Source organism: Sphingopyxis terrae subsp. terrae NBRC 15098 (assembly GCF_001610975.1).
Classification (GTDB): Bacteria; Pseudomonadota; Alphaproteobacteria; order Sphingomonadales; family Sphingomonadaceae; genus Sphingopyxis; species Sphingopyxis terrae_A.
In genome coordinates, this window is the sequence record NZ_CP013342.1 from 2,589,056 (window position 1) to 2,643,826 (window position 54,771).

The window sequence follows — 54,771 nt, forward strand, 5'->3', positions numbered from 1 at the left end:
CGCTCTACACCTGGCTCGAGCAATTCCAGCCGGTGTGGAAGGATTTCCCGGCCGCCCGCGCCATCTATTATGTCGACGGCAAACCCGCGCCCGTCGGCACCGTGATCCGGAACCCCGCCTATGCCGCCATCCTGCGCGACATTGCGGCGCGCGGCCCCGAAGCCTTTTATGCGGGCGCCAATGCCAAGGCGATCAGCGACGCGGTGGCCAAGGCGCCGCGCAATCAGGCGCAGCTCACGCTCAAGGATCTCGCCGCCTATCAGGCGAAGGAACGCCCGGCGGTCTGCACCACCTATCGCATCTACAAAGTGTGCGGCATGGGGCCGCCCTCGTCGGGCGCGACGACCGTCTTCGGCATCCTCGGCATGCTCGAGGGTTATGACATGAAGGCGATGGGCAAAGATAATCCGATGAGCTGGCACCTGCTGGCCGAAGCGATGCAACTCGCCTATGCCGACCGCGCGGCCTATCTCGGCGACGCCGATTTCGTCGATGTGCCGGTGAAAGGCCTGCTCGACAAAGGCTATCTGGCCGAACGCCGCCAGCTCATCTCGCCCTATGGCGCCGCTGGCCATTATGAACCCGGCACGCCGCCGGGCGCGAAGCCGCGCGCTGCCGCGCCGCCGATTCCCGAACATGGCACGACGCATTTCGTCGTCGCCGACAAGGACGGCAATGTCGTCTCGATGACCTCGACCGTCGAAAGCATCTTCGGCAGCCAGCTCATCGCCAACGGCTATTTCCTCAACAATGAACTCACCGATTTCGACTTCGTGCCGGTCAAGGACGGGCAGCCGACCGCCAACCGCGTCGAAGCGGGCAAGCGGCCGCTTTCCTCGATGTCGCCGACGATCGTCTATGGGCCCGACGGCAAGGTGATCCTCGCGGTCGGCTCGGCGGGCGGCAAGCGGATCATCATGCATGTGACCAAGACGCTGATCGGCGTCCTCGACTGGGGCCTCAGCGCGCAGGACGCGATGGAACTGCCCAATATCTTCTTCGGCCAGCAGGGCGTGCTGATCGAGAATGACGATCTCGGCAAGGCGATCGCGGCGAAGATGAAGCCCTTCGGCTACAGCTTCACGCCGACCGATCTGGGCTCGAAGCTCAACGCGATCGAACGCGTCGGCGATGGCTGGCGCGGCGCCGCCGACCCGCGCGGGCCCGGCACCTCGTCGGTCGATGGCGCCCCGGCCCAGAACTGACCCGGAAGGGGGCTTCAACCGGAACGCCGTTCACCCTAAGAACGACCCAACGACAATAACCTCCCGAGGAGAGCGAGAGGCATGAAGCTGGACAACCCGCATCTCGACCATTTTCCCAGTCTGGTCGCGATGTTTTTCGACCGTGCCGAACGGGGCGGCGAAAGCCCCTTTCTCTGGCACAAGGCCGATCGCGCGTGGCAACCGCTGAGCTGGCGGCAGGTTGCGAACCAGGTCGCCGCGCTCGCGCATAATCTGCGCGCGCTGGGGCTGAAGGAGGGCGACCGCGTCGTCCTCGTCAGCGAAAACCGGCCCGAATTCTGCATCGCCGATCTCGCCATCATGGCGGCGGGGTGCATCACCGTGCCGACCTACACCACGAACACCGAACGCGATCACCAGCATATCCTCGACAACAGCGGCGCGCGCGCCGTCATCGTCTCGACCGCAAAGCTCGCGCGCACCCTGATGCCCGCGGTAATGCGGTCCGACGCGCATATCGTCATCAGCATGGAAAGCCTGCGCGTCGGCCAGCAGGGCGAGGTGGCGGTCCACGACTGGGCGCCGCTGGTCGAAGGCGGCGAGGCGCATCTGGCGGACGCGAAGGCGCGCGGGCTCGCGATGACGCGCGATGATACCGCCTGCCTTATCTACACCAGCGGCACCGGCGGCGCGCCGCGCGGAGTGATGCAGCATCATGGCGCGATCCTGCACAATGCGGCGGGCGCGGCCGAGGTGCTGGTCAATGATTTCGGAATCGGCGACGAAGAGGTGTTCCTCTCCTTCCTGCCCCTGAGCCATGCCTATGAGCATTCGGGCGGGCAGTTCCTGCCGATCATGGTCGGCGCGCAAATCTATTACAGCGAGGGCCTCGAAAAGCTCGTCTCGAACATCGAGGAAACGAAGCCGACGATCATGGTCGTCGTCCCGCGGCTGTTCGAAGTGATCCGCGCCCGGATGATCAAGTCGGTCGAAAAGCAGGGCAAGCTTGCGAACTGGATGCTCAGCCAGGCGCTGCGCGTCGGCGAAAAGGATTATGAGCGCCGCCTCGGCGTGCTCGACCGCCCGGTCGACCTCATCCTCAACAAGCTGTTCCGCCCCAAGATCCAGCAGCGCTTCGGCGGCCGGATGAAAGCGCTCGTTTCGGGCGGTGCGCCGCTCAACCCCGAAATCGGCGTTTTCTTCCACTCGATCGGCCTGACGCTGCTTCAGGGCTATGGGCAGACCGAGGCGGGGCCGGTGATCAGCTGCAACCGTCCCTCGGTCGGCCTCAAGATGGACACCGTCGGCCCGCCACTGATGAACACCGAAGTGCGGATCGCCGACGACGGGGAAATCTGCGTCCGCGGCGAACTCGTCATGAAGGGCTATTGGCGCAACAAGGAGGAAACGGCACGCGTCCTCGTTCCCGATCCGGCCGAACCCGACAAGGGGCCATGGCTCCATACCGGCGACATCGGCCATATCGACGATCAGGGCCGCATCGTCATCACCGATCGCAAGAAGGATCTGATCGTCAACGACAAGGGCGACAATGTCTCGCCGCAGCGGGTCGAAGGGATGCTGACGCTCCAGCCCGAAATCCTGCAGGCGATGGTCTATGGCGACAAGCGCCCGCACCTCGTCGGCATATTGGTGCCCGATCCCGAATGGATGGCCGAATGGGCCGAGGTCGAAGGGCTGCCCAAGGATCTGAAACTGCTGCGCGAGCATGAAAAATTCCGCACCGCGATCCGCGAGGCGGTCGACCGCGTCAACGGCCAGCTTTCGGTGATCGAGAAAGTACGCAAGTTCGACTTTGCCGACGAACCCTTCACGATCGAGAATGAACAGATGACCCCGTCGATGAAGATCCGCCGCCACATCCTGCGCAAGGTCTATGAGGACAAGATCGCGGCGCTCTACAAGGGGTAGGTTCGCGTCAGGATACAGGCGGGGGCGCGACCCGAAAAGCTCGGCGCAAACCGGAACCCCGCCTGTGACCGAACCTTTGGTTCAGCCGCCGTCCCCCGCCGGTTTGCGATAGGGGACGAATTCGCCAAAAACGCATGTCGGACCGCGAATGCCGCTGCTGCGATCAACCAGGTAAAAGAAGTCGCCTTCGCAGGTCGACGATCCGAACTGGCGCACGACCATGATATCGCTGTCGCGCGCGAGGCCGGGGCAACTGCCCTTCAGCGTGTTGCGGTAAACCAGATTGCGCCCCGATCGATAGAGCAGGATGTCGTCCGACACGCGAATGGTGTCCGACGTCCGGTAATTGGGCAGGCATCTAACCGGGGTGCCGGGCGTCTTGCCCGCGAGCTGCTTGTCGAGCGTCGCCGCCTGCTTGGGCGTCAGCGCTGCGGCACCGGGGGTGCCGCTTCCCGACGGCGCACAGCCGGCAAGCGAGGCGGCGGCGCCGATCAGTACGGTGCAAAGGGCAAAACGGGGCATGGTCATCATAGGGATCCTGACGGGCGTTGTTTGGCGGACGGACGCTGAACGAGGGCTGAAGCAACCCATGTCAGGCCGCGTCCTTCAGCGCGCGGATGCGGCCGAGTTCCGCTGCGCTGGGCGCGCGCAGAAAGGGGTTGGTCGCGCGCTCGTCGCCGATCGTCGTCGGCACCGTCGCCATGCCTTGCGCGCGCGCCGTTTCGACCGCGCTCAGGCGCTCTGCCAGTGCGCGGTTGTCGGGATCGACCGTCACCGCGAAGCGCGCGTTCGACAGCGTATATTCGTGCGCGCAATAAACGCGCGTCGTATCGTCGAGGGTGGCGAGGCGCTGCATGTTCGCGAACATCTGGTCGGCGGTGCCTTCGAACAGGCGCCCGCATCCCATCGCGAACAATGTGTCGCCGACGAAGATCACGCCGTCCCCGGCAAAATGATAGGCGATATGCCCGGCGGTGTGCGCGGGGACCGCCCAGACGTCGGCGACATGCGCGCCGAGCAGGACCCGGTCGCCGTCGGCGACGAGGCGGTCGGCGGTCGGAATGCGCTCGCGCTCGGCCGCCGGCGCGATGATCTCGCATCCGGTCTTTGCCTTGATGTCGGCGTTGCCGCCCGTATGGTCAGGGTGCCAGTGGGTGTTCCAGATCGCGGTGATCGGCCAGCCGCGCGCGTCCGCCTCGGCCAGCACCGGCTCCGCCACGGCGGGGTCGACGACCATCGTTTCGAAGCTCGCCGGATCGTGGACCAGCCAGACATAATTGTCGTTGAGGACGGGGATGCGGACGATTTCCAGCGCGCTCACGCTCTTCTCCTATGTCTCGCCGGCCTCATGCCTTCCAAGACGGACACGCGCGCGCGCCGCCTTGGTTGCACGATCTACCAGCTTCCCGTGTTGGGCATCGAGGCCCAGGGTTCGGCAGGTTCCAGATGGCCGTCCTGCAACAGCTCGACCGAAATGCCGTCGGGCGATCGCACGAAGGCCATATGGCCGTCGCGCGGCGGACGGTTGATCGTCACGCCGGCGTCCATCAGGCGCTGGCAGGTTTCGTAAATATTGTCGACGCGATAGGCGAGATGCCCGAAGTTGCGCCCACCCGAATAGCTTTCGGGGGCGCTGCCATCCTCGGGCGGCCAATTATAGGTCAGTTCGACCTCGGCAATGCCGGCCTGTCCCGGCGGGGCCAGAAAGATCAGCGTGAAGCGGCCCGCTTCGCTGTCGAAGCGGCGGACTTCCTCAAGCCCGATCAGCTTGAAGAAGTCGATGGTGGCGTCGGGATCCGAAACGCGGATCATCGTGTGGAGATATTTGGTCATGCCCCCATATTAGGCACGAAGCGGGCGACCTTCAAACGCTTCGAACAGATTTACGAATTCATCGGGGACCGGGCTCGGCGCGCCCTGCGCTTCGGCGACATGGACGTTGACCAGAACGCCCGTCGCGCGCAGATCGTCCACGCCCGCGCCGTGCAGTTCGAAATGAAAGACCATCGAACTGCGCCCGACCCGCGCCGCGCGCACGCAGATGTCGATTTCCTCGTCGAGCAGGATGGGCGCACGATAGTCGATCTCGGCGCGCGCAACATGGAATTCGGGGCTGTCGTGGCCGGGCCAGCGATCATATACACCCGCCGCGCGCCAATATTCGGTGATGCCGATGTCGAAATATTCAAGGTAGCGGCTGTTGAATACGACGCGCTGCGCGTCGATCTCGGCATAGCGAACGCGTTTGCGCACATGGAATTTATAGTCGCTGCGGGCCATGATTGTCCTTCAGTCCGGATGGGTCGCGAGGCGCGCGACGGTATCGATCAACAGGGCGATGTCGCCATCGCGCGAAAGGCGGTGGTCGCCGCCCTTGACCAGCGTCACCTGCACATCGTCGCTGGCAAGCGCCGCGGCAAGGCGCAGGCTGATGTCGGGCGGCACGTCGCCGTCCTCCTGGCCGTGGAGCAGTCGCACCGGACAGGCGAGGGGGATTTCACCGTCGAGCAACAAGTTCGCCTCTCCTGACTGGAAGAAGCCGCGCGTCGTCACATAGGGCTGATCGCCATAGGGCGTTTCTTCGATCAGCGCGCCTTCGGCGAGGATGATCGCCTTTTCTTGCGGCGAGAAACCCCAGCGGGTGAAGTCGGGCGCGGCGGCGATGCCGACCAGTCCCGCCACCCGCGCCGGCCCGTCGCGCGCAACCAGTTCGCGCGCCGCAAGCAGCATCAGCCAGCCACCCATCGACGATCCGACAAGGATCACCGGCCCCTCGACCTTTGCGTCGATCAGGTCGAGGACGTCGCCGCGCCAGTCGAGCAACGTCTGGTCGGAAAACAGTCCGTCGGACAGGCCGCAGCCCGCATAATCGAGCAGCAGGCAGGCCTGCCCTTCGGCCGCCGACCATTCGAGCAGCGCGGTCGCCTTGCCGCCGGCCATGTCGGACATATAGCCGGGCAGGAAAATGATCGTCGGCCCCGCGCCGCTGGCATGGCGATAGGCAAGCCGCGGGCGGCCGGGACGGTCCAGATAATCGGGCATTGCGGGTTCACTCATCGAACCGACCTCTCATTCCGTTCGTGTCGAGCGAAGTCGAGACACCCGTTGGGGCGACGCTTGGCCGAGGGGCATCTCGACTTCGCTCGATGCGAAGGGTATTTGGGTGCCAGATCGCCCCCACCGACGTCAGATCACCCAATCGACCGTGTTCATCTGCGCCACGGCCTGGCCCTTGGCGCGGCGCTGTTCGACCATGATCTTGTTGAGCCGCTGGATGGTGTCGCTGCCGGTGGTGATGCACCAGCCGGGCACGACCGCGTGGACCAGCGCGCACAGACCGCCCCAGATCATCGTGAAGCCGAAGCGCGCGGCGACCCCGAAATGCTCGACGTAATTTTCGTCTACGCTTTTCGGATGATCGACAAACAGGCGCTTGAACATTTTGGCGGCTCCTTTTGGGTTGCCGCCGCCCTAGCGAGCGGCCGAGGCGCAGGCAAGGGCGGTATCCGGATACTCCTCGCGGGGGAGCACTTACTTGTTCCAGCCGGAGATATGCCGACCTTGTGCTGAGCGCCTACCAGGCAGCCGAAGCCCGCTGCCGCCTCCCCAGGCCGCCAGCACAGGGAGGATCAACTTAATCTGAAAGGAACTTGTCGACCGCGTCGGCAAAGGCCTCGGGTTGATCGAGCATGATGAAATGGCGGCTGCCGTCGATACGCTTCAGCGTCACGGTCTTGGCCGCTGTAAAGGCGCCCTTGTAGAGTCCATCGACCATCGCTTCGGGCATCACGCTGGCATCCAGCGGATAGAGCATCGTGAACGGCGCAGCGATCGCGCGCAGCTCGGGTCGAAGATCGGTGGTCATGTCGTCATACATCAACTGCGCCGCGACCTTCGCGTTCGCCGCCTGCGTCCACGCCTTGACCTGCGCGCGGCCGGCATCGGTCGCCGACATCATCTGCAGCGTCCGCTCGTCGGCTTCGGCGCTATCCCTTGCGGCGAGCATCGTCTGCATCGCGGCGGCCTGCGGCTCGACGCTCGCGACGGTCGCGGTCGGGCCAAACAACATGCCGAAGAAGGACAGGCTGTCGACGACCATCAGCCGGCCGACTTCCTTGGGGGCACGGGCGGCGATCATCATGGCGGTCAGGCCGCCGAGCGAATGGCCGATGACCGCCGGAGCGGGGCGTCCCTGATCGACGATGCAATCGTCGATATAGTCGGCAATCTCGCGCATCATCGGCTCGAGTATCGGGCCCTCGGCATTCAGGCCCGGCGCATCGCCGCCGAATCCGCGCACCTCGACAAGGTGCAGGCGATGCGTCGTTTTCAGCCGTTCGGCAGTGGGCGCCCAGACCGCGCGCGGCGAGGAAAGGCCTGGGATCAGCACGACGTCGGGACCGTCGCCTTCGACCTCGACCGTGATCCGCTTGCCTTCGAGCAGGCCGGTACCGCATCCGGCGCCGGCCTCGGCGGCATTGGCGCGCGGTGCGATGGTGGCGATCAGGAGGACGAACAGCGCGGCGATGGAAAGTCGTTTCATGGGTTCAGTCTTTCAGGAATATGGCTTCAATCGGCAGGCCGAACAGGTCGGCGATGCGAAAGGCGAGGGGCAGCGACGGATCATATTTTCCCGTCTCGATCGCGTTGACCGACTGGCGCGATACCTCGAGCCGGTCGGCCAGGTCCTGCTGGCTCCAGTCGCGCTCGGCGCGCAGAACCTTCAGGCGGTTCTTCACAGGCCGCGAACCTTGCCGATGAAATGTCCCAGCCCCAGGCCAAGGCACCACACCGGGACGGCGGTCCACATCGGCACCGCCGGCGCAACGCCGAAGGTCGTCATGAAGCCCCAGAAAGTCGCCACCGCGAGCAGCAGGCCGGTGGCGATCAGCGCCGCGTTGACCGTCCGCGCGCGCAGATATTCATCGTTCTCCTCGATGACATAGCGCGCCATCGCCCAGATCATCCCGAACACGGGCAGCGTCGGCAGCAGCGCGAGCAGCGCGGCGAAAGGCTTGGCTGCCTCCTGCTGTCGAAACAGGAGCAGCGCCCCGCCCAGTCCGATCACATATGCGAAGGAGGCGACCAGCATCCGGCGGTTGTAGCGGGTGGCGACGACCGATGCGCAGCCCGTTTCGCGCTGCATGCGCTCGGTTGCGCGCACCATCGGGATCAGCAGCAGCATCGGGAGGATCATGATCGCCAGCCCCCAGGGTGCCGCGATGACCTTGCTCGTTTTCAGCAGCCACGCGGTTCCGAACATGCCGATCAGAAAGGCGATCGCCCAAAATCCTGCGGCACGCCGGGCGGAGGTTTCGGTTGCGCTTGCCACGGTTCAGGTCGCCGTCCGCTTGGCGCAGGCGCGGCCGTCGCGCGGCGTCGTTGCGATCATGATCGCGGGCAGCACGATGATCAGCATCGTCGCGATATTCTCGGGAATGATGTCGAGGATATGCGCAAAGGCGACGCACATGATGGCGAGGGCCCAGCAAAGAGCACGGAAAATCGGCGGCATCGGTCAAGCTCCCTTGTTAAACAGTAAAGGAACATTGACACAGGGATTCGCTCTTGTCAAGCGACATTGACACAATGACAAGCGAGCCAATCGCCCGCCGCGCGTCAGCCTTGCGCGTGCCGCAACCGCCAATTGACGATGTGTGCGCTGGCGAGGGCGAGCGCGCCCATGGTGGTGAACAGGCGGTCGCCGGTTTCGGGATCGAGGCCGCCGACCCAGCCTTCGTGCGCAGCCAGCCCGGCGGCGAGGAGGGCAAGGCCGATGGGTGCCGCGGCGACGGGATAGCAATGGCCGTGGTGTCGCCGGCCCTCGGCCAGCGCGAGCGCCGCCGCGGGCGCGGCGAGCAGCAGGATTACCGCATGAAAGCTCTCGGGCAGCGAGAGCCAGGCGCTCAGCGCGGGCGCCGCGAGCAGGAGCAGCGGCAGCGCGAGGCAATGGACAAGGCAGGCGAGCGACAGCCCGACGCCGATCAGGTCGGCGGCGCGCGAACGCAACGAGGGGCGGGCGGGGAGGCACATGGATCGGACTTTCGGCAGAGGGTGGCGCGGTTCACATAATGATACATTGTATCATTACAAGCCCTCGCGGTGAAAACGGCCCTTGCCGCTGCTTTCGCGCGCTGGCAAAGGGGCGCAGTTTATTCCGCCAGAAAGGCCCGATTTCCGATGTCCGAGATGATCCGCGTCACCCTTCCCGACGGCTCTGCCCGAGAAGTCGCGCGCGGCACTACTCCGGCGCAGATCGCGGCGGACATCGGCCCCGGCCTCGCGAAGGCCGCGCTCGCCGCAAAGGTCGACGGCGAACTGCGCGACATCATGCGTCCGCTGGAGGCCGACACCAACCTCGCGCTGGTCACGAGCCGCGACGAGGCCGATGCACTCGAACTCGTGCGCCACGACTATGCGCATGTGCTGGCGGAGGCGGTGCAGAATCTGTTTCCCGGCACGCAGATCACCTTCGGTCCCTCGACGAACGACGGTTTCTATTATGATTTCGCGCCGACCGCCGAGCATGGCGCCTTCCGCGATGACGAACTGCCGCTGATCGAAGAGGAGATGCGCCGTATCATCGCCGCCGACCTGCCGCTGACGCGCGAAGTGTGGCAACGCGACGATCTGATCGCCAAATGGCGGGCCGAGGGTGAGACGTTCAAGGCCGAATGGGCCGCCGAACTGCCCGAGGGCGAGGAACTGACCGTCTACCGCTCGGGAGACGGCTGGATGGACATGTGCCGCGGGCCGCATTTGGCCTCGACCGGCAAGCTCGACCCGGCGGCGTTCAAGCTGACGCGCGTCTCGGGCGCCTATTGGCGCGGCGACCAGAAAAATGCCCAGCTTTCACGCATCTACGGCACCGGCTGGCTTAACAAAAAGCAGCTCGCGGAGCATCTGGTGCGGCTCGAAGAGGCCGCGAAACGCGACCACCGCAAGATCGGTCGCGAGATGGACCTCTTCCACCTTCAGGAAGAGGCGCATGGGAGCGTCTTCTGGCACCCCAAGGGCTATCGCATCTACCGCGAGCTCGAGGCCTATATGCGCCGCGCGATCGACGGCGCCGGCTATCAGGAGGTCAAGACGCCGCAGGTGATGGACGCGCGCCAGTGGGAGCAGTCGGGCCACTGGGGCAAATATCGCGAGAATATGTTCGTCATCCCCGACGAAGTGCCGAACATCGAGGACGACGGCCCGCTCGTCTCGGACGATGCCGAGTGGATGGCGCTGAAGCCGATGAACTGCCCCGCGCACGTTCTCATCTTCCGGCAGGGGATCAAGAGCTATCGCGACCTGCCGCTGCGCATGGCCGAAATGGGCTGTTGCCACCGCAACGAGCCGCACGGCGCGCTGCACGGCATCATGCGCGTGCGCCAGTTCACGCAGGACGACGGCCATATCTTCTGCCGCGAGGACCAGATCGTCGAGGAAGTGCGGTCTTTCTGCGAACTTCTCAACCGCGTCTACAAGCAGCTCGGCTTCGAAAAATATGCGGTGAAGCTCGCGCTGCGCCCCGATATGCGCTTCGGCACCGACGCCATGTGGGACAAGGCCGAACAGGAACTGCGCGATGCGGTCGCGCGCGCCGGCATGGCGAACGACGATTATGGTTGGGAAGAATTGCCCGGCGAGGGCGCCTTTTATGCGCCCAAGCTCGAATTCCACCTGACCGACGCGATCGGCCGGACGTGGCAGTGCGGCACGATCCAGTCCGACCGCGTGATGCCCGAACGACTCGATGCGTCCTACGTGGGCGAGGATGGCGAGCGCCACCGCCCGGTGATGCTCCACCGCGCGATCCTCGGCACCTATGAACGCTTCATCGGCATATTGATCGAGCATTTCGCCGGCCGCTTCCCGACCTGGCTCGCGCCGGTGCAGGCGGTCGTCGCGACGATCGTGTCCGATGCCGACGACTATGCGAAGGACGCCGCGGCGCAGCTCGAGGCGGCGGGCATCCGCGTCGAAACCGACCTGCGCAACGAAAAGATCAACTACAAGGTGCGCGAGCACAGCCTGCAGAAAGTTCCCTATCTGCTCGTCGTCGGCAAGCGCGAGGCCGACGAGGGCACCGTTGCAATCCGCACCCTCGGACAGGACGGCCAGCGCATCCTGCCGCTCGCCGAAGCGATCGCGATGCTGAAGGGCGAAGCGACCCCGCCGGACCTGCGCCCCGCTTGACCGGCATCAAGGCTCTCGTCGGCCTGGCGCCGCTCACCTTTGCGGGCGCTGCGGCGATGACGTTCGGCGCGGCCTATGTGCGCGGGCTGACCGGCTTCGGCATGGCGATCATCCTCGTGCCGCTGCTCGGGATGATCGTGCCGCCGGGGCAAGCGGTCGTCGTGGCAATCATCCTGCAATTGCTGATCGGTCCGGTCGGGTTGCGCGTCATCCTGGCCGATGCCGACCGTCATACCGCGGTGCCGATCGGGCTGATCGCGATGGCGACGACGCCGCTCGGCATGCTCGCGCTGAAAGCGATCACCCCCGATGTCGCGCGCCTGATGATCACGCTCGTGGCGGTCGGTGCCTTCCTTGCGATCCTGATGCCCAAACAGCCCGAGGGACACCGGCCCGGCCGCGTCGCCATCGGCGGGACGGGGATTGCGTCGGGCCTGCTCACCGGCTTTGCCGCGATGCCGGGGCCGCCGGTCGTGCCCTTTTACCTGCGCCGCCGGCTCGATCCGCGGACCGCGCGCGCGTCGATGATGCTGATCTTCTTCGCCACCGCCATCGCGGGCACGCTCGCGGCGCTGTGGACCGGGCTCGCGACGCACCGCCTGCTCATCCTCGCGCTGCTGCTGTTCGTGCCGATGTGGCTCGGCAATCATCTAGGCGGCCGCCATTTCGGCCGCGTTTCGGCGCATCTGTGGCAGGCGATGGTCGCGGTCGTGCTCGGCCTCTCGGCGATTTCGGCGGTGGTGCGGATCTTGAACTAGAGGCTGCGCAGCGCCTGCGCGGGTTTCGCCGACAGCAAGGGCCAGCTTCCGGCGATGCCGATCAGGAAGGCGAGGCCCGCACCGCCGACCAGCGTCGCGCCGACGACCAGCGGATCGGGTGCGAAGCGGAAGTCGAACAGTTCGACCACCACATAATGCGCCGCGACCAGCCCGAGGCCGAGCGCGAGCAGCGCGAGGATTGCGGCGAGCAGCGCATATTCCAGCCCCTGCGCCCCCAGAATCTGGCCGCGCGTCGCGCCGAGCAGTTTCAGGATCACGCTGTCATAGACGCGCCGCTCGCGGCTTGCGGCAATCGCGCCGATCAGCACGGCGATGCCGGCCAGGATCGCGATGCTCGCCGCCGCAGCGATCGCCTGGCTCATCTGCGTCAGCAGGCTCGTCACCTGGCTCACCACATCGCGCACCTGAATCAGCGAGGCTGAGGGGAAGGCGCGGGGGATGCTGCGCGCCAGCGCGGTTTCGGCCTGCGGCCCGACCGCGACGGTCGCGACCATGTTATGCGGCGCCGCGTCGAAGGTGCCGGGCGAAAAGACGAGTGCATAGTTGAGCCCGAAATTGTCCCATTCGACGGAGCGGAAAGAGGCGACGCGCGCCTGCACCTCCACCCCCAGCACATTGACCGACAGTGTGTCGCCGATTTTCAGCGCCAGCGATTTCGCGACATCAGCCTCTACGCTGACCAGCGGCGGGCCGTTGTAATCGGGCGCCCACCACTGGCCCTGGGTCAGGCTGCTGCCCTTGGGCAGCACGGGGCTGTAGGTCAGGCCGCGGTCGCCGCGCAGCACCCACGCGCCTTCGGGCAGTTCGGCAAGCTCGTCGACGCGCTTGCCGGCAAATTCGGTGACGCTGCCGCGCAGCGCGGGGATCATGTTGATTGCCGCCTTGTCGTCCGCCCCGGTCACCAGCGTGCGGAACGCGGCCGCCCGGTCGCGCGGAATATCGAGGACGAAAAAGCTCGGCGCGCGTTCGGGTACGGTGCGCGCGATTTCGGCGGTGATGCTCGTCTGGATCGCGGCGAGGGTGACGAACAGCGTCAACCCCAGGCCTAGCGCGACGACCAGCGCGCCGGTCGCGGCGCCGGGGCGATGCAGATTGGCGAGCGCAAGGCGCAGCAGCGGCCGCTTCGGGCGCGGCACCCGGCTCGCGATGCGGCGCACCAGCCAGCCAAGCGCGACAAGGATCAGGAGCAGCAGCACCGCCGCCCCGATGAAGCCCAGCGCAAACAGCGGTTCGCGCGCCGTGCCGACCGCAAGGGCGACGATGGCGGCGAAGGCGAGGGCGACGGCGGCCAGCACACGCTTTTCGATCCGGCCCGCGCCGTCGACCGTCGCACGGTAGAGGCCCGCGGCCGGAATATGGCGCGTCGCGGCGAGCGGTGGCAACGCAAAGGCAATCGCGATGAGCAGCCCATAGGCGGCGCTGACCGCGAGCGGCAGCGGATAGACGGCCAGTCCCGGCTTGACCGGCAGGACGTCGCCCGCGATTGCGCCGATCGCCGCGGGGGCCAAGGCGCCCGCGATCAATCCGGCGGCAATCGCGGCGGCGGCAACCGCCAATATCTGCAAGCCATAGATGCGCAGCACCGCCGCGCTGTCGGCCCCGAGCACCTTCAGCGTCGCGAGCCCCGGGCGCTTGCCCGCAAGATAGCTGGCGACCCCATTGCCGACCCCGATCCCGGCGATCACCAGCGCGGCGAGGCCGACGAGCGACAGGAACTGCCCCATGCGCTCGATAAAGCGCCGCGTGCCCGGCGCGCCGTTACTGCGGTCGGTCACCTCCCAGCCTGCGTCGGGGAAAGCCGCGCTCAGCCGCTTGCCCACGGCCACCGGATCGGCACCCGCGGGCAGGCGGACGCGATATTTGCTTTCATAGAGGCTGCCGGGCTGGATCAACTGCGTGGCGGCAAGATCGCCGAGGCCGATGATTGCCACCGGGCCCAGCGTAAAGCCTTCGCCCAGCCGGTCAGGCTCGTCGGCGATGATGCCGTCGATGCGGAAGGATTTGTCGCCGAATTTCACCGCGCCGCCGACCGTCAGGTCGAGCCGTGACGCGAGAGCCTTGCCGATCCAGATCGCCCCCGGCGGCGGCGGGCCGCGGCGCGCGCCGCTTTCGAGCCGCATCGTGCCGTAAAGCGGATAGGCGGCATCGACCGCCTTGAGCTCGGAGAGCAGCGCGCTGCCGTCCGGCGCGTTCGCCATCGCACGCATCCGCACCGTCGCCGATGTCGCGCCGGCACCGCGCAGCCCGGCGAGTTCGGCCTCGCTCGCCTGCCGCTGCGGCAGGCCGAACTGCAGGTCGCCGCCCAGGATCGTCTGCCCCCGCGACGCCAGTTCGGCGGTGATACCGCTCGTCAGGCTGCCGATGGCCGCGAGCGTCGCGACGCCGAGGAACAGGCACACCGCCAGCAGGCGCAGCCCGCGAATCCGCGCCGCCAGATCGCGCCGCGCGATACGCCACAGGGTGGTGAGCGGGATCATCAAATCCTCCCTGCCGCGTAGCGGTGGGGAGGGGGACCATCGGCGCTCATGCAGCTCGTTCCTCGATCCGCCCGTCGTGCATCACGACGACGCGGTCGCAATGGTCTGCCAGTTCGGGATCGTGGGTGATGATCAGCAGCGTCGCGCCGAGCGCCGCGCGCCGCGCGAAGATCAGTTCGATGATCGCATGACCGGTGGCGGTGTCGAGATTGCCGGTGGGTTCGTCGGCGAAGATGATCTGCGGCTCGCTCGCCATCGCGCGCGCGATCGCGACGCGCTGCTGCTCGCCGCCCGAAAGCTGCGCGGGATAATGAGTCATCCGGTGGCCGAGCCCGACCGCCTCCAGCTCGCGCGCGGCGCGCCCGAACGGGTCGTCGATCCCTGCCAGCTCCAGCGGCACGGCGACATTTTCGAGCGCAGTCATCGTCGGCAAAAGGTGAAAGGCTTGCAGGACGATACCGATCCGCCCGCGCCGCGCGCGCGCCAGCGCATCCTCGTCCATCGTCGCAAAATCGAGCCCCGCGACCATGACCGTTCCGCCGCGTGCGCGTTCCAGCCCGGCGAGCACCGCCATCAGCGAACTCTTGCCCGATCCCGACGGACCGAGCAGCGCGACCGAGGTGCCGGCCGCAACCTCCAGATCGACGCCGCGCAAAATTTCGACGGGGGCCTTGTCGCTCCCCAGCGTCAGCGTCACATTATGGGCGGCAATCGCCATCGTCGGCGCGACGGGCGGTCGGGGGCTGTCGGTCAAGAAAGGACCCTTTGGAAATGAGAACGGCCGGATGGCGCTCTTTCGCCCTATATGGTTTTGCAATCGCCCTTTGCCAACCGCTTGCCGGATGCGGCTCGGCGGAGGCCCCCGCGGCGCCCGCAGCGGGCAAGGAAAATCCGGCGAAGGCGGTGCCCGTGCTTCCCGCCGACGCACCGATCGTCATTGCCTTCGGCGATAGCCTCTACGCCGGCTACCAGCTTGGCCCCAGGGAAGGCCTCGCGCCGCAGCTTCAGGCGGCGCTCGCGGCGGACGGTCGCATGGTGCGCGTCCAGAACGCCGGGGTATCGGGCGATACCACCGCGGCGGGGCGGCAGCGGCTGTCCTATGTTCTCGACAATGCGAAGGCGAAACCCGCGCTCGTGCTGCTCGGCCTCGGCGGCAACGACATGCTGCGCGGCATCGGCCCCGATCAGACGCGCGCCAATCTCGACGCGATGCTTGCCGAGCTCAAGCGGCGCGGCATCCCCGTCCTGATGACCGGGATGATGGCGGCGCCCAATCTGGGCAGCGATTATGCGAGCAAGTTCAATCCGATATTTCCCGAACTTGCCGAAAAATATGGCGCGAGCCTCTATCCCTTCATCCTCGACAATGTCGTCACCGACAAATCGCTGATGCTCGGCGACAATATGCATCCCAATGCCAAGGGCGTGAAAATCGTCGCCGCATCGCTGGCGCCGCTCGTCGAACAGGCGCTGCCGACGCCGCGCTAACCCAGCAGCTTGTCGGCGCGGGCGCGCCAGTTGGCGGCGAGCAGGTCCATCGCGGCGAGCGCGCGCAGCGCCGCCGGTTCGCGCTTGCCCGCCCCGCCGATCAGCAGGTGAAAGACGCGCTCGACGCTCCAGTCGGGCAGCGGACGCTCCATCAGCTCCAATGCGTCGCCTGCGCCGACCGCACCATCCTCGATGACACGGTAATACCAGCCGCCGCGGCGAGAGCTGACGACGGTGGCAGGCAGCGTCGCGATGCCGAACCGGTGGCCGAGCTTCCAGCACGGCTGGCGGCCCTGGCTGATCTCGACCAGCGCGCTGCCCAGGCGATAGCGGTCGCCGATGCACGCCGCGCTCTCGGTCAGGCCCGATGTCGAGATATTCTCGCCGAACGCGCCGGCGTCCTGCAACAGCGCATGGTCGCCGATCGTCTCGGCCCACCAGCCATAATGATCGCGCGGATAATGGTGGATCGCCTTGTCGGGGCCGCCATGGACCGAAAGGTCGGCCTGCTCGTCGCCCGCGATGCCCAGCGCGTCGACCACGCGCCGGCCTTCGACCGCGCGCTTGTCGATCGCGCTCGGCTCGCCCTTCGCGCCGAAGCGGCGGGCCTTGCCGGTCAACAGGGCGTCGATCGTGTAGCGCATCGCCCTGCTGTGGCGGCTTCCCGCGCAAAAGAAAAGGGGCGACCCCGCGGGGCCGCCCCTTTCCGTTCTTCTCGCTGACCGAAGGATCAGAAAGCGAAGCCGACGCCGACCGCGAACGCGTCGGTGTCGTCGAAGTTGTTGATGAACTGGTGGCGATATTCGACCTTGCCATAGACGTTCTGGGTCAGCTTGTGCTGATAACCGGCGCCAACATAGGGATCGTCGATCTGGCCGAAGGTGTAGCCGCCGGTCGCGTAGAGCTTGCCGTTCGTGCCGAGGTTGGCGCCCAGGCGCGCACCCGACGAGAACTGGACCTTGGCGCCGTCGATCAGCACCTTGTCGCCCGCGATTTCGACGCCGGCAAAAGCCTTGTCGCCCAGGTTGTAATCATAGCCGCCCGCAACGCCCAGGGTGGCGTCGTCCAGGCCGCTGCCGGTGATGTAACCGCCGCGCACTTCGACATGACCTTCGCCGTTCTGGGCGAGGGCAGGCGTGGCAACGACAGCCGAGAGGAGAGCGGCAGCAACTGCGAACTTCTTCATTGTCTTTTCCTTTTCTTTGACAGGGGGCGCCCTTTGGGTCGCGTCCCATGTGCAAAGATGGCGTTCGCACCTGTCGTTTCAATGAACGCATCGTTCAGAAAATGACAATTTTATTACCTGTGTTGTTTTTGCAACACAGCATAGCTATGCAAGCCGGCCTTAGCCCAGCGCCGCCTGCTTTTCTTCGGCGATACGGTCGAGTTCGGCGCGCGAGGGTTTGGTCGCCGCGCTCTTGAGCTGGCCGCACGCCGCCATGATGTCGCGCCCGCGCGGGGTGCGAATCGGCGCCGAAATTCCGCTTTCGAAGATGATGTTGCTGAACGCGCGCACCCGCTCGGGCGACGAGCATTCATAGATCGCGCCGGGCCAGGGGTTGAACGGGATCAGGTTGACCTTCGCCGGTAGCCTGTACTGCTTGATCAGCCGCACCAGCTCGCGCGCGTCGACGTCGCTGTCATTCTTGTCCTTCAGCATCACATATTCGAAGGTGATGCGCCGCGCATTGTTCGCGCCGGGGTAGGCGGCGCAGGCGGCGAGCAGCTCCTCGATGCCGTATTTGCGGTTGAGCGGCACGATCTCGTCGCGGATTTCCTTGTTCACCGCGTGGAGCGAGACGGCGAGGTTGACCCCGATTTCCTCGCCCGCGCGCGCCATCATCGGCACCACGCCGCTCGTCGACAGGGTGATGCGCCGCTTCGACAGCGCCAGCCCGTCGCCGTCCATCACGATCTTCAGCGCGCCCTTGACCTCGTCGAAATTGTAGAGCGGCTCGCCCATCCCCATCATCACGATATTGGTCAACATGCGGCCGTCCGCGGTATAATGGCCCGCGTCGTCATCCTCGTCGTCGACATCGGCGGTCGATGCCATCGTGCCCTTCGGCCATTCGCCCAGCGCATCGCGCGCGAGCAGGACCTGGCCGACGATCTCGCCGGCGGACAGGTTGCGGACGAGCCGCATCGTACCGGTGTGGCAGAAACGGCAGTTCAGGGTGCAGCCGACCTGGCTGGACACGCACAGCGTTCCCCGATCGGCATCGGGAATGAACACCATTTCATATTCCTGGCCGTCCGCCGCCGCGAGCAGCCATTTGCGCGTGCCGTCGGTCGAAACCTGCGCGGTAACGACCGTCGGGCGGCCAACGATGAAGCGTTCGGTGAGCCAGGGGCGCATCGCCTTGGCGATATCGGTCATCGCGTCGAATTCGGTGACGCCGCGATGATAGATCCAGTGCCAGATCTGCTTGGAGCGCAGCTTCGCCGCCTTAGCGTCGAGCCCCGCGTCCTCGAGCGCGGAACGGATGCCCTCGCGCGTCAATCCGACAAGGTCGACGCGGTTGCCGCCGCGCAGGGGAACGGTGCCCGTCGTAACGGGATCGATGTGGCCGGGGATCTGCATGATGCGCGGCCCTATAGTCGCGATGCGCGCTTTGCGCAATTGCGCGCGTCAGCGCGGCCCTTCACGCGCCGTGATAGGGGTCCATCGCATCTTCGAAATCTTCGAGCGTCCCGACATGCTCCAGCGGCGGTTCGCCGGGGGCGGCGGGAAAGATCGCATCGATCCGACGGCGCAGCGTGTCGTCGAACGCGGCATGGTTCGAAATGCGCGCGTTGCTGCTGACCGTCAGCTCGGTGCGGATCGCGCCCTTGATGCGCTCCAGCCCCTCGGGGCTCAGCACCCCGCTGTTCAGCAATTCCTCGCAAAGCTGGATCAATCCGACCGTCGTCGCATGGGCACGCAGCCCGATGAAATCCAGCGCCCGGTGCCGCTCGCGTGCGGCGGCATCGCATCTGCCAATGGCATTCATTGGCCCATCTCCTCATCCCACTAACCTCGCCGTCGGGCGCGCCTCTGTCGGGCGTCGTCCTTTCGGGCCGGTCGATCATGCGCGCCGGGCGCCGCCTCGGCAAGAGCCGATGTGGCGTCCGGCGCATCATTTCGGGATGAGCGCGCTGGCGGCGATCAGAGGGTGGCCATCAGAGGGTGGCGAGGAACGCCAGCCGTTCGGCTACCGCGCCTTCGGCTTCGGCGTGCCGCAGCGGAAGGACATTGCGCACCAGAATCTCCGCCGGCGTCGGCGTTTCGGCGAACAGCGCCATGACCTCGTCGGCAAAGGCGTCCAGCGGCATATAGGCGTCGCGCGTCGACTGGCCGGGGGTCAGTTCGGTCCGCACCGCGGGCGGCGCCAGTTCGATCACGTCGACGCGGCCGGCAAGCTGGACGCGCAGCGCCTGCGTATAGCTGTGCAGCGCCGCCTTGGTCGCCGAATAGGTCGGCGCCTTGGGCAGCGGGACGAAGGCCAGCCCCGAGGTTACGTTGATGATCGCGCCATCGCCGCGCGCGACGATATGGTCGATCAACGCATCGGTCAGCCGGATTGGGCCGAGCAGGTTGGTGACGACCGTCGCTTCGGCGTCGCTCAGGTTGCGCTCGCCGTCCAGCGCTTCGTACATCATCACGCCGGCATTGTTCACCAGAACGTTGAGATCGGGGAAGCGCTGCACGACGTCGGCGGCAAAGGCGGCGATCGCGTCGGCATCGGTGACGTCGAGCGGCATCGCGTGCATGTTGGCCCGGCCTTCGATCGCGGCGTCCAGCTTGGCGCTATTGCGTCCGGTCACGATCACCACATTGCCTGCATCGTGCCAACGCTGTGCGAGTGCCAGACCGATGCCCGATCCGCCGCCGGTGATCAGGATGGTGTTGCCTGTCGTTTTCATCGTTTGTCCTTCGTTTCGGGGTTGGGGAGACGCTCAATTTATGCCAATACTCTCCAATGGAAAGTAGGCACCTGAAAGTGCTATACTTACTTGATAGAGACTATTGGGATTTCAGCCGTGCCCGCGATGCAAAATTATTCGGCCGCCGCCGATCCCGCGCCAGATCCGCGCGTCGAGCTGCTGGTCAACGACCTGATCGGTCGAGTCGCCGACAAATGGACGCTGCTCGTGCTCGAGGAATTGGAAGAGCATGGCACCTGCCGCTTCACCCGGCTGGCGCAGCTTGTACCGGGGATCAGCCAGAAGATGCTGACCCAGACGCTGCGCGCCATGGAGCGCGACGGGCTCGTTCGCCGCACGGTCTATCCGGTGGTGCCGCCGAAGGTCGAATATGCGCTGACCGATCTCGGCCACAGCCTGGGCGAAGCCTTTTGCGGCGTGTGGCATTGGGCCGAAGCGCATCTCGCCGCGGTCGAGGCGGCGCGCAGCGCGTTCGACGCTCGCGCCTGACCGCGGCGGCGGTGCGCTGCGCGCTTATTTGGCGCCTATTTGGCGCTTATTTGGCGAGCGTCACCCGGATCGGTTCGCCGCGCGTTGCGGCGCTGGCGATGACGCGGTCGGCGTCGGCCGATGCCTGCCGCATCGTGTCGCGGCGGCAATGGCGAACGTCATTCTTGCCTTTCAGGTCATAGTCGGGCGCGCTGCCGCACACAGTGACGACCGCGCGCCAGATACGGCGTTCCAGCTTGTCGGCGCCGCGTGCGGTGCTGAGGTCGAGGTCCGAATGGACGACGGCGACGCTGCGTGGCGCGGGCGCCGGTTCGGCGTGGGCGGGCAGGGCGGGCGCGACCGCGGCGAGCGCGGCAAGGGTCAACATCATCTTCATCATATGTCTCCGTTGACCGGCGGGTTGGGGGAGGGGAGGAAGCCGGTAAGGCCTAGATACGCCTGCGCGCGCCGCCGCAGGAGCAACGATGTTGCGCGATCATTCTGCATAATTGCAGAATGAAGCGTGGGCGATTATTCCCCACAAGACGCCATGTTCGACTGGAACGACCTTAAATATTTCCTCGCGGTCGCCGAAAGCGGCAGCACGCTTGCGGCGGCGCAGGCGCTGCGCGTCAGCCAGACGACGGTGGCGCGCCGCATCGCCGCGCTGGAGACGGCTACCGGCGTCACGCTATTTGAACGGCGCCAGGCTGGCTATGCGTTGACGCCGACGGGCGAGGCGATGCTGGCAAGTGCGCTTGCGGTCCGCGACTCTGCGGACCGGTTCGGCGAAGCCGTGGGCGCCCAGTCGCGCGACGCGGGCGGGACCGTCAGCCTGACGACGATGGAGATTATTGCGATCACCCTTCTGCCGCCCATCCTGCGCGACCTGCGTGCGGCGCATCCCGGCATCCATATCGACCTCGACACCTCGGACGAGCCGCGCGACCTTGCAAGCGGCGCCGCCGATATCGCGATCCGCAGCAGCAAGCAGCCGACGGGGGCGGGTCTCGTCGGACGCCGCGTCGCCGATAATCCGTGGACGGTCTATTGCAGCCGCGACTATGCCGGACGCCACGGCATTCCGCACAGCCGCGAGGAACTGGCGACGCATCCCTTCATCGGCGGCGGCGGCCATATCTGGGAGCCGTATCGGGCGTGGCTGAAGCAATACCGGCTCGAGGATTCGGTGGTCATGCGTTACGATACCGCATCGGGGTTGCTCGCTGGCGTGCGTTCGGGAATGGGGCTGACGATCCTGCCGGCCTTCCTCGCCGACCGCGAACCCGATCTCGTCCGCTGCATCCCGGCACGGGAGGATGACACGACCGGCCTGTGGCTGCTCACCCACGAACGCCTGCGCCACGTCCCCCGCATCCGCGTCGTCCTCGATTTTCTGGCCGAGGCGCTGACGCGGCTTGCGCGCAGTTGACCCGGCGGAGGCGCGGACCGGAAAGGCCTTTCCTACAATCGTTGGCTGTGGTTCAAACTGGCCGATGACGACCGGCGCCCCTCCGCAACATGAAACGCGAGTGAAGTTGCGCGGTTTTCCGCGATTTTTCGATCGCACAAAATCTTCCACCTTCGTCACCCCGGACGTGATCCCGGGTCCATTCGCGCCGCGTCGAAGAAGTCCACCACGGATCAGGTCCCGTGCAGCGTGCTACCGTGAATCGCGAATGAAGTTCGGCAGTTTTCTGCCATTTTCCAAAACGGCATCAGCGGATGCTGGCGCACCCCAGCGCTGCCGCGTCGATCGCCGTCGCGGCGCCGCGCAGGCGATAGGTGTCGGCAATCGCGCCGCCGGTCGTCGACCGGCTCTCGACGCTCATGCTCGGCGCCGCGCGCATCGCGGCGATGATCGCGGCGTCCATGCGGGCATCGCTGGCCCAGCCGTGGACGCCATTGCCGGTCAGCACGAAGCGGCGGCTGCCGACCGTCAGCCGCAATTCGCTCTGCGGTGCGCGCGGCTTCGACAGGCGGATGTAGAATTGACCGCGGATGCGCGCCTTGGGCCAATATCCGATACTGGCATAGGCTTTTTCCTGCGCCCGCCCGATCGTCGCGGCGGGGCTGGCGATCGCGTAGCAGCGGGGGGTCGCCGGATCTCGGAAGGCGCCCCAGCCATCGAAGATGCCGAGCGCGGTCGGCGCCGCCCAGGCGAGCGCGGGCAGGCCGATGCACAGCAATAGAAGGAATAGCGCCCGCCGCATCGCGCTTCCGTTGCGCGAAAGCCGCCGGAATGCAAGCATGGCTTGCGCGGCGCGGTGCGCGCGTTAAGGAAGGAAGACATTTCCAGGGGCAGGGAATCGGGGCGTCGCTGCGTCCGCGGCGCCGGCTCCATCAGGGACTTCTCCCGCAGAACACAGGATGGCGGATAAGAATGAAAGCGACGATTGAACGCGCAGTGCTTCTGAAGAGCCTCGGCCACGTCCAGTCGGTGGTCGAACGGCGCAACACGATTCCGATCCTGTCGAACGTCCTGATCGAAGCCGATGCGAGCGGCCAGCTCAAGCTGATGGCGACCGACCTTGATCTGCAGGTCGTCGAAACTATCGCGGCAAAGGTCGAAACGCCGGGTACCACGACCGTCTCGGCGCACACCCTGTTCGAAATCGCGCGCAAGCTGCCCGAAGGCGCTGAAGTCAGCCTCGCCGCCGCCGAAGGCAAGATGCAGGTCAAGGCCGGCCGCTCGAACTTCAATCTGCCGACGCTGCCGCGCGACGACTTCCCGGTGATTGCCGAGGGCGATTTGCCGACCAGCTTCGAACTGCCGGTCGCCGAACTCATCCAGATCATCGACAAGACGCGCTTCGCCATCTCGACCGAAGAAACGCGCTATTATCTCAACGGCATCTTCCTGCACGTCGCCGAAGATTCGACGGGTCCGGTGCTCAAGGCCGCGGCGACCGACGGCCACCGTCTCGCGCGCTATACGGTGACGCGTCCCGAGGGCGCCGCGGGCATGCCCGACGTTATCGTGCCGCGTAAGTGCGTCGGCGAAATCCGCAAGCTGCTCGACGAGGCCGAAGGCAATGTCGAAATCAGCCTCTCGGCGTCGAAGATCCGCTTCCAGCTCGGCAACGCCGTGCTGACCTCGAAGCTGATCGACGGCACCTTCCCCGACTATAGCCGCGTTATCCCGACCGCGAACGACAAGCTCCTGAAAGTCGATCCCAAGAGCCTGTTCCAAGGCGTCGATCGCGTCTCGACCATCGCCAGCGAAAAGACGCGCGCGGTCAAGGTCGGGCTCGACAAGGATCGCATCACGCTCAGCGTTACCAGCCCCGAAAACGGTACCGCGGCCGAAGAACTTCCCGCCGGCTACGACGCCGACGCGATGGAGATCGGCTTCAACGCCCGCTATCTCAGCGATATCCTGGGACAGGTCGACGGCGACACCGTCGAACTCCATCTCGCCGACGCGAACGCGCCGACGCTGATCCGCGAAAGCGAAAAAAGCCCGGCGCTCTACGTGCTGATGCCGATGCGGGTGTAGGTCGGCGTCCGCTTGATCTGGCGGATCAGCCCGCCTTCGCGACCCGCCAGATAATCCCGCCGGTATCGTCGGCGACCAGCGCGCTGCCGTCCTTGGCGACCTTGACATCGGCCGGGCGGCCGCGGGTCGTCTTGCCGTCCTTGGCGACAAACTGGTCGAGCAGGGTGACGGGCAGGGCGTCGAGCGGCTTGCCATTGTCGCCGAACTTGACGAACACGACGTCATATCCCGACACCGGATCGCGGTTCCACGACCCGTGCAGCGCGATCAGCGCGCCGTTTGCCCAGCGGTCGCCAAGGTCCAGACCGTTGGTGAAGGTCATGCCCAGCGGCGCGACATGGGCGCCCAGCGCATATTGCGGCCGCTTGACATATTGCCGCCGGTCCTCGGCTTCGGGGGCAACCCGCGGATCGGTGAAACCGCCCCAATAATACCAGGGCCAGCCGAAGAAATCGCCCTCGTCGACGTCGGTGAGATAGTCGGGAACGAGATCCGACCCCAGCATGTCGCGTTCGTTGACCACGGTCCACAGCGTGTTGCTGCCCGGATAGAAGGCCAAGCCCACGGGATTGCGGATACCGGCGGCATAGGTGCGCATATATTTATTCTCGGGCCGCACCTCCAGAATACGGGCGCGGCGGACCTCGTTGCCCATGCCCTTTTCGCCGATGTTCGAATCGGCGCCGACGCCGATGTAGAGCCACCCGTTGGGCGCCGCGACCAGGCTCTTCGTCCAGTGGCGGTTGGTGCCCTGGGCGGGCAGATCGACGATCTTGGTCGGCTTGCCGGCCATCGCCGTTGCGCCCTCGACGAACGGAAAGGCGAGCAGCGCGTCGGTGTCGGCGACGTAGAGCGTCTTTCCGACCAGCGCCATGCCGTAAGGCGAGTTCAGTCCGGTGATATAGGCGGTCTTCACTTCCGCCTTGCCGTCGCCATTGGCGTCGCGGAGCAGGGTGATGCGATTGGCCGACGGGCCGCCGGCGCCGGCCTTGCCCATCAGTGACTTCATCACCTTGCCTTCGATGCCGCTGTCCTTTCGCGGGGGGCTCTGCGCCTCGGCGACCAGTACATCGCCATTGGGCAGCACGAGCATCGAACGCGGATGGTCAAGCCCTTCGGCAAAGCGCGCGACGGTCAATCCCTCCGCGGCCCGAGGCGCTTCGCCGGCCGGCCAGCCCGTGGCTTCGAGCACCTTCATCGTCGGAAATTGTTCGGGGCGCTGCGATGCCATCACCGGCACCCGGCCGCTGAGTTCGGCAGTCGAAAAGCGCGCAATGTCGGGACGTGACGCGACGTAAAAGGCGATCCCGCCCGCAACGATCAACACGACAAGGGCGATGGCGACATATTTCAGGATCTTGCGCATGCCCCCTGCTTACACGCGCAGTGCCGCGCGGCAAAGAGGCGAAAGGCGAAGGCTATGGTTAAGCGCCAAGCCGCTTGCATTAACCTTACCCGATTGTTCATCACGGTTGGGAACGGCGCGGTCAGGCGTGCGCGCTAGGGGGGTGTTTCGAGGCAACGGACGGGGACTCCATGCAGCTTCCAGCACCATTTCTTGCCGACCGCGGTGCGGTCGACGACGCGTATGCGCTGATGACCGAGCATGGCGAGGAAGCCGGCTTCGCTGCGGCCGCGCGCGCCGAACAATATCGGGTGCTCGGCAATCATGTCCATTTCGCGCGCTGGCGGCAGATCGAGCGGCTGATCACCTATCTGTCGATCGATGCCGCGCTCGATACGGTGCACTGACGCCTAAAGCCGCAGCCCCGCCGTTTCGGGCAGGCCCGCCATGATGTTGAGGTTCTGCACGCAAGCGCCGCTCGCGCCCTTACCCAGATTGTCGAGCCGCGCGACGAGCCGCGCCTGGCTGCCGTCGGCATTGGCGAAGACGAACAATGCGATGCGATCGTCGCCCTGGTCCGATGCGCGCAGCAGCATTTCGCCGTCCGCGGGGGCGTCGCCCATCACGACGATCGGGCTTGCCGCATAATAGTCGGCGAGCGCCGCGCGGAGTTCATCGACCGGCGCGGCGCCGGACATCGCGCCAAGCGGCAAAGGCACCTCGACCACCATGCCGCGATGCGCCGGCACGACAGCGGGGGAGAATAGCGGGGCGACCGTCAGCCCGCAGCGCGCCTGCATTTCGGGTACATGCTTGTGTCCCAGCGACAGCGCATAGCCGCGCCAGGCAATGTCGGGGTCGGCCTTGAAGCGCTCGATGAGGCTTTTGCCGCCGCCCGAATAGCCGCTGACGGCGTTGCAGCTATAGGGCCAGTCGGCGGGGAGGAGGCCATCGCGGACCAAGGGGGCGAGGAGCGCGATGAAGCCGGTCGAATAGCAGCCGGGGTTGCTCACGCGCATCGCTTCGGCCACCGCACCATGGCCGACGACCTCCGGAAAGCCATAGACCCAGCCGGGCGTGACGCGGTGCGCGGTCGACGCGTCGATGACGCGCGTGCGGCCATTGTCGATCATCGCCACCGCTTCGCGCGCCGCATCGTCGGGCAGGCAGAGGATGACGAAATCGGCGGCGTTCAGAGCTTCGCGCCGCGCGCCCGCATCCTTGCGCCGCGCCTCGTCGAGCTGGAGTAGTGAAAATTCCTGGCGCCCGGCCAGCCGGTCGGCGATTTCAAGCCCGGTGGTGCCGGCGGCACCATCGATAAACACGCTCGTCATGGCTCAACGCGGCCGCTTGCAGCCGGTGACGGCTGGTTCATGCCCCTTGGCGGCCGACCGCGCCACGACATCGGCGAGCGGCTCGGCCTGGACCGCCATCCAGCGGCGGCTCGAGTGGATGATCGTGTCGGCGTCGGCCATGATCCCGACATGACCGGGAAAGAAGACGAGGTCGCCGCGCCGCAAATCGCCCTGCGCTACATCCTTGTCGGCGCCGAGCGCAGAGAGTTGCAGGTCACTGTCGCGCGGAAGCTGCACCCCCGCCGCCGCCCAGGCGAGCTGGACGAGACCCGAGCAATCGATGCCCCGCTTTGTGCGACCGCCGAACAGATAGGGCGCCCCGATCATCGCTTCGGCGACCGCCGCGGCATCGGCAACCTGGCTGTCTGCATCGACCAGCGCGCCGAGCGGGAGGTAGCCGTGCGCGGTAGCGAGCCACTCGCCGGCAATTTCGCCCATCACGAGCGCGCCCATCGGCAGCACCGCTGAACCGCCGCTCGCGGCATCGGGGGCGGAGTGGAAGATTGCCTCGGTCGCGGCGACGCGGTGCGTCGGCGCAATCGGCGCGCCGAGCGCATCGGCGGCGAGATAGCCGACATAATGATCGGCTAGACTATAACCCCAGGCCCAGCCCCCGGTCAGGTCGAGCAGCGCGAAACCCTCGCCATAGAGCAATTCGCTCGTCTGTTCGGCATCGGGCGACGGCGTGCCGCGCAGTACGGCGGCGGGCAGGATGCTGCTCATCATCATCGGCGCCGCATAATGCGGTGCGAAATACTTGCCGGCGACCGCGATGTCGGCAAGGTCGGGACGGATCGCGACGATGCGCGGATCATAGCTTTGCGAGGTGCCTGCGAGCCCGAAGCGGTCGCGGCCCGCGCCCGCAACGCCGGGGCGCCCCATCCGCACGCGATTGGTCGCTAGATTGTCACCACTGTCAGCGTTCACTGGCTATCCTGTTTTCCGGTCGATCCGCCCACCGCGGACAATCGCGCGCCATTAGCGCAGCGCGCGGCGTTTTATCAAGGATGTTCAACCTTTGGCGCGCCGGTCATAGCGCGCCTGCAACATCGCCCAGGCTGCGCGCAGCCCCAGCGCCGCGCCACCCTTCGGCCGCCCGGGCTTTGCAGAAGGTCGCCACGCGAAGGTGTCGAAATGCGCCCAGGCGGCGCCGTCGGGCACGAAGCGCTTGAGAAACAAGGCCGCCGTGATCGAACCGGCAAACGACGAGGAACCGGCATTGCCAAGATCGGCGATATCGGTTTCGAGCAGATCGGCGTAGCCGTCCCACAGCGGCATGCGCCAGACGGGATCGTCGCGATCGATACCGCCGGCAAGCAGATCGTCGGCGAGTGCATCGTCATTGGCATAGAGCGCGGGCAGGTCGGGGCCGAGTGCGACCCGCGCCGCGCCGGTCAGCGTCGCGAAATCGACAAGCAGTTCGGGCGCTTCCTCACCCGCCTTGGTCAGCGCGTCGCCGAGCACCAGGCGGCCCTCCGCATCGGTGTTGCCGATTTCGATCGTCAGCCCCTTGCGGCTCTTCAGCACATCGCCGGGCCGGAAGGCATCGCCCGAGATGGCGTTTTCGGCCGCGGCGACCAGACAGTGGAGGCGCACCGGCAGGCCACTTTCCATAATGAGCTGCGCCAGGGCGAGCACATGCGCAGCGCCGCCCATATCCTTTTTCATCAACCGCATGCCCGATGCAGGTTTGATGTCGAGCCCGCCGCTGTCGAAGCTGATCCCCTTGCCGACCAGCGCAACGCGCGGGTGATCCGCCTTGCCCCAATGAATTTCGATCAGCCGCGGCGCATGATGCTTTGCCGCGGCGCGCCCGACGGCATGAATCATCGGATATCCCTGTTCGAGCGCTTCGCCCTTGGTTACGGTCAGCTTGCCGCCATGCGCCTTGGCGATCCGTTCGGCCACCTTTTCAAGCTCGGCGGGCCCCATGTCGGCACCAGGCGTGTTGACCAGATCACGGACGAGCGCGGTCGCGCGCATTTCGGCCACCATCGGCGCGATTGCGCCGACATCGGCGGTCAAAAGCACGCGCGGGCCGCTGCCTGCCTCTTCCTTGCTGCGATAGGCATCGAAGCGATACTGACCGCTCATCCAGCCGAACAGCGCCTTGCCGGGCTGGCGTCCGTCGAGCCGGTAGCGCCCCTCGGGCAAGAGGGGCGCCAGCTTGGCGAGGCACCAGGCCGACAGATTGTCGACATTGGCGACCGCAGTGACGACCGACCAGCTTTCGGCGTCGTCGCCCGGCAGGATAGCATGGGCGTAACCATCGGGCGTGTAACGGACGGCGGCGAGCGCGGCGCGTTCGCGCGCGCTGCGGCTCTTCAGCCAGTCGTCATAGCTCTTCTTGTCGACAAGGTGGATCGTGCGCGCATCCTGCCCCTTGTCGGGCTGGATCAGGTCGGAATAATCGGTCATGCAAATTCTGCTAGGCTTCCCCGGAAACTTTGTCGATTCCCCGCGTTGGAGCTGTCATGACAAGCAAAAGCCTTCCGATCGTCCTGATCGCCGCCACCCTGTGTTCCGCCTGCTCGAAGGAGCCCGAACCGACCCCGGCCGAAAAGGTCGCGGCGGCGTCGGTTCCGGGCGCGCCGCCGGGCGCCGCCGACGATGTGGCGGCGAAGGCTGCGACCGCCTCGGACGTCAAGGAAAGCAGCGACCTCATCGAATTCGCTTATAGCTATCCGCGCGAAGCCGCCGCGATTCCGGACCTTGCGAAATGGCTCGACAACGATCGCGCCAAGAAGCGCGAGGCGCTGATCGACGATGCGACGCGCGACCGCGACGCGGCGAAGAAGGAGGGCTTTCCCTATCACGCGCACAGCCATTTGCAGGCGTGGGAGCGGGTCACGAACACGCCGCGCTTCCTGAGCCTGTCGAGCGATATTTCGACCTATACCGGCGGCGCGCACGGCATGACGAGTTTCGACACGCTGATCTGGGACCGCAACCGCGCGATCCGACTGAAGCCGCTCGACCTGTTTACCAGCGGCGAAGCGTTCGACGCGGCGATCCGCAAGCCTTTCTGCGATGCGATCGTGCGCGCCAAGGCCGCGCGCGGCATTGCGCCTTCAGACGATCCCGACGGCATCTTCGAAAAATGTCCCGCCGCTTCGACTCAGACGGTGTGGCTCGGATCGTCGGACGGCAAATATCTCGACCGGCTGACGATCGGCATCGCGCCCTATGAGATCGGCCCCTATGCCGAGGGCAATTACAAGATCAACGTCCCCGTGACCGGCGCGCTGGTGAAGGTGGTGAAGCCCGAGTATCAGCGCGATTTTCTGCCGCTGAACTGAAACCGCCGGTCACGCGTTTGTCGGACGAGGGGGCAGGCAGGAGACATGTGATGCCAGCCAAGTCCAAGGCCCAGCAAAAGGCCGCCGGCGCCGCGCTGAGCGCGAAGCGCGGCGATACGCCGAAATCGGAGCTTCGGGGTGCGTCGAAGGAGATGTACGATTCGATGAGCGAAAAGGAACTCGAAGACTTTGCGTCGGGATCGACCAAAGGGAAGCCGGATCACGTCGATTAGAAGGCGCTCAAGGGGGTTCTGGAAGCGGCCGACGGCGGCTTTGGGGTCAGGAGGCGGACGCTGTCACTTCCTCAAGGTGGCGCTGTATGGTCCTTCTTTCGTCATCCCGGACTTGATCCGGGATCCATTCACGCAGCGTCGAAACAATGGATCCCGGATCAAGTCCGGGATGACGATGAAGAAGGTGACTGCAACCGGTCGCCACCAATCCTTTGATATGGCGAAAACCGAACCCGCCGATTACTCCGCGGCTTCGAGGGCCGGGGCCGATGCCTCCTTCGATACCGACGCCGCCTTGCCGAACTTGAGCACGCCGTCATCGACCGGGCCGGTGCGCATGTCGATGCGGTCCTGGACATAATTCTGGCTGAGCCGCCACGGCAGCTTGTCGGCATTTTTGGGCATGATGTGGAGCGCGCGCTGGATATAGCCTGACGAGAAGTCGAAGATATTCTCTTCGGTCAGGCTCGTCGGATCGGCGAGCAGCGGCGTCGCGACCGTCGTGCCGGTATCGCGCATATGGTTGAGGACGCGGCAGACATATTCGGACACGATGTCGGCGCGCAGCGTCCAGCTGGCGTTGAGATAGCCGAAGACGACCGAGAAATTCGGCACGTTCGAGAACATGCACGCCTTGTAATAGAAATGCTCGTTCCACGCGACCGGCTCGCCATCGACGCGGACGGGGATTTTGCCCGCGACCGCGAGCTTGAGGCCGGTGGCGGTAATGATGACGTCGGCGTCGAGATGCTGACCCGATTTGAGAAGGATGCCGGTCTTGTCGAAGCGTTCGATATGATCGGTGACGACGGAGGCCTTGCCCGCCTTCATCGCTTCGAAAAAGTCGGCATCGGGGACGAGGCAGAGCCGCTGGTCCCACGGATTATAGGGCGGGGTGAAGGCGACCGGATCGTAACGGTCGCCGAGCGCCTGCTTCAGCTTCTTGGTCAGGAAGTCCGCAACCTTTTCCGGCTTTTCGCGCGCGCGGCGGAAAACGATGTCCTGCAGGCGGATATTCTTGAAGCGCGTCAGCCGGTAGGCGGTCTTTTCGGGCAGGATCTTGCGCAGGAAATTGGCGAATCCGTCCTTTGCCGGACGGATGGCATACCAAGTCGGCGTGCGTTGCAGCATCGTCACATGCGCGGCCTTGTCCGCCATTGACGGGACGATCGTCACCGCGGTGGCGCCCGATCCGATGACGACGACCTTCTTGCCCGAATAGTCGAAATCCTTCGGCCAGAATTGCGGGTGGATGATTTGCCCCGCAAAATCCTCGCGCCCCGTGAAATTGGCGTCGAACGGCTCGTCATAATCATAATAGCCCGAGCCGAGGTAGAGCCAGCGCGCGGTCGTCGTGCTGACCGCGCCCTTGTCGTCCTCCATCGTCACCGTCCAGCGCGCGGCGGCGCTGTCCCAGTCGGCGCCGACAACCTTGTTGTTGAAGCGGATATGCTCGCGGATGCCGCGCTCGTCGACGATGCGGTTGAGATATTCGAGGATCGAAGGGCCGTCGGCGATCGACTTTTCGTGCCGCCACGGTTCGAAGACGAAACCCAGCGTGTGCATGTCGCTGTCCGACCGGATGCCGGGGTAGCGGAACAGATCCCAGGTGCCGCCCAGATTGGCCCGCCGTTCGACCAGCGCGAAGCTGCGGCCGGGACTGTGCATCTGGAGATGCGCGGCCATGCCGATGCCCGAAAGGCCGGCGCCGACGATCAGAACGTCCTGATCCACGGGGCTGTCCATGCCTGCCATCATTTCGTCTCCCATTTGTCTTTAAGGTCGCAGCTTACGCACAGCGTTGCATTTTGCAATCGAATTGACGTTTACGGAAAGGGCATCGCGGCCAATGCGCCATTGCCGCTGTCACAATATTGTCATAGGGGCGTCACCGAATGGCAATGAAACACCGCGGCTCCGGCGGTAGTTTAGGATTTCGGCCGGTTTATGCGTCAAATTGCGGTGCTTCCTTATCGATTCGCGGGCGTGGGCAAGGATGGCCCCACCGAGATCATGCTCATCACATCGCGCGGCACGGGCCGCTGGGTGATCCCGAAAGGCAATCCGCTGACCGGGATGGACCGCCACGCTTCGGCGGCGGTCGAGGCCGAAGAAGAGGCGGGGGTGATCGGCGCGGTCTGCCCGACCTCGATCGGCAGCTATGAATATCGCAAGCGCCGCGCGAACGGCGCCGCGATCATGTACAATGTCGAAGTGTTTCCGCTCGCCGTGACGCGGGAGCTTTCCGAATGGAAGGAAATGGACGAGCGCGAGCGGCGCTGGTTCACTTTCGACGAGGCCGCGGGGGCGGTCGACGAACCCGATCTTCAGGCCCTTATCCGGTCGTTCGGCGACAGCGGCTTTCGCGTCGCGGCGCAGCGATCGGGGGTCATGTTCAACGTTGCGGAAAAGACAGGGGTCAATCGCATGTTTGCCTGGTTCCAGCGCCTGCTCCCGAGGCAGGGCAATTTCTTCGACCTGTTCGAAGCGCATGCGGCGACGCTCGCCGCGGGATCGGAAGCGCTGGCGCGGCTGCTCCAGGGCGGCGAGGGCATGGCCGACCATATCCAGGAGATCGTCGAGCGCGAGCATGACGCCGACGCGATCACGCGCGAGGTGCTGCAGACCGTTCGCCGTACCTTCCTGACCCCCTTCGATCGCAGCGCGATCACCGACCTCATCGCCTCGATGGACGACGCGATCGACGAGATGCAGAAGACCGCAGGCGCGATCGACCTTTACGACGTCAAGGAGTTCGACCCCGAAATGCGCGACATCGCGGCGATCATCGTCGATGCCGCGCGGCTGACGGTCGAGGCGCTGCCGCTGCTGCGCAATGTCGCCGCGAACGGCACCCGCCTGCACGAACTCACCGAGCGGCTTGTCCGCATGGAGGGGCATGCCGACGAGATCCACGCGGCGGGGCTGAAGCGATTGTTCAAGGAACATGGTGCGTCGAACACGATCCACTTCATGATCGCGCGCGAACTCTACAGCCACCTCGAGCGCGTCGTCGACCGGTTCGAGGATGTCGCGAACGAAATCGACGGTCTGGTCATCGACCACGCGTAAGCGGGGCGGGCGCTCATGCACGAACTGGCATTTCCTCTTCTCGTCGGGCTGGTCCTCCTCGCGCTGGCGTTCGACTTTCTGAACGGCCTGCACGACGCCGCAAACAGCATTGCGACCGTTGTCGCGACGCGGCTGCTGAAGCCCGTGCAGGCGGTGATGTTCGCCGCCTTCTTCAACTTCGCGGCCTATTTCCTGAGCCTCGCTTTTCCGCAATTGCACAAGGTGGCAGAAACGATCGGCGCGGGGCTGATCGACAAGGATCTGGTCACGCCCGCGGTGGTGTTCGGCGCCTTGGTCGGCGCGATGTTCTGGAATGTCGTCACTTGGCTGAAGGGCATCCCGTCCTCGTCGAGCCATGCGCTCGTCGGCGGCATCGTCGGCGCGGGCATCGCTCATTCGGGATTCGAGGGCATCCAGTGGTCGGGGCTCAACAAGACGGTCATCGCGATCTTCTTGTCGCCGCTCCTCGGCATGCTGCTCTCGATGCTCGTGATGCTGCTCAGCAGCTGGGCGTTCCGGCGTTCGACCGCGAAATTCGCCGAGGTCACGTTCCGCCGCCTGCATCTCGTTTCGTCGGCCGCCTATTCGCTCAGCCACGGGCTCAACGATGCGCAGAAGACGATGGGCGTCATCACAGTGCTGCTTTATTCGACCGGCTATCTGACCGGCGATTTCCATGTGCCGCACTGGGTGGCAATCAGCTGCTATATCGCGATCGGTCTCGGTACCTTGTCGGGCGGGTGGAAGATTATCGAGACGATGGGCGGCCGCATCACCAAATTGTCGCAGCATCAGGGCTTTGCCGCCTCGACCGGCGGGTCGATCATGGTGTTCACCGCCAGCCTGCTCGGCATCCCGGTGTCGACGACCCATACGATCACCGGCAGCATCATCGGCGCCGGTGTCGCGCGCCGCGCCAGTGCAGTGCGCTGGGGCGTGGCGAGCAACGTCGTCGTCGCCTGGTTCATCACCATCCCGGCGAGTGCGATCGTTGCAGCACTCTTCTATTCGCTTACGCGCCTGTTCTGATCATTTTGCCGGGCGATAGTCGATGCTCGCCGCCCCGACCATGCGGACGGGGAGGTAGAGGCCGTTGCCATACGCCTTGATCTCGCCGGTTTCGAAATTGTCGATGCGGGTCCGGATGACGAAGTCGCCTTCGCGCCGCTGGTCGATCGCGCGGCGGATCTTGGCTTCGAGTTCGGTGAGATCGCGGGTGAAATTCTGGGTCAGCGCGTCGGCGATCATCGGCGCGAAATCGGGTTGCTGTGCCAACAGCACGAAGATGTCGCCCTTGATCCCGTTGGTGTCGCCCTTGACGTGCAGATCGGTGAAGCGAACCTCGGCCGATCCGGGCTTGTTCACCGGACGCGCGGTCAGCCAGACGCGGCCGCGGGTGGGCGCTTGCTTCGCGCCGACCGGTAGCACGTCCATGTCGATGCCTACCGCGATCTTGTGGTCGGGAGCGCCATAGACGGCGAGCTTGCCAAAGCGGGCATCGACGGGGCCGACGGCGGGCAGGTCGAACGGCCGCAGCGATCGTTTGGCGAGCGACCGCGCGATCACGGGTTCGAGCTGCGCATAATCGGCGATCACCGGCACGCGCACGTCGAAATGGGGCTTGGGCATTTCGCGCACCAGCTGCGGCAGCGGCGTCGGCGCCGGATTCTGCGGCCGGTTCGACACGAAGCTTTCGGTCACCGCCTCGACCCCGAGATTGAGGTCGAGCCGCAGCCCGTTGACGCGGAACCCGCCGAAGAGGATCCGCTGCGGCGTGACCCGCATCCACACCGGGGGATTTTCGCGGTTGAGCTCGATTGTCGTAAACGCCTGGCGCCAGATGTCGGCCGCCTGGGCGCGGATGTTGATGCGGGCGATCTCGCGATTCACTTCGCGCTCGACGTCGCGGATCACCGGACGGAGCTTTTCGTCGGCTTCGTCGGTGAAGGTGATACGCTGGCCCAGAAAGTCGATGCCCGGCGGATTGGTCCAGCCATAGCTGATCCGCGCCTTGCCCTGCATCCGCCAGTCGCTGGTCAGATCGACGCGGACGCGCGCATGCACCATCGCCGATCCGGTCGCGGTTTCGCCCTTCAGCACACCGCCGACATCGCGCGCGCTGATCCGCGCATTCAGGGGCACATCGACGACGATCTCGTTTCCTTCGCCCCGCATACGCAGTGCGCCGCGCGTGACCCGCCCGACGATGGTGCAGGGGATCGCCGGCGTCACCTTTACCTTCTTGCCGAACAGCTTCACGCGCTGCGGTTCGACGCAGGCCTTTTCGCGCCGGTTGATCGTCCACAGCGTCTTTGGAATCGCGCGTTCGAGTTCGCGTTTCAGTGGTGCGATGTCGGCATTGACCGGAACCGCTATCAGCGACGTCTGCGACGGGCTGGGCGCCGTGTCGGTGGCGTGCGGCGGCGCTTCGTCGCCGCCCTTCGCAGGGTCGCAGCCGGCGAGCGTAGCCGCCAGACATGATGCAACAATCAGCCCCTTGATCGCGTGCATGGCCCCATTCCCGATCGTTATCTGTCAGATAACATCGATCGGCGAAAGCCGTTCCAACAATTTGTGCGCATCAGGAAGAGGGTGATCAGCCTGCGATGACCCCGAACAGGTCGTGCTCGTCGGCATCTTCGACCACCACATCGACGATGTCGCCGGCTTTCAGCGTCGCGGCGACGTCGCGCAGATAGACATGCCCGTCGATTTCGGGGGCGTCGGCCTGGCTGCGGCCGGTGGCGCCGATGCTGCCTTCTTCGTCGGCTTCGCCCACTTCGTCGATGATGACGGCAAGCGTGCGGCCGACCTTGGCTTCAAGCTTTGCGGCGCTGATCGCTGCGGTCTTCGACATGATCCGCTGATAGCGTTCTTCCTTGACCTCTTCGGGGACCGGACCGGGCAGGGCGTTAGCCTGCGCGCCCGCGACGGGTTCGAAGCGGAAGGCGCCGACGCGGTCGAGCTGGGCCTCGTCGAGCCAGTCGAGGAGATACTGGAAATCCTCTTCGGTTTCGCCGGGGAAGCCGACGACGAAGCTCGAACGGATCGCGATGTCGGGTGCGATCGCGCGCCATGCCTTCAGCCGTTCGAGCACCTTGGCTTCGTTCGCCGGGCGCTTCATCGCCTTCAGAATCTTCGGGCTCGCGTGCTGGAAGGGGATGTCCAGATAAGGCGTCAACAGCCCCTCGGCCATCAGCGGGATCACCGCATCGACGTGCGGATAGGGATAAACATAGTGGAGCCGTACCCACGGCGCGCGACCTTCGCCGGTCTTTAACTGACCGAGCTCGCGCGTGAGGTCGGTCATGTGCGCACGCACCTCATGGCCTTTCCATTCGCGCGGCTGGTGCCGGATGTCGACGCCATAGGCCGAGGTGTCCTGGCTGATCACCAGCAACTCCTTCGTCCCCGCCGCGACGAGCTTTTCGGCCTCGCGCAGCACCGCGTCGATGCGGCGGCTGACGAGCTTGCCGCGCAGATCGGGGATGATGCAGAAGGCGCAACTGTGGTTGCAGCCTTCGCTGATCTTCAAATAGCTGTAGTGGCGCGGGGTGAGCTTCAGCCCGCCTTCGGGGATCAAATCAACGAATGGCCCCTGCGTCGGGGGCGCCGCCTCGTGGACCGCATCGACAACCTGTTCATATTGATGCGCACCGGTGACCGCGAGGACGTTGGGGAAACGCGCGCGAATGACCTCCGCCTCGTTGCCCATGCAGCCGGTGACGATGACGCGGCCATTCTCCGCCATCGCTTCGCCGATCGCCTCCAGGCTTTCCTCCTTCGCGCTGTCGAGGAAGCCGCAGGTGTTGACGAGCACGACGTCGGCGCCGGCGTAATCGGGCGACAGGCCATAGCCGTCGGCGCGCAATTTGGTCAGAATCCGTTCGCTGTCGACGAGTGCCTTCGGACAGCCGAGCGAAACCATGCCAACTTTCGGCTGGGCGGGGAGGGTCTTGATTGTCATGATCGGCCGCGCGCATAGGCGATTTTTGCGCCCTTGTCACGCGCCGGCTGCTTGGGCTTAAAGCCTAATCGGCTTCGCACGCCTCGCACGGGATGACTTCGACCAATATGTCGCCGCTCTGCAGGGATTTTGCGCCCGCTTCCCAGAAACCGATCGGCTGACCGCCGCGATAGATGCGCAGGCCGCGGCCGCCGCTGGCAAGTTCGTCGATGCTCTTGCCGATTTCTTCGGGGTGCACCGGACGTTCGTTGAGCTGCACCTTGCCCGATACCGAGGCCAGGTCGGCCATATAGTCGGCGATGTGCGCACCCTGCGCCGATCCGGCGAGCAGCAGTCCAGTGAAGCTGACCGGGTTAATGACGTCGTTCGCGCCGGCCTGGCGCGCGAGCAATTCATTGTCCTGGGTCCGGATGACGACGCTGATCGGTACCTGCGGTGCAAGATGGCGGACGGTCAGGACAATCAGGATCGAGGTGTCGTCGCGTCCCGCCGATACCAGCACCGAGCGGGCCTGGGCGATCCGCACATCAAGCAAGGTTTCGTCGCTCGACGCGTCACCCTCCAGCACGTTGCAACCCATCGCTTCGGCGGCATTGATGCGCTGGTGCGACGGATCGATGACGACAATGCAAGCGGGATCGGTGCCGCGCGCGATCAGTTCGTGAACCGCCTCGCCGCCGCTGACGCCGAAGCCCAGAACGACGATGTGATCGGTGAGTTTTGCCTGGATGCGAGCCATGCGCCATTTTTCCCATGTGCGTTTGATGACGAAACTATAGGCCGTGCCGACGAAGATGAAGAGCACGGCGATGCGGATCGGGGTCACGATCAGCGCCTCGATCAGGCGCGAGCGGTCCGATACCGGCGCAATATCGCCGAACCCGGTGGTCGTGACAGAAATCATCGTGAAATAGACGACGTCGAGGAAGCTGATGTGGCCGTCGTGGCTGTCCTTCAGTCCGGCGCGATCGATCCAGTGCACGAGGACGACGAAGGCGATCAGCAAGAAGGCGAGGCCGAGCCGCGCGGTGACATCCGCCCAGACGGGCCATTTGCTCGCGCGGCGCAGCGGTTGAAACCGGTGCTGGAGCTTCAGTCGGTCGGACGGACGACGGCTCATCGCGGCGGCAACTGCTTCATCGGATCGACGGGTATCCGATTCTTGCGGAGCTGGAAATGGAGTTGCGGCGATTGCACCTGCCCGGTGGCGCCGGCGAGGCCGATCACCTCGCCCGCCTTGACCGCCTGTCCGCGCTGGACGTCGATCTTGGCCGCATGGCCATAAGCGCTCATCCAGCCGCCGCCATGATCGATGAGGATCAGGCCGCCATAGACCGCAATCTGATCGCCGGCATAGGCGACGACCCCGGCCGCCGCGGCATGGATCGGCGTCCCGCGCGCGGCGGCGATGTTGATCCCGTCATTGACCTTGCCGGGTGCAAGCGGACCGAAACGTGCGATCAGCTTGCCCTGCAGCGGCCATTGGAAACGGCCCGAAAAGGCGGCGGGCGGCGCGATGGCGGTGGTGACGGGCGCGCGCGGCGCGGCGCTGGCGGCGGCGGGGCGCGTTCTGGCGGCGAGCGCGGGCTGGCTGCCGGTCATGATATCGTCGATGTCGAGACGGAAGGCGGCGGCGCGCGCGGCGACATCGACCTGCTCAGGGGTCAGCGGCCGGGCCGAAGCAGGCAGGCGCAAGCGCTGACCGACGCGCAGGATATAGGGCTCGGCAAGCGCGTTGATCGTCACCACCTCGCCCCAATCGACGCCATAGGCAAGAGCGATGCCGATGCCGGTCTCGCCCGCGGCGACGCGGTGGTAGCGACCCGCCGGAATCCGCAATTGTTGCCCCGGGTGCAGCGTATAGGGCGGCGCAAGGTCATTCTCCATCGCGATGCCCTCGGACCCCGCGCCGGTCATCGCGCCGATCGCGCGCAGCGTGTCGCCGGGACGCACAACATAGGTCGAGGCGGCAATATCGCGGGCGTTGGCCGCGACGCGCTGAAGCGCCCAGGTCGGGCGCGCGTCGCCGCCGACAACCTCGCCAAGTGAACCGCGCTCGAAGTCGGAAGCTCGGGCCTGCTGCGTCGGTGCAGCCGCACGCGGAGCCGGAGCGGTGGTGGCCGGAATACAGGCCGACAAGGCGAGGGCGCCGGTCAACGCGCCGATATAATGATGAATTTTCCCCACCGCGGTCCTCTGGCAGAGCCGCGCCGGGAAATCTACTATGGTTAATCCGACGCCAATCGCACGGCATAGGCGCCGCGCAGCGCGGCGAGCGAGGCGTCGTGGGTGAGGTCGAGTTGCAGCGGCGTCACTGCGATATAGCCGTCGTCGATCGCCTCGAGGTCGGTGTCGTGGCCGGGCGAATGTTCGATCCCGTGCAGCCCGAACCAGTAATAGCGATACCCGCGCGGGTCGGTGCCCTCGACGATCGAGCCGCGGCTGTAATCGTGGAAGCCCTGCCGCACGACGCGGATGCCCTTCACCGCTTCGGCGGGGATGGCGGGGAAATTGACGTTGATCAGCGTTCGCGGCGTCATCGCCATGGCGACGAGCGGGCGCAGCACCTTGGCGCCCCATGCCTCGGCCGCCTCGAACGGCACGGCGTCACCCATGCCTTCGCGCGCATAGACCTGGCTCAGCGCGATGGCGGGGATGCCGGCCAGCGCACCCTCGATCGCCGCCGAAACGGTGCCCGAATAGGTGATGTCGTCGCCAAGGTTCGCGCCGCGATTGACGCCCGAGAGGATCAGGTCGGGCTTTTCAGGCATCAGCTTGCCCATCGCGATCATCACCGAATCGGTCGGGGTGCCGGTGCACGACCAGCGCCGTTCGCCATGCTCGCGCACGCGCACCGGGCGCGAGAGGGTGAGCGAGTGGCCGGCGCCCGACTGCTCCTCTGCCGGGGCGCAGACCCAGATGTCGTCGGAAAGCTGGCGCGCGATCGCTTCGAGCACGGCCATGCCGGGGGCGTGATAACCGTCGTCGTTGGTCAGAAGGATGCGCATGGCTTTTCCAGACTTTATGTCATTGCGAGGAGCGCAGCGACGAAGCAATCTCCAGCGGAATATTTGCGCTTGGTCGAAGGCTGGAGATTGCTTCGCTGCGCTCGCAATGGCGGATCAGGGCACCAGCCGCGTGATCCCGCCCATATAGGGCAAGAGTGCGGGCGGAACATCGACGCTGCCGTCTGCCTGCTGATAATTTTCCAGGATGGCGACAAGCGTGCGGCCCACAGCAAGCCCCGAACCATTGAGCGTATGGACGAATTCATTCGCCTTGGCGTCGTCGCGGCGGAAGCGGGCGTTCATCCGGCGCGCCTGGAAATCGCCGCAGTTCGAGCAGCTCGAAATCTCGCGATAGGCCCCCTGTCCCGGCAGCCATACTTCGAGGTCATAGGTCTTGCGCGCGGAGAATCCCATGTCGCCCGCACATAGCAGCATCTTGCGATAGGGCAGGTCGAGCGCTTCGAGCACCGCTTCGGCATAGCGCGTCTTGCGTTCGAGTTCGGCGTCCGAATCCTCGGGCCGGACGATCGAGACAAGCTCGACCTTCCAGAACTGGTGCTGGCGGATATAGCCGCGCGTGTCGCGCCCCGCCGATCCGGCCTCCGACCGGAAGCAGGGCGTGAGCGCGGTCATGCGGACAGGCAGGTCGGCCTCGGGCAGAATCTCTTCGCGCACCGCATTGGTCAGGCTCATCTCGGAGGTCGAGATCAGCCAGCGGCCGTCGGTGGTCTGGAACAGGTCCTCGCGGAATTTGGGCAGTTGCGTGGTCCCGAACGCCGCCTCGTCGCGCACCATCAGCGGCGTTGCGCATTCGACATAGCCCGGCTCACCCGTTTGCATGTCGAGCATGAACTGGCCGAGCGCGCGTTCGAGCCGCGCCATCTGCCCTTTCAGAAAGGCGAAGCGCGCGCCCGACATCTTGGCCGCGGTCTCAAAATCCAGCCCCAGCGCGGGACCGAAATCGGCATGTTCGCGCGGCTGGAAATCGAAGCTGCGCGGGGTTCCCCAACGCGCGATTTCGACATTACCCTCTTCGTCGAGGCCATCGGGGACGTCGTCGGCCGGCAGGTTGGGCAGCGCCGCCAATATGTCTTGCAACGCGGCCAGCCGGTCGCGTTCGGCCTGTTCCTCTGCCGGGAGCTTTTCCTTGAGCGCGGCGACCTCGCTCTTGAGCGATTCGGCACGATCCTTGTCGCCCTTTGCCATCGCCTGGCCGATCAGTTTCGACGCTTCGTTGCGGCGCGCCAGCGATGCCTGGATCGCGGTCTGGAGCGCACGCAATTCGGCGTCGGCGGCGAGGATCGTCGCGGACATGGGTTCGAAGCCGCGGCGCGCGAGGCCGGCGTCGAAAGCTTGCGGGTTTTCCCGGATCAGGCGGATATCGTGCATCGCCGCGCTATGGCGTTGCTGCCTTCGCGGCGCAACCCTGCGCGGATATCATCAGGACGCAAAAAAGGGGGCCACCCCTAAGAGTGGCCCCCAGAAGGTGGTCTGGGTCTCCCCCCCCATGACCTCCAGTGGATCCGTTAGGCCGCGTCAGCTTCGTCGCCGTTGCGATTCGCGGCGCGGCGGCGCGCAACGAGCGCGGCTGCTGCTGCACCGAACAATAGCATCATCGGAGGCGCAGGAACAGGGGTTGGATCACCGGATGATCCGCTGCTCGTGCTGCCGCCGGAACTGGACGAGGAGGATGAGCTCGACGAGCTGCTGCTCGACGAGGATGACGACGACGAGCTGCTGCTCGATCCGCCGAAACTGCTGCTGCCACCGGTCGCGCCCGACGAGGTCGCGCCGCTCGACGAACTGCTGCTCGACGACGAGCTTGAGGAACTGCTGCTGCCCGAACCGCCCGAGCTGCCCGAGCTTCCGCCGTGCGACGAAGACCCGCCGTGCGACGAGCTTCCGCCTTTCGACGAGCTGCCCCAGCCAGAGCTGCCATGCGAGGAGCCGCCTTTCGACGAACTGCCCCAACCAGAGCTGCCGTGTGAGCTGCCACCGCCCGACGACGACGAGCTCGACGACGAGGAAGAAGAGGAGGACGAGGAACTCGACGACGAGCTGCTGCTCGACGAAGAGGAGCTGACATTGCCCGATGAGGTTGAAACGCCGCCGGTCGAGGTGCTCACGCCGCCCGTGGAGGTCGATACGCCGCCCGTCGAGGTGCTGACGCCACCGGTCGAGGTCGAAACGCCGCCGGTGGAGGTGCTGACGCCGCCCGTCGACGTGGTCGAGCTGATGCCGCCCGTGGAGGTTGAAACGCCGCCGGTCGAGGTCGAGGTGCTCACCCCGCCCGTCGAGGTCGAAACGCCGCCCGAGGTGCTGCTGGTAGTCGAGCTGAGGCCGCCGGTGGTGGTCGAGGTGACGACCACGCTGCCGCTGCTGCCACCCGAGCTGCCGCCGAAGAAACCGCCGAAGAAGCCGCCGCCGAAGCCGCCGCCAAAGCCGCCGCCGATAACGGTCACGCCGCCGCCGCTGCTGCCGCCGCCAAAGCCTTCGCCGCGCGGCGGGAAGGGGGCATAGGGGATGGGGGGCAGGGGGATCGTCTGGGTGACGACCTGCTGCTGCGGGGTCACGGTACGGATCACGCGCTTGGTCGTGACGACGCGGCGGACGCGCTTGACGGGCTTTCTCGCCACGTGGCGCTTGCGCACGACCTTCTTGCAACAGGAGCCCGATTTCTGGACCTGCGCAGCCGCAGCCGGTACGTCGGCGATCTGCATCGCGCCGCTACCGATGATCGCGCCGCCGCAGGTGCAGGCACAAAGCTTGGCGAGGGCCATTCGGACAGACATAGGTTACTCTCTCTTTCCCGTTGCAGGTGCGCCCCATGTCATTGACCGACACCCGTGCGCGCCTTCGCTAGCGCCAAAAGGCCAAAGCTTTGTGAACGCGGCAATTGCGTTAACCGCGTTTGATTGTCCGACAGCGGGAATTGATATGCGAAATCAACCGAAATGCGCGTAACTGTCCCAAAACAATACGTGTTTCACGCCAAATGGCCTCAACCGGTTAATTTGCAGCGGCATGCGGCGGTCGAGAGAGCTGGGGCGCGGCTTGTCGTGAGTGCGCCTCCGCCGGGCCGGTTCAGCACCGCTTCAGCCGCGCGCGGGCAAGCGGTCCGCTTCGCGCTTGTATCGCATCGGAGGGCTGGTTATAGGCCCGGCGCAATCCTTGGTTCGCCAAGCTCGGCGAGCCAGGCGATCAGGAAAGGACTTGGACGCTCCTCATGCCGACCAATGTTGCCGAAGTAGGCGCCGACGCTCTCCGCGAAGCCAAGTCCAATCTCGATTCGGATTATGTTCCCAGCGACGACGAGCCGTTCATGAACGAGCGGCAGCAGGAATATTTCCGTAACCTGCTGCTCGCCTGGAAGAAGTCGATCCTCACCGAATCCGAATCGACGCTGGCCCATTTGCAGGACGGTCCGCTGCGCGAACCCGATCTTGCCGACCGTGCATCGAGCGAGACCGACTGGGCGATCGAGCTGCGGACGCGCGACCGTCAGCGCAAGCTGATCGCGAAGATCGATTCGGCGCTGCGCCGCATCGACGAGGGCGAATATGGCTATTGCGCGGTGACGGGCGAACCGATTTCGCTCGCCCGCCTGCAAGCGCGTCCGATCGCGACGATGACGCTGGAAGCGCAGGAACGCCACGAACGCAACGAGCGGATCTCGCGCGAAGACTGATCCCAATCGGGACAGAAGCGCCGCTGTTTACGATTCGGTAAAGTACCGGGCCCTAGGGTCGCTCCGAACGCAATTCGGGGAACGGGTCGCCATGGAATCGCGCATACCATCAACGCTGGACGAAGAGGTCGCTTCGCTGTCGCGCAGCGCCGACCGCGACAGCCTGTTCATGCAGGCCAATCTTTTATTTCCGGGTCAGTCCAGGCCCGTAACGGTGCGTGTGCGCAACCTGTCGGCGGGTGGCATGCTGGCCGAGGCCGTCGTGCCAAGGCTCGCGCAAGGCGCAACGGCCGAGATCGAACTGCGCAATATCGGCTTTGTGCCGGGGCATGTCGTCTGGGTGGGCGAAGGCAAATTCGGGGTGGCTTTCGAGCGACCGATCGATCCGCACGCGGTGCGGCGGCAGGTGGTTCAGAAGATGGACGTCCCGGCCTATATTTCGGCGCTTGACAAGAAGGCTTCGCTCTACCGCCGACGCTGATGCGTTTCGCGTCGAAAGGCATCAGCGGGCGATAGCGCTCTGCTCGCCTCAGGTTTCGGCGAGCAGCTCTTCCTTGATCTTGAGTTTCTGCTTCTTCATTTGCGCCAGCAAGGCCATGTCCGGTGCGGGGCGGCGCTCTTCATTCGCAATTTTCGCGTCGAGGTCCGCGTGGCGGGACTTCAGGGCGGAAAGGTGCGAGCTGCTCATAGGCCATTCTCCTTTTCGACTCGGTTGGCAGCTCCGAGTAAAACATGATTCGACCCGCTTGTCCCGCCCGGATGGTCGCGTTTCGGCCAGATGGTCCCCGTTGCGGACGGGCCGTGATCGTGGCAGGGAAGCGGCGTGAACGCGGAAGAAATCGCCCAGCGCCTGGAACTGCTTCGGCTCGAGCATCGTGATCTCGACGCCGCGATCATCGCACTGGGCGACGCGACGGTTCCCGATCAGCTCCAGCTTGCCCGGATGAAGAAGCGCAAGCTCAAGCTGCGCGACGAGATCAGCTGGTGCGAGGATCAGTTGCTGCCCGACATAATCGCCTGATTCAAAACGGGACGCTCCCTAAATTCATGGTTAGCGTCCTTGCGGCGGCGCTGCGTGGCGTGGCATTCGATGCCGATGTTCAGGGGACCGATCCGGAACGGCATGGCGACGCAGCCGGTGCAGCGCGCGCAGGTCGAAAATCTCTATGTCGAGGCGATGCTGCTCGCCGACGAGGCGCATGCCGCCTTCCGCGCGCATCGCGATTTCGAGGCGGTGGCGCGCGATCCGATCCTGCAGGTCGGGCTGGCGTGCGAATCGCTGAAGACGACAACGCGGCTGATGCACATCATCGCCTGGCTGCTCCACCGCCGCGCCATGTTCGCGGGCGACCCCGGCGCCGGTCCCGAGGACAGCGCAGCGCACATCGGCGCGCCAGTTCCTGCCGACCATGCGCTGTGCGCGCATTTTGACGATAATCTCCAGAGGATCGTCGCGGCGAGCGAGCGCCTGTTCGACCGTATCGCGCGGATCGAGGCGGGATGGACCGCCGACGAAGCGGCGCGGCCGGTGCAGGCGCTGCTGGCCCAACTCGAAGCAAGGCTTTGATCGAACTGGTCCCGACCAAGCATTGACGCGGCGTTAACCAATGTGCGCCAAGGTTCGCCCGGAGTCAGAAGTGGGTGCGCCAATGAAATTCGAACCGATCAGTTCCGCCGCGCAGAATCTCGACCAGTCGGTTGCCAGCGACTGCGGCGAGCTTGCCGTCGGCTGCAGCGATGCCGCGGGCCAGATCCAGCGCGCCACCGACCAGATGCAGCGCCAGATTTCGGAGCTGGGCCGGCTGGAGGATTATGTCGTCAGCCTGGAGGCCGACCAGCGCCAGATTGCCGATTCGACCGACGAGGCGAAGCTGTTGTCGGCGCGCGCGTGCGAACAGCTCGACGCCGGGGCCGAGCGCGTCAACAGCGCCGTCACCGAATTCCGCTCGGTCATCGATCTGGTCGCGCGGCTGGGCACGCATGTCACCAATTTCGCGTCGGTGATGGAGCAGGTGCAGCAGGTCAGCCAGTCGATCGAGCAGATTGCCAAGACCACCAACATGCTCGCGCTTAACGCCGCGATCGAGGCCGAGCGTGCGGGCGATGCCGGCCGCACCTTTGCCGTCGTCGCCGCCGAGGTGAAGAAGCTGGCGCAGAATACGCGCAGCGCAACCGATGAAATCCGCCGTTCGATCGGCAGCCTGTCGACCGAAGCCGCCGGTCTCGTCACCGAAATCCAGTCGGGGGTCGAGCAGTCGGGGCGGGCGGAGGCGCAGTTCGAGACGATCACCGATGCGCTGCACGACGCGACGCATCTCGTCGCGCTGCTCGATGATCAGAGCGACCGTATCGCGCAATCGAGCGCGATGGTTCACGCCAATGGCGCCAAGGTACGCGAGGCGCTCGACCGCGTCGTCGGATCGGTGCGCGACAATGGCGCGACGCTGAACAGGACGCGCGATTCGATCCTGACGATGGAAAATGTGTCGAACCGCATGTTCAACGCGGTGATTTCCGCCGGCGTCAGCCCCCAGGACAGCGCGATCGTCGATCTGGCTGCGTCGGTCCGCGACGAATTCGTCGGCCTGGCCGAAGCAGCGCTCGCGCGCGGCGAGCTGACGATGGAGCAATTGTTCGACACCAATTATGTGCGCGTGCCGGGATCGAACCCCGAACGCTTCCGTACCAGCCTTTGCGACTGGGCCGACGCCCATTGGCGGCCACTGTTCGACCGCACCGTGGCGCAGCATCCCGAAATCAAGATGTCGTCGGCGGGCGACATGAACGGCTTTCTGCCGACGCATATCACCGAATGTTCGCGCGCGCCGACGGGCGATCTGGAACATGACACCGCGCATTGTCGCAACGGCCGCATCCTGTTCGACGATGTAGACGCGGCGGCAAAGCGCAGCAGCGCGCCCTTCTTCATGTCGGTGTATCGCCAGGAAGGCGACGGCACCAACTATGTGACGGTGCGCAACGTCTATATGCCCGCGGTCATCAACGGTCGCCGCTGGGGCGACGTCGAGGTTGCCTACCAGCTGTAACGGCGGTCTTTGCGAGCGAGGCTGGCTCAGCTACCCTGCCGGCGCGCCATGAAGGCAAGCTTTTCGAACAGCATCACATCCTGTTCATTCTTGAGCAGCGCGCCGTGCAGCGGCGGAATCGCTTTGCCGACGTCGCGGTTCTGCAGCACCTCGAGCGGCATGTCCTCGGCGAGCAGCAGCTTCAGCCAGTCGATGAGCTCGCTGGTCGAGGGCTTTTTCTTGAGCCCGGGCACGTCGCGCACGTCGTAGAAGATGTCCATCGCGCGGCTGACCAGCGTTTTCTGGATGCCGGGGAAGTGGACCTCGACGATTTCGGCCATCGTGTCGCGGTCGGGGAATTTGATGTAGTGGAAAAAACAGCGGCGCAGGAAGGCGTCGGGCAGTTCCTTTTCATTGTTGGAGGTGATGACGACAATCGGGCGTTCGCGCGCGGTCACCGTTTCGTTGGTTTCATAAACGTGGAACGCCATGCGATCGAGTTCCTGAAGCAGATCGTTCGGAAATTCGATATCGGCCTTGTCGATCTCGTCGATCAGCAGCACCGGAAGCTGTTCGGAGGTGAACGCCTCCCACAGCTTGCCCTTTTTGATATAGTTGCGGATGTCGTGGACGCGCTCTTCGCCGAGCTGTCCGTCGCGCAGACGCGCAACCGCGTCATATTCATAGAGGCCCTGCTGCGCCTTGGTCGTCGATTTGATGTTCCAGGTGATCAGCGGCGCACCGAACGCCTTGGCGACTTCCTCGGCCAGCACGGTCTTGCCGGTGCCGGGTTCGCCCTTCACGAGCAACGGGCGGCGCAGCATCGTCGCGGCATTGACCGCGACCTTCAGGTCGTCGGTTGCAATATAGGCGCTGGTTCCTTCGAAGCGCATGGCGGCTCGCCCTTTCCCTTAACGTGAACGTCAACCGGGATGGGCATAGCGAGCGCGAGGGAAGGGTGCAAGCGGAGCGTCGCCACGGCTGCCGCGGCGTGGACGTTCCCGGTCAGGCGTGCGTGCGGCTGGCGGCGCGGGCGGCCATCAGATCCCACAGGCCGGTGTGCTGTGCGATGAGCTGCTGCGCGCCAAAGGCCATCGCGCGCTCGACCGCCGGTGTTTCGGCGACGGCATTGGCAAGACGAGCGGTTTCGCGCAGGTCGGGCAGGGTGCAGCGTGGGACTTTCATGTCAAGCCGCTGGGCACTGATGTCGAGCAGGACGCGGATCGTCCGCCAATCGAGTGTCAGCGCGATCGCCGCGCCAATCGCGCAACCATTGCGATCGGATTCAGCGAGCATGTCGAGCGCCTTGCGCTGCGCGGCGACCGCCGCCTCGCACTGGGCTTGGCCTTGCGTGCTCGGCACCGGACCGACCGCGGCCGCGATTTTCGACAGGAAGGCGCGTTCCTGCGCAAAGGCTTGCGCGGTTTCGTCCATCCATTTGCGCGATGCCGCATCGACCGCCTTGCGCGCCGCGCTGTCGACGATGCCAGGATAGCGGCCGTGGAGCAGGCAGAGAAAATGGACCGCGTCGGCAAGGTTGCGCATCGCGTCGGGGCCGCTCGACAGCGCACCCGATTTGACATGGCCGTGCGCGCCCGTTCCCTCGCTCGCGACGAGCGTGTCGAGCAGTTCGGCAATGCCGCGCGGCTGGGCCTGGGGCTGGGGCGACTGGCTCAAGGCTGCATCCTCGTCTGTTGCGGCGGCTCTTGCGACCGGCGCCGTTGCAAATCAGGGATCAGCATTAGCCGAACGTCGTAAACGTCGCGTTTATGAGGGGCGAGCGATTTCAGGCGCTTCTGTCCCACTCCTGCACAGCGGGCCTCGGTTCGACGCGCAAAGGGACCGGCAGCGGGTTAAGCTGCCGGTCCCTGCGCTGTTGCGGTCAAGTGGAGCGCCGCAACATGGGCGGGGCCGGTGCAAGGGAGAGGGAGAGCCGGCCCCGGTTCGAATCAGGCGGCGAGCGCGAGTTCCTCGGCCTTTTCGGCCTTGGCTGCCGGCGCCGCTTCGGTGAGCGCCGGGGCGTCGGCCGTATCGGCAGCGCGCTGCGACGGGAAGAAGAAGCGCGACGCGAGCACGATCAGGCCGAGGCCGAAATAGGCCGCGAAGGTCTGCACCGGGAAGAAGAAGAGCGGTGCGACGAACGCGAGACGCAGATACAGGGGGTTGAAGCCGAAATCCTGGCCCACCGCTTCGCAGATGCCGAAGAAGGTGTCCTGGCGGGAGAAGATATTCTGGTTTTCGTTTGCCATCGTTCGGTCTTTCCTCTTGGCGGCGGTGGGGAGGCCGCTCCTGCCCATGACTAAGCAATGGGCGTGCCAATTGGTCATTCTCTCCATTTTCCGGGCTTTTTTGCATCCCTGCTCGAGGAATACGCCCGTATTTGTTGAAATTATTCCCATCAATCGGGACAATGTGCCAATCGGCGTGATCGCCTGAACCGAGGCTGAAGCGATACGCCAACGGCGTCTCATCTGGTTGGGAAAGATGAAAATTTTAAGATGCTGTGCCAGATTTTTGTGCGGTGCAGCAAAAATGTCACGCCGAGGCCGAAGCAAAACACCCCGCCGGTTGGGGCGGGGTGTCTGATTTTTCGGTACGGATCGACCTATTGGTCGAGGAAGCTGCGCATCTTGCGGCTGCGGCTCGGATGCTTGAGCTTGCGCAGCGCCTTCGCCTCGATCTGGCGGATACGTTCGCGCGTCACGCTGAACTGCTGGCCGACCTCTTCTAGGGTATGGTCGGTGTTCATGCCGATGCCGAAGCGCATGCGGAGAACACGCTCCTCGCGCGGCGTAAGCGAGGCCAAAACTCGCGTAACCGTCTCCTTGAGGTTCGACTGCACTGCGGCGTCGACCGGGATGACCGCGTTCTTGTCCTCGATGAAATCGCCGAGGTGGCTGTCTTCCTCGTCGCCGATCGGCGTTTCGAGGCTGATCGGCTCCTTGGCGATCTTCATCACCTTGCGGACCTTTTCGAGCGGCATCGACAGACGCTCGGCCATTTCCTCCGGCGTCGGCTCGCGGCCGCTTTCGTGGAGGAACTGACGGCTGCAGCGCACCAGCTTGTTGATCGTCTCGATCATGTGGACCGGGATGCGGATCGTGCGCGCCTGGTCGGCGATCGAGCGGGTGATCGCCTGCCGGATCCACCAGGTCGCATAGGTGCTGAACTTGTAGCCGCGGCGGTATTCGAATTTGTCGACCGCCTTCATCAGCCCGATATTGCCTTCCTGAATGAGGTCGAGGAACTGCAGGCCGCGGTTGGTGTATTTCTTCGCGATCGAGATCACGAGACGCAGGTTCGCCTCGACCATTTCCTTCTTGGCGATGCGCGCTTCGCGCTCCCCCTTCTGGACCATGTTCACGACGCGGCGGAACTCGGGCAGGCTCATACCCGCCGCCTGGGCGATTTCCGAAATCTCGGTCCGGATGCGGTCGACCGCCGCGCCCTCATTCTCGGCGAATGCCGCCCATTTCTTGTCGAGCTTGCCGACTTCGTCGAGCCAGTTTTCTTCGAGCTCGCGCCCGACATAATGGTCGAGGAAGGCCTTGCGCGGCACCTTGTGGCGTTCGGCAAGACGCAGCATCTGGCCGCCGAGCGCAGTCAGGCGCCGGTTGTAGCTGTAAAGCTGGTCGACCAGATATTCGATCTTGGTACCGTGGAACTGCACGCTTTCGACCTGCGCGGTAAGTTCCTCGCGCAGCTTGTGATATTTTTTTTCCTGCGCGTCGGGGAAGTCGCCCGCCGTCGACAGCGCCTCAAGCCGGGCGTCCTGAAGCTTCTGGAACGCCTTGAAGCTCTTGGTGATATTGGCGAATTTCTCGAGAGCGTCGGGCTTGAGCAATTCTTCCATCGCGGCGAGGCTCAGCGTGTTGTCCTCGTCGTCTTCCTCAAAGCTTTCGCGCTTGCCCGACGAGCCTTCGCCGTCCTCGTCATCGCCGTCGGCCGAAGGTTCTTCCTCGACCTCGTCCTCGTCCTTGAACGAGACGCCGGCGGTCTTTTCGCTGATTTCGCCGTCGTCGCCTTCGCCCTCGTCATCAAGGTTTTCGGGCGCCGGATCCTTTGACAGCATCGCTTCGAGATCGACGATCTCGCGCAGTTGCATGTCGCCGTTGTTGAGCGCGTTCGACCATTCGATGATCGCGTTGAAGGTCAGCGGGCTTTCGCACAGGCCGAGGATCATCGTGTCGCGGCCCGCCTCGATGCGCTTCGCGATCGCGATTTCACCTTCGCGGCTCAAAAGCTCGACCGCGCCCATTTCGCGCAGGTACATGCGCACCGGGTCGTCGGTGCGATCGACCGTTTCCTTCTTCTTTTCGATCGCGGGATTGGACACCGAACCGGTGTTGGCGCTGACGTCGATATCGTCATCGCTTTCCTGTTCGGCTTCTTCCTGCACATCCTCATCGCTTTCGACGATGTTGATGCCCATGTCGGAGATTGCCGACATGATATCCTCGATCTGCTCCGAAGACATCTGATCCTGCGGCAGGGCTTCGTTGAGCTCGTCGTAGGTCAGGTAGCCGCGCTTCTTGCCGCGCGCGATCAGCTTTTTGACGTCGGCCTCGTTGAGGTCGATCAGCGGCGCGTCGGTGTCGGCTTCGGTGTTCTTGGTGGCCATATGCTTCAGTCGTTCCTGCCTTGGGGCAATATATGTCAGCTCTGGCTGCTGTCGGACAGCGCGGCCAGGCGGCGGGTCAGTTCCTCATCCATCGCGCGCAGCTTTTGCTGTCGGGCATGGCCCTCGTCGTCCATCGTGCGCATATAGTCCGCGGTCGCCTCGGCAAGCCGAGCGCGGATTTCGGGCTGCGTCACGAGCACGCCGATATATTCGTCAAGGTCACGCAGCGCGATTTCCCGAGCCGCTTCCACCTCTTCGCCTTCGAGCCTTCGATTGAATGAGAAGTGCATTCCGTCGGCTCTGAGCAATGTCGTCGCCCTATTATACACTTTCATCGGCTCCAATATGGCAAGCAACCCCTCGGTATCAAGCCCTTCTTGCGCTGCCGCGCTGTCAAGTATTGCGCGGAGCAGTTCGGCGTCGGCAGAATCGGGCACAGCGAGCCGTATGAGCGCCTCTTCATTGCGGGCGATCGCCTGCGGATAGCGGAGCAGTCCGCCGAGCAACGCCGCGGCGAGCGGCGCCGCGATTCCGGCCTTGCCGATGGAACGCGTCTCGTCGGCCGGAGGTTGCAGGCGCGGGTCGGGCGCGAAGCGGCGCCCGCCCCCGCGTGATGCCTGCGGCGCCCAGGGCACGCGCCCGCCACGCTCGGCGCGCGGGCGCGCGAACAGCGCGTCGAGCCGCTCGCGAAACGCTTCGCGATAATGGTGCCGCACGTCGGCATCCTGGATCGCGTCGGCATGGGCGAGCAGCCGCGTCTTGAGCGCCGCGCGCTCTTCGGGGGTGGTGAGCGGCCCCGCCGCAACCTCATGCGCCCACAGCCGTTCGACGAGCGGCTGCGCTTCGTCGAGGATGGCGGCAAAGCCTGCGGCGCCCTTGGCGCGGACAAGATCGTCCGGATCCTGCCCCGCAGGCAGGGTCGCGAAGGCAAGGCTGAAGCCCGGGCGGAGCAGTGGCAGTGCCCGCGTTGCCGCGCGCATCGCGGCCTTTTGCCCGGCATTGTCGCCGTCGAAGCAGAGCAGCGGCACCGGTACCATCCGCCACAGCATGCCTAGCTGGTTCTCGGTCAGCGCGGTGCCGAGCGGCGCGACGGCGTCGGCGATCCCCGCCTCGGCAAGCGCGATGACGTCCATGTAGCCTTCGACGACGATCACCCGGTTCGTCTGCCGCGAGGCGGGGCTTGCCTTGTCGAGATTGAAGAGCGTGCGCCCCTTGTCGAAGAGAGGCGTATCGGGCGAGTTCAGATATTTGGGCTCGCCGTCGCCCAGGATCCGGCCGCCGAACGCGATCACGCGCCCGCGTGCATCGCGGATCGGGATCATCAGCCGGCCGCGGAACCGGTCATAGGGTTCCTTGTCGTCGACCGCGATGAGCATGCCGGACTCGACCAGCATCGCGGTGGGGAATTTCTTGAGCGCCTCTTTCAGCGCGCTGCGACTGTCGGGTGCGAGGCCGAAGGCAAAGGCGCGGCGGGTGGAGTCGGAAATGCCGCGCCTCGCCAGATAGTCGCGCGCTGGGGCGCCGTTGGTGCTTTCAAGCTGCTGCGCGAACCAGTCGGCCGCGCCCTGCACCACGTCGCGCAGACTCGCCTGCTCCTCTGCCTTTTTCGCGGCGCGCGCGTCGGGGGCGGGGACTTCCATGCCGACCTCGGCAGCGAGTTCCTTGACCGCGTCCATGAACGACAGGCCGCGCTGGTCGGTCATCCAGCGGATCGCATCGCCATGCGCCGAGCAGCCGAAGCAGTGGTAGAAGCCCTTTTCGTCGTTGATCGTGAAACTGGGGGTCTTTTCGTTATGGAAAGGGCAACAGGCCTTATACTCGCGCCCCGCGCGCGTGATCTTCACCGTCCGCCCGATCAGGGTCGACAGCGTGATCCGCGAGCGCAATTCGTCCAGCCATTGCGGGGTGAGGGTCATTCTTCTCCCCTCACTTGGCGAGCCATCATCCCAATCCCGTTCGTGTCGAGCGAAGTCGAGACACGTTTGCGCCCGGCCTCACGTCCCTCGACTTCGCTCGGGGCGAACGGAGTGGGAGAGTGTGTCTCGGCAGAAGCCGGCAGGGGAGGACGTTCTTTAGGCGGTTTGGCGAAATGCCCCACCATAGCCCAGTCGCCGCGGATCAGCGCTTCCTTCTTGGCTCGCGACCAAGGCTTGATGCGCCGTTCTGCCTCCAGCGCTTCGACGCGCGTCGCAAAATCTTGCAACCAAGCCAGAGTCACGGGCTTCCGTCGCGAGGTAAAATCGCAAAATCCGCCATGTTGATGCTCAGCGATGCGGCGTTCCAAATTATCGGTGTGTCCCGTGTAATAGCGACCGTCGGAGCAGCGCAGCATGTAGGTCCAGAACACCATACCGCCACATAACCGTTCGTCCCGAGCGAAGTCGAGACACGTTGGCGTGGCGCAAGGTAGAACGTCCGTCGACTACGCTCGGGACGAACGGAGAAAAAGGCCGTGTTTGAGGTTTAACTCAGCGCCGCCTTCACCCATCCGCTTGCCTTGCTCATGTCGAGCTGGCTGCCGTGGCGGTCTTTCACCGCCGCCATCACCTTGCCCATGTCCTTGACGCTGGTCGCGCCGAGTTCGGCGACGATCGCGCGGATTGCGGCGGTGGCGTCGGCTTCGGAAAGCTGGGCGGGCAGGAAATCCTCGATAACCACGACCTCGGCCGCTTCGGTGTCGGCAAGTTCCTGGCGGCCGCCCTGTTCGTACATGGCGATCGATTCGCGGCGCTGCTTGACCATCTTCTGGAGGACGTCGGTGACGAGCACATCGTCGTCGGCCGGCGCCGTGCCGGTCCTGAGTTCGATGTCGCGGTCCTTGATCTTGGCCAGCATCAGCCGGATGGTGCCCAAACGCGCCTTGTCGCCGGCCTTCATCGCGGCAACCTGCGCAGCCTTGATGTCATCGCGAATCATGCGTGTCCCCATGTGCTGCAAATTTCGGAAAGAGCCTCTCTAGCGGGAAGATTCCAAATCCGATAGCTTGTGAATCACTTTTTTGCCGCCTACTTGGTCGGCCGTTTAGCCCCCCGTCCGGAGCAGTTTAAATGGCACCAGCCAATCCATCCGCCGCGCCTTCTGGAGCGACCGGCGTCCTCGTTCTTGCCGATGGCACGGTCCTGTGGGGCGTGGGCTATGGCACCGCCGGGGCGGGTGTCGGCGAAATCTGTTTCAACACCGCGATGACCGGATATCAGGAGATACTGACCGACCCGA

The 54,771-nt window shown here is 65.2% G+C and carries 59 protein-coding genes (2 of these 59 only partly in view); 20 read left to right on the forward strand and 39 right to left on the reverse strand.

The features are described from left to right. Together ggt and AOA14_RS12430 are read left to right on the forward strand one after the other, a co-directional pair. Positions 1–1,205, forward strand: partial view of a gamma-glutamyltransferase gene (gene ggt, locus AOA14_RS12425; RefSeq protein ID WP_062902039.1) — the 3' portion only. Its footprint begins 487 nt before the window's first position; 1,205 of the gene's 1,692 nt are visible here — the last part of the coding sequence; its start codon lies beyond the left edge, outside the window; the stop codon is at positions 1,203–1,205. Between the two features lie 81 nt (positions 1,206–1,286). Continuing rightward, complete coding sequence (locus AOA14_RS12430) at positions 1,287–3,116, forward strand: AMP-dependent synthetase/ligase (protein ID WP_062902040.1); 1,830 nt, start codon at positions 1,287–1,289, stop codon at positions 3,114–3,116. Positions 3,117–3,197: 81 nt separating this feature from the next. On the opposite strand, the gene AOA14_RS12435 is transcribed toward AOA14_RS12430, so the two are convergent. From AOA14_RS12435 to AOA14_RS12480, 11 genes are all read right to left on the reverse strand, one after another. Further along, entirely contained in the window at positions 3,198–3,647 is a 450-nt protein-coding gene (locus AOA14_RS12435) for a hypothetical protein (protein WP_062902041.1), read from the reverse strand. 61 nt (positions 3,648–3,708) lie between these two features. Continuing rightward, the gene (gene gloB / locus AOA14_RS12440) at positions 3,709–4,437 is read right to left on the reverse strand and encodes a hydroxyacylglutathione hydrolase (RefSeq protein WP_062902042.1); all 729 of its coding nucleotides are present in this window, start codon (positions 4,435–4,437) and stop codon (positions 3,709–3,711) included. A 74-nt stretch (positions 4,438–4,511) separates the two neighbouring features. Continuing rightward, positions 4,512–4,949, reverse strand: a complete 438-nt coding sequence (locus AOA14_RS12445) for a VOC family protein (protein WP_062902043.1) — start codon at positions 4,947–4,949, stop codon at positions 4,512–4,514. A gap of 9 nt (positions 4,950–4,958) precedes the next feature. Further along, on the reverse strand, positions 4,959–5,396 hold the full coding sequence (locus AOA14_RS12450) for an acyl-CoA thioesterase (protein ID WP_058813425.1): 438 nt from the start codon (positions 5,394–5,396) through the stop codon (positions 4,959–4,961). Positions 5,397–5,405: 9 nt separating this feature from the next. Then, positions 5,406–6,173 (reverse strand): alpha/beta fold hydrolase, encoded by a 768-nt coding sequence (locus AOA14_RS12455; RefSeq protein WP_062902044.1) that lies wholly within the window; start codon positions 6,171–6,173, stop codon positions 5,406–5,408. Between the two features lie 129 nt (positions 6,174–6,302). Beyond that, positions 6,303–6,557 carry a DUF6356 family protein gene (locus tag AOA14_RS12460; protein WP_062902045.1) on the reverse strand — a complete coding sequence of 85 codons (255 nt, stop codon included), beginning with the start codon at positions 6,555–6,557 and terminating at the stop codon, positions 6,303–6,305. 193 nt (positions 6,558–6,750) lie between these two features. After that, entirely contained in the window at positions 6,751–7,659 is a 909-nt protein-coding gene (locus AOA14_RS12465) for an alpha/beta fold hydrolase (protein ID WP_062902046.1), read from the reverse strand. Between the two features lie 4 nt (positions 7,660–7,663). Then, positions 7,664–7,855: a helix-turn-helix transcriptional regulator gene (locus tag AOA14_RS12470; RefSeq protein WP_011541000.1), complete on the reverse strand. Its 192-nt coding sequence runs from the start codon at positions 7,853–7,855 to the stop codon at positions 7,664–7,666. Further along, positions 7,852–8,448 carry a hypothetical protein gene (locus AOA14_RS12475; RefSeq protein WP_062902047.1) on the reverse strand — a complete coding sequence of 199 codons (597 nt, stop codon included), beginning with the start codon at positions 8,446–8,448 and terminating at the stop codon, positions 7,852–7,854. Before AOA14_RS12475 ends, AOA14_RS12470 begins: the two co-directional genes overlap by 4 nt. A gap of 3 nt (positions 8,449–8,451) precedes the next feature. Continuing rightward, positions 8,452–8,631, reverse strand: coding sequence for a hypothetical protein (locus tag AOA14_RS19820; RefSeq protein WP_202988257.1), 180 nt, complete (start codon positions 8,629–8,631; stop codon positions 8,452–8,454). Between the two features lie 104 nt (positions 8,632–8,735). Further along, positions 8,736–9,149: a MerC family mercury resistance protein gene (locus AOA14_RS12480; protein WP_062902048.1), complete on the reverse strand. Its 414-nt coding sequence runs from the start codon at positions 9,147–9,149 to the stop codon at positions 8,736–8,738. Between the two features lie 147 nt (positions 9,150–9,296). Here AOA14_RS12480 and thrS point away from each other — a divergent pair, with 147 nt between their 5' ends. Further along, positions 9,297–11,303, forward strand: a complete 2,007-nt coding sequence (thrS, locus tag AOA14_RS12485; protein ID WP_062902049.1) for a threonine--tRNA ligase — start codon at positions 9,297–9,299, stop codon at positions 11,301–11,303. Continuing rightward, positions 11,300–12,061: a sulfite exporter TauE/SafE family protein gene (locus tag AOA14_RS12490; protein WP_062902050.1), complete on the forward strand. Its 762-nt coding sequence runs from the start codon at positions 11,300–11,302 to the stop codon at positions 12,059–12,061. The genes thrS and AOA14_RS12490 overlap by 4 nt, the downstream gene beginning before the upstream one ends. On the opposite strand, the gene AOA14_RS12495 is transcribed toward AOA14_RS12490, so the two are convergent. After that, positions 12,058–14,559: an ABC transporter permease gene (locus AOA14_RS12495; RefSeq protein WP_062902051.1), complete on the reverse strand. Its 2,502-nt coding sequence runs from the start codon at positions 14,557–14,559 to the stop codon at positions 12,058–12,060. The two genes, AOA14_RS12490 and AOA14_RS12495, sit on opposite strands and share 4 nt — an antisense overlap. A 46-nt stretch (positions 14,560–14,605) precedes the next feature. Continuing rightward, on the reverse strand, positions 14,606–15,277 hold the full coding sequence (locus tag AOA14_RS12500; protein ID WP_062903149.1) for an ABC transporter ATP-binding protein: 672 nt from the start codon (positions 15,275–15,277) through the stop codon (positions 14,606–14,608). A 53-nt stretch (positions 15,278–15,330) separates the two neighbouring features. On the opposite strand from AOA14_RS12500, the gene AOA14_RS12505 reads away from it, so the two are divergent. After that, positions 15,331–16,047 carry an arylesterase gene (locus tag AOA14_RS12505; RefSeq protein ID WP_062902052.1) on the forward strand — a complete coding sequence of 239 codons (717 nt, stop codon included), beginning with the start codon at positions 15,331–15,333 and terminating at the stop codon, positions 16,045–16,047. Here the strand turns inward: AOA14_RS12505 and AOA14_RS12510 are convergent. The 5 genes from AOA14_RS12510 to AOA14_RS12530 form a co-directional block, all read right to left on the reverse strand. Continuing rightward, positions 16,044–16,691: an MOSC domain-containing protein gene (locus AOA14_RS12510; protein ID WP_062902053.1), complete on the reverse strand. Its 648-nt coding sequence runs from the start codon at positions 16,689–16,691 to the stop codon at positions 16,044–16,046. The genes AOA14_RS12505 and AOA14_RS12510 overlap by 4 nt on opposite strands. 86 nt (positions 16,692–16,777) lie before the next feature. Then, positions 16,778–17,233 carry an outer membrane protein gene (locus AOA14_RS12515; protein WP_003047453.1) on the reverse strand — a complete coding sequence of 152 codons (456 nt, stop codon included), beginning with the start codon at positions 17,231–17,233 and terminating at the stop codon, positions 16,778–16,780. 159 nt (positions 17,234–17,392) lie between these two features. Next, positions 17,393–18,631, reverse strand: coding sequence for a dual-specificity RNA methyltransferase RlmN (rlmN, locus tag AOA14_RS12520; protein ID WP_062903150.1), 1,239 nt, complete (start codon positions 18,629–18,631; stop codon positions 17,393–17,395). A gap of 61 nt (positions 18,632–18,692) precedes the next feature. Further along, positions 18,693–19,040 (reverse strand): hypothetical protein, encoded by a 348-nt coding sequence (locus tag AOA14_RS12525; RefSeq protein WP_058813415.1) that lies wholly within the window; start codon positions 19,038–19,040, stop codon positions 18,693–18,695. A gap of 169 nt (positions 19,041–19,209) precedes the next feature. Next, entirely contained in the window at positions 19,210–19,953 is a 744-nt protein-coding gene (locus tag AOA14_RS12530) for an SDR family oxidoreductase (protein ID WP_062902054.1), read from the reverse strand. Between the two features lie 126 nt (positions 19,954–20,079). Here AOA14_RS12530 and AOA14_RS12535 point away from each other — a divergent pair, with 126 nt between their 5' ends. Next, positions 20,080–20,463: a winged helix-turn-helix transcriptional regulator gene (locus tag AOA14_RS12535; protein WP_062902055.1), complete on the forward strand. Its 384-nt coding sequence runs from the start codon at positions 20,080–20,082 to the stop codon at positions 20,461–20,463. Positions 20,464–20,509: 46 nt separating this feature from the next. Here the strand turns inward: AOA14_RS12535 and AOA14_RS12540 are convergent, their stop codons facing one another. Further along, a complete protein-coding gene (locus tag AOA14_RS12540) occupies positions 20,510–20,842 on the reverse strand; it encodes a UrcA family protein (protein ID WP_062902056.1) in 333 nt (110 codons plus the stop codon). A gap of 123 nt (positions 20,843–20,965) precedes the next feature. On the opposite strand from AOA14_RS12540, the gene AOA14_RS12545 reads away from it, so the two are divergent. After that, positions 20,966–21,874: a LysR family transcriptional regulator gene (locus tag AOA14_RS12545; RefSeq protein ID WP_234179483.1), complete on the forward strand. Its 909-nt coding sequence runs from the start codon at positions 20,966–20,968 to the stop codon at positions 21,872–21,874. Positions 21,875–22,160: 286 nt separating this feature from the next. On the opposite strand, the gene AOA14_RS12550 is transcribed toward AOA14_RS12545, so the two are convergent. After that, positions 22,161–22,655 carry a hypothetical protein gene (locus tag AOA14_RS12550; RefSeq protein ID WP_062903151.1) on the reverse strand — a complete coding sequence of 165 codons (495 nt, stop codon included), beginning with the start codon at positions 22,653–22,655 and terminating at the stop codon, positions 22,161–22,163. A 170-nt stretch (positions 22,656–22,825) separates the two neighbouring features. Here AOA14_RS12550 and dnaN point away from each other — a divergent pair, with 170 nt between their 5' ends. Further along, the gene (gene dnaN / locus AOA14_RS12555; RefSeq protein WP_058813473.1) at positions 22,826–23,941 is read left to right on the forward strand and encodes a DNA polymerase III subunit beta; all 1,116 of its coding nucleotides are present in this window, start codon (positions 22,826–22,828) and stop codon (positions 23,939–23,941) included. A gap of 25 nt (positions 23,942–23,966) precedes the next feature. On the opposite strand, the gene AOA14_RS12560 is transcribed toward dnaN, so the two are convergent. Further along, positions 23,967–25,307 (reverse strand): PQQ-dependent sugar dehydrogenase, encoded by a 1,341-nt coding sequence (locus AOA14_RS12560; protein WP_062902058.1) that lies wholly within the window; start codon positions 25,305–25,307, stop codon positions 23,967–23,969. Positions 25,308–25,477: 170 nt separating this feature from the next. Here AOA14_RS12560 and AOA14_RS12565 point away from each other — a divergent pair, with 170 nt between their 5' ends. Continuing rightward, a complete protein-coding gene (locus tag AOA14_RS12565) occupies positions 25,478–25,693 on the forward strand; it encodes a hypothetical protein (protein WP_003047427.1) in 216 nt (71 codons plus the stop codon). Between the two features lie 3 nt (positions 25,694–25,696). Here the strand turns inward: AOA14_RS12565 and argC are convergent, their stop codons facing one another. The 3 genes from argC to AOA14_RS12580 form a co-directional block, all read right to left on the reverse strand. Next, on the reverse strand, positions 25,697–26,620 hold the full coding sequence (gene argC, locus AOA14_RS12570) for an N-acetyl-gamma-glutamyl-phosphate reductase (protein ID WP_062902059.1): 924 nt from the start codon (positions 26,618–26,620) through the stop codon (positions 25,697–25,699). A gap of 3 nt (positions 26,621–26,623) precedes the next feature. After that, positions 26,624–27,568 (reverse strand): C40 family peptidase, encoded by a 945-nt coding sequence (locus AOA14_RS12575; protein WP_238929650.1) that lies wholly within the window; start codon positions 27,566–27,568, stop codon positions 26,624–26,626. 84 nt (positions 27,569–27,652) lie between these two features. Continuing rightward, a complete protein-coding gene (locus AOA14_RS12580) occupies positions 27,653–29,059 on the reverse strand; it encodes a leucyl aminopeptidase family protein (RefSeq protein WP_062902061.1) in 1,407 nt (468 codons plus the stop codon). Between the two features lie 56 nt (positions 29,060–29,115). Between AOA14_RS12580 and AOA14_RS12585 the strand changes: the two genes are divergently transcribed. Both AOA14_RS12585 and AOA14_RS12590 read left to right on the forward strand, forming a co-directional pair. Then, positions 29,116–29,940, forward strand: a complete 825-nt coding sequence (locus tag AOA14_RS12585) for a DUF3298 and DUF4163 domain-containing protein (RefSeq protein WP_062902062.1) — start codon at positions 29,116–29,118, stop codon at positions 29,938–29,940. 50 nt (positions 29,941–29,990) lie between these two features. Beyond that, the gene (locus AOA14_RS12590) at positions 29,991–30,173 is read left to right on the forward strand and encodes a DUF3008 family protein (protein WP_058813468.1); all 183 of its coding nucleotides are present in this window, start codon (positions 29,991–29,993) and stop codon (positions 30,171–30,173) included. Positions 30,174–30,413: 240 nt separating this feature from the next. On the opposite strand, the gene AOA14_RS12595 is transcribed toward AOA14_RS12590, so the two are convergent. Next, positions 30,414–31,919 carry a flavin-containing monooxygenase gene (locus AOA14_RS12595; protein ID WP_082819918.1) on the reverse strand — a complete coding sequence of 502 codons (1,506 nt, stop codon included), beginning with the start codon at positions 31,917–31,919 and terminating at the stop codon, positions 30,414–30,416. Between the two features lie 201 nt (positions 31,920–32,120). Between AOA14_RS12595 and AOA14_RS12600 the strand changes: the two genes are divergently transcribed. Together AOA14_RS12600 and AOA14_RS12605 are read left to right on the forward strand one after the other, a co-directional pair. Continuing rightward, a complete protein-coding gene (locus AOA14_RS12600; protein ID WP_162928274.1) occupies positions 32,121–33,245 on the forward strand; it encodes a DUF47 family protein in 1,125 nt (374 codons plus the stop codon). 15 nt (positions 33,246–33,260) lie between these two features. Beyond that, positions 33,261–34,274, forward strand: coding sequence for an inorganic phosphate transporter (locus tag AOA14_RS12605; RefSeq protein ID WP_062902064.1), 1,014 nt, complete (start codon positions 33,261–33,263; stop codon positions 34,272–34,274). Here AOA14_RS12605 and AOA14_RS12610 read toward each other — a convergent pair whose 3' ends face one another. The 6 genes from AOA14_RS12610 to serS all read right to left on the reverse strand — a co-directional run bounded on the left by AOA14_RS12610 (position 34,275) and on the right by serS (position 41,609). Continuing rightward, entirely contained in the window at positions 34,275–35,756 is a 1,482-nt protein-coding gene (locus AOA14_RS12610) for a DUF4403 family protein (RefSeq protein WP_062902065.1), read from the reverse strand. Between the two features lie 85 nt (positions 35,757–35,841). After that, on the reverse strand, positions 35,842–37,212 hold the full coding sequence (gene rimO, locus AOA14_RS12615) for a 30S ribosomal protein S12 methylthiotransferase RimO (RefSeq protein WP_062902066.1): 1,371 nt from the start codon (positions 37,210–37,212) through the stop codon (positions 35,842–35,844). A 64-nt stretch (positions 37,213–37,276) separates the two neighbouring features. Continuing rightward, the gene (locus AOA14_RS12620) at positions 37,277–38,332 is read right to left on the reverse strand and encodes a potassium channel family protein (protein WP_062902067.1); all 1,056 of its coding nucleotides are present in this window, start codon (positions 38,330–38,332) and stop codon (positions 37,277–37,279) included. Next, positions 38,329–39,399, reverse strand: a complete 1,071-nt coding sequence (locus AOA14_RS12625; protein ID WP_062902068.1) for a M23 family metallopeptidase — start codon at positions 39,397–39,399, stop codon at positions 38,329–38,331. The genes AOA14_RS12620 and AOA14_RS12625 overlap by 4 nt, the downstream gene beginning before the upstream one ends. 41 nt (positions 39,400–39,440) lie before the next feature. Further along, complete coding sequence (gene surE, locus AOA14_RS12630) at positions 39,441–40,220, reverse strand: 5'/3'-nucleotidase SurE (protein ID WP_062902069.1); 780 nt, start codon at positions 40,218–40,220, stop codon at positions 39,441–39,443. Between the two features lie 114 nt (positions 40,221–40,334). Further along, a complete protein-coding gene (gene serS, locus AOA14_RS12635) occupies positions 40,335–41,609 on the reverse strand; it encodes a serine--tRNA ligase (protein WP_062902070.1) in 1,275 nt (424 codons plus the stop codon). A 273-nt stretch (positions 41,610–41,882) separates the two neighbouring features. Between serS and AOA14_RS19825 the strand changes: the two genes are divergently transcribed. From AOA14_RS19825 to AOA14_RS12650, 3 genes are all read left to right on the forward strand, one after another. Continuing rightward, positions 41,883–42,740 (forward strand): ribosomal eL19 family protein, encoded by an 858-nt coding sequence (locus tag AOA14_RS19825; RefSeq protein WP_062902071.1) that lies wholly within the window; start codon positions 41,883–41,885, stop codon positions 42,738–42,740. Between the two features lie 706 nt (positions 42,741–43,446). Then, entirely contained in the window at positions 43,447–43,908 is a 462-nt protein-coding gene (gene dksA / locus AOA14_RS12645) for an RNA polymerase-binding protein DksA (protein ID WP_003047377.1), read from the forward strand. A gap of 91 nt (positions 43,909–43,999) precedes the next feature. Then, a complete protein-coding gene (locus tag AOA14_RS12650) occupies positions 44,000–44,389 on the forward strand; it encodes a PilZ domain-containing protein (protein WP_062902072.1) in 390 nt (129 codons plus the stop codon). A gap of 48 nt (positions 44,390–44,437) precedes the next feature. Here the strand turns inward: AOA14_RS12650 and AOA14_RS19320 are convergent, their stop codons facing one another. Beyond that, on the reverse strand, positions 44,438–44,596 hold the full coding sequence (locus tag AOA14_RS19320; RefSeq protein WP_003047371.1) for a YdcH family protein: 159 nt from the start codon (positions 44,594–44,596) through the stop codon (positions 44,438–44,440). 135 nt (positions 44,597–44,731) lie between these two features. Between AOA14_RS19320 and AOA14_RS12655 the strand changes: the two genes are divergently transcribed. The 3 genes from AOA14_RS12655 (at position 44,732) to AOA14_RS12665 (ending at position 46,955) form a co-directional block, all read left to right on the forward strand. Further along, on the forward strand, positions 44,732–44,929 hold the full coding sequence (locus tag AOA14_RS12655; RefSeq protein WP_062902073.1) for a YdcH family protein: 198 nt from the start codon (positions 44,732–44,734) through the stop codon (positions 44,927–44,929). A 75-nt stretch (positions 44,930–45,004) separates the two neighbouring features. Continuing rightward, positions 45,005–45,475, forward strand: a complete 471-nt coding sequence (locus tag AOA14_RS12660) for a DUF1465 family protein (protein ID WP_238929651.1) — start codon at positions 45,005–45,007, stop codon at positions 45,473–45,475. A gap of 82 nt (positions 45,476–45,557) precedes the next feature. Then, a complete protein-coding gene (locus AOA14_RS12665; RefSeq protein WP_062902075.1) occupies positions 45,558–46,955 on the forward strand; it encodes a methyl-accepting chemotaxis protein in 1,398 nt (465 codons plus the stop codon). Between the two features lie 26 nt (positions 46,956–46,981). Here AOA14_RS12665 and AOA14_RS12670 read toward each other — a convergent pair whose 3' ends face one another. The 7 genes from AOA14_RS12670 to AOA14_RS12695 form a co-directional block, all read right to left on the reverse strand. After that, positions 46,982–47,827 carry an AAA family ATPase gene (locus AOA14_RS12670; protein WP_003047362.1) on the reverse strand — a complete coding sequence of 282 codons (846 nt, stop codon included), beginning with the start codon at positions 47,825–47,827 and terminating at the stop codon, positions 46,982–46,984. A 112-nt stretch (positions 47,828–47,939) separates the two neighbouring features. Then, positions 47,940–48,611 (reverse strand): DUF6975 family protein, encoded by a 672-nt coding sequence (locus AOA14_RS12675; protein WP_062902076.1) that lies wholly within the window; start codon positions 48,609–48,611, stop codon positions 47,940–47,942. A gap of 272 nt (positions 48,612–48,883) precedes the next feature. Continuing rightward, entirely contained in the window at positions 48,884–49,183 is a 300-nt protein-coding gene (locus tag AOA14_RS12680) for a PspC domain-containing protein (protein WP_062902077.1), read from the reverse strand. Between the two features lie 356 nt (positions 49,184–49,539). Further along, positions 49,540–51,555 (reverse strand): RNA polymerase sigma factor RpoD, encoded by a 2,016-nt coding sequence (rpoD, locus tag AOA14_RS12685; protein WP_058813480.1) that lies wholly within the window; start codon positions 51,553–51,555, stop codon positions 49,540–49,542. A 35-nt stretch (positions 51,556–51,590) separates the two neighbouring features. Further along, positions 51,591–53,471: a DNA primase gene (gene dnaG, locus AOA14_RS12690; protein WP_062902078.1), complete on the reverse strand. Its 1,881-nt coding sequence runs from the start codon at positions 53,469–53,471 to the stop codon at positions 51,591–51,593. After that, a complete protein-coding gene (locus AOA14_RS19325; RefSeq protein WP_082819919.1) occupies positions 53,468–53,905 on the reverse strand; it encodes a GIY-YIG nuclease family protein in 438 nt (145 codons plus the stop codon). The genes dnaG and AOA14_RS19325 overlap by 4 nt, the downstream gene beginning before the upstream one ends. Before the next feature lie 113 nt (positions 53,906–54,018). Further along, entirely contained in the window at positions 54,019–54,471 is a 453-nt protein-coding gene (locus AOA14_RS12695) for a GatB/YqeY domain-containing protein (protein WP_062902079.1), read from the reverse strand. A gap of 131 nt (positions 54,472–54,602) precedes the next feature. Here AOA14_RS12695 and carA point away from each other — a divergent pair, with 131 nt between their 5' ends. Further along, positions 54,603–54,771, forward strand: partial view of a glutamine-hydrolyzing carbamoyl-phosphate synthase small subunit gene (gene carA, locus AOA14_RS12700; RefSeq protein ID WP_062902080.1) — the 5' portion only. 1,091 nt of this gene lie beyond the right edge of the window; the window shows 169 of its 1,260 coding nt (coding positions 1–169); its start codon is at positions 54,603–54,605; the stop codon falls past the right edge of the window.

What these genes read in the sequence shown, in the direction of transcription:
- argC (WP_062902059.1), bottom strand. Translation starts at nt 26,620, where the DNA reads ATGACGAGCGTGTTTATCGATGGTGCCGCCGGCACCACCGGGCTTGAA.
- AOA14_RS12530 (WP_062902054.1), bottom strand. Translation starts at nt 19,953, where the DNA reads ATGAAAACGACAGGCAACACCATCCTGATCACCGGCGGCGGATCGGGC.
- AOA14_RS12495 (WP_062902051.1), bottom strand. Translation starts at nt 14,559, where the DNA reads ATGATCCCGCTCACCACCCTGTGGCGTATCGCGCGGCGCGATCTGGCG.
- serS (WP_062902070.1), bottom strand. Translation starts at nt 41,609, where the DNA reads ATGCACGATATCCGCCTGATCCGGGAAAACCCGCAAGCTTTCGACGCC.
- AOA14_RS12480 (WP_062902048.1), bottom strand. Translation starts at nt 9,149, where the DNA reads ATGTGCCTCCCCGCCCGCCCCTCGTTGCGTTCGCGCGCCGCCGACCTG.
- AOA14_RS12505 (WP_062902052.1), top strand. Translation starts at nt 15,331, where the DNA reads ATGAGAACGGCCGGATGGCGCTCTTTCGCCCTATATGGTTTTGCAATC.
- AOA14_RS12660 (WP_238929651.1), top strand. Translation starts at nt 45,005, where the DNA reads ATGTTCAGGGGACCGATCCGGAACGGCATGGCGACGCAGCCGGTGCAG.
- thrS (WP_062902049.1), top strand. Translation starts at nt 9,297, where the DNA reads ATGTCCGAGATGATCCGCGTCACCCTTCCCGACGGCTCTGCCCGAGAA.
- AOA14_RS12590 (WP_058813468.1), top strand. Translation starts at nt 29,991, where the DNA reads ATGCCAGCCAAGTCCAAGGCCCAGCAAAAGGCCGCCGGCGCCGCGCTG.
- dksA (WP_003047377.1), top strand. Translation starts at nt 43,447, where the DNA reads ATGCCGACCAATGTTGCCGAAGTAGGCGCCGACGCTCTCCGCGAAGCC.
- AOA14_RS12605 (WP_062902064.1), top strand. Translation starts at nt 33,261, where the DNA reads ATGCACGAACTGGCATTTCCTCTTCTCGTCGGGCTGGTCCTCCTCGCG.
- AOA14_RS12680 (WP_062902077.1), bottom strand. Translation starts at nt 49,183, where the DNA reads ATGGCAAACGAAAACCAGAATATCTTCTCCCGCCAGGACACCTTCTTC.
- AOA14_RS12600 (WP_162928274.1), top strand. Translation starts at nt 32,121, where the DNA reads ATGCGTCAAATTGCGGTGCTTCCTTATCGATTCGCGGGCGTGGGCAAG.
- AOA14_RS12525 (WP_058813415.1), bottom strand. Translation starts at nt 19,040, where the DNA reads ATGAATGCCATTGGCAGATGCGATGCCGCCGCACGCGAGCGGCACCGG.
- AOA14_RS12460 (WP_062902045.1), bottom strand. Translation starts at nt 6,557, where the DNA reads ATGTTCAAGCGCCTGTTTGTCGATCATCCGAAAAGCGTAGACGAAAAT.
- AOA14_RS12560 (WP_062902058.1), bottom strand. Translation starts at nt 25,307, where the DNA reads ATGCGCAAGATCCTGAAATATGTCGCCATCGCCCTTGTCGTGTTGATC.
- dnaG (WP_062902078.1), bottom strand. Translation starts at nt 53,471, where the DNA reads ATGACCCTCACCCCGCAATGGCTGGACGAATTGCGCTCGCGGATCACG.
- AOA14_RS19320 (WP_003047371.1), bottom strand. Translation starts at nt 44,596, where the DNA reads ATGAGCAGCTCGCACCTTTCCGCCCTGAAGTCCCGCCACGCGGACCTC.
- AOA14_RS12695 (WP_062902079.1), bottom strand. Translation starts at nt 54,471, where the DNA reads ATGATTCGCGATGACATCAAGGCTGCGCAGGTTGCCGCGATGAAGGCC.
- AOA14_RS12435 (WP_062902041.1), bottom strand. Translation starts at nt 3,647, where the DNA reads ATGATGACCATGCCCCGTTTTGCCCTTTGCACCGTACTGATCGGCGCC.
- AOA14_RS19325 (WP_082819919.1), bottom strand. Translation starts at nt 53,905, where the DNA reads ATGGTGTTCTGGACCTACATGCTGCGCTGCTCCGACGGTCGCTATTAC.
- AOA14_RS12585 (WP_062902062.1), top strand. Translation starts at nt 29,116, where the DNA reads ATGACAAGCAAAAGCCTTCCGATCGTCCTGATCGCCGCCACCCTGTGT.
- rlmN (WP_062903150.1), bottom strand. Translation starts at nt 18,631, where the DNA reads ATGCAGATCCCCGGCCACATCGATCCCGTTACGACGGGCACCGTTCCC.
- AOA14_RS12610 (WP_062902065.1), bottom strand. Translation starts at nt 35,756, where the DNA reads ATGCACGCGATCAAGGGGCTGATTGTTGCATCATGTCTGGCGGCTACG.
- AOA14_RS12540 (WP_062902056.1), bottom strand. Translation starts at nt 20,842, where the DNA reads ATGATGAAGATGATGTTGACCCTTGCCGCGCTCGCCGCGGTCGCGCCC.
- AOA14_RS12500 (WP_062903149.1), bottom strand. Translation starts at nt 15,277, where the DNA reads ATGGCGATTGCCGCCCATAATGTGACGCTGACGCTGGGGAGCGACAAG.
- AOA14_RS12565 (WP_003047427.1), top strand. Translation starts at nt 25,478, where the DNA reads ATGCAGCTTCCAGCACCATTTCTTGCCGACCGCGGTGCGGTCGACGAC.
- AOA14_RS19820 (WP_202988257.1), bottom strand. Translation starts at nt 8,631, where the DNA reads ATGCCGCCGATTTTCCGTGCTCTTTGCTGGGCCCTCGCCATCATGTGC.
- AOA14_RS12510 (WP_062902053.1), bottom strand. Translation starts at nt 16,691, where the DNA reads ATGCGCTACACGATCGACGCCCTGTTGACCGGCAAGGCCCGCCGCTTC.
- AOA14_RS12650 (WP_062902072.1), top strand. Translation starts at nt 44,000, where the DNA reads ATGGAATCGCGCATACCATCAACGCTGGACGAAGAGGTCGCTTCGCTG.
- AOA14_RS12580 (WP_062902061.1), bottom strand. Translation starts at nt 29,059, where the DNA reads ATGACCGATTATTCCGACCTGATCCAGCCCGACAAGGGGCAGGATGCG.
- AOA14_RS12445 (WP_062902043.1), bottom strand. Translation starts at nt 4,949, where the DNA reads ATGACCAAATATCTCCACACGATGATCCGCGTTTCGGATCCCGACGCC.
- dnaN (WP_058813473.1), top strand. Translation starts at nt 22,826, where the DNA reads ATGAAAGCGACGATTGAACGCGCAGTGCTTCTGAAGAGCCTCGGCCAC.
- AOA14_RS12450 (WP_058813425.1), bottom strand. Translation starts at nt 5,396, where the DNA reads ATGGCCCGCAGCGACTATAAATTCCATGTGCGCAAACGCGTTCGCTAT.
- AOA14_RS12665 (WP_062902075.1), top strand. Translation starts at nt 45,558, where the DNA reads ATGAAATTCGAACCGATCAGTTCCGCCGCGCAGAATCTCGACCAGTCG.
- AOA14_RS12595 (WP_082819918.1), bottom strand. Translation starts at nt 31,919, where the DNA reads ATGGACAGCCCCGTGGATCAGGACGTTCTGATCGTCGGCGCCGGCCTT.
- AOA14_RS12535 (WP_062902055.1), top strand. Translation starts at nt 20,080, where the DNA reads ATGCAAAATTATTCGGCCGCCGCCGATCCCGCGCCAGATCCGCGCGTC.
- AOA14_RS12515 (WP_003047453.1), bottom strand. Translation starts at nt 17,233, where the DNA reads ATGAAGAAGTTCGCAGTTGCTGCCGCTCTCCTCTCGGCTGTCGTTGCC.
- AOA14_RS12430 (WP_062902040.1), top strand. Translation starts at nt 1,287, where the DNA reads ATGAAGCTGGACAACCCGCATCTCGACCATTTTCCCAGTCTGGTCGCG.
- AOA14_RS12550 (WP_062903151.1), bottom strand. Translation starts at nt 22,655, where the DNA reads ATGCGGCGGGCGCTATTCCTTCTATTGCTGTGCATCGGCCTGCCCGCG.
- surE (WP_062902069.1), bottom strand. Translation starts at nt 40,220, where the DNA reads ATGCGCATCCTTCTGACCAACGACGACGGTTATCACGCCCCCGGCATG.
- AOA14_RS12465 (WP_062902046.1), bottom strand. Translation starts at nt 7,659, where the DNA reads ATGAAACGACTTTCCATCGCCGCGCTGTTCGTCCTCCTGATCGCCACC.
- AOA14_RS12620 (WP_062902067.1), bottom strand. Translation starts at nt 38,332, where the DNA reads ATGAGCCGTCGTCCGTCCGACCGACTGAAGCTCCAGCACCGGTTTCAA.
- AOA14_RS12670 (WP_003047362.1), bottom strand. Translation starts at nt 47,827, where the DNA reads ATGCGCTTCGAAGGAACCAGCGCCTATATTGCAACCGACGACCTGAAG.
- rpoD (WP_058813480.1), bottom strand. Translation starts at nt 51,555, where the DNA reads ATGGCCACCAAGAACACCGAAGCCGACACCGACGCGCCGCTGATCGAC.
- AOA14_RS12455 (WP_062902044.1), bottom strand. Translation starts at nt 6,173, where the DNA reads ATGAGTGAACCCGCAATGCCCGATTATCTGGACCGTCCCGGCCGCCCG.
- rimO (WP_062902066.1), bottom strand. Translation starts at nt 37,212, where the DNA reads ATGACAATCAAGACCCTCCCCGCCCAGCCGAAAGTTGGCATGGTTTCG.